54 protein-coding genes, 3 pseudogenes and 2 riboswitches (2 of these 59 cut by a window edge) are annotated in these 57,671 nt (G+C 41.9%); of the genes and pseudogenes, 9 read left to right on the top strand and 48 right to left on the bottom strand.

What is annotated here, in order from left to right; all coding sequences use genetic code 11:
- The 3 genes and pseudogenes from AC3E6G_RS01655 to AC3E6G_RS01645 form a co-directional block, all read right to left on the bottom strand.
- Positions 1–491, bottom strand: partial view of a DNA translocase FtsK gene (locus tag AC3E6G_RS01655; protein WP_414298022.1) — the 5' portion only. It extends 1,864 nt beyond the left edge of the window; only the first 491 of its 2,355 coding nucleotides appear in the window; it begins with the start codon at positions 489–491; the stop codon falls past the left edge of the window.
- Positions 492–593: 102 nt separating this feature from the next.
- Positions 594–1,148, bottom strand: a pseudogene (locus tag AC3E6G_RS01650) (hypothetical protein).
- Positions 1,149–1,214: 66 nt separating this feature from the next.
- Positions 1,215–1,979, bottom strand: a complete 765-nt coding sequence (locus AC3E6G_RS01645) for a hypothetical protein (protein WP_061564229.1) — start codon at positions 1,977–1,979, stop codon at positions 1,215–1,217.
- A gap of 193 nt (positions 1,980–2,172) precedes the next feature.
- On the opposite strand from AC3E6G_RS01645, the gene AC3E6G_RS01640 reads away from it, so the two are divergent.
- On the top strand, positions 2,173–2,997 hold the full coding sequence (locus AC3E6G_RS01640) for a peptidylprolyl isomerase (RefSeq protein ID WP_048689668.1): 825 nt from the start codon (positions 2,173–2,175) through the stop codon (positions 2,995–2,997).
- 33 nt (positions 2,998–3,030) lie between these two features.
- Here AC3E6G_RS01640 and AC3E6G_RS01635 read toward each other — a convergent pair whose 3' ends face one another.
- From AC3E6G_RS01635 to tmk, 8 genes are all read right to left on the bottom strand, one after another.
- The gene (locus tag AC3E6G_RS01635; RefSeq protein WP_414298023.1) at positions 3,031–4,572 is read right to left on the bottom strand and encodes an ABC-F family ATP-binding cassette domain-containing protein; all 1,542 of its coding nucleotides are present in this window, start codon (positions 4,570–4,572) and stop codon (positions 3,031–3,033) included.
- Positions 4,573–4,656: 84 nt separating this feature from the next.
- Complete coding sequence (locus AC3E6G_RS01630) at positions 4,657–5,010, bottom strand: arsenate reductase family protein (RefSeq protein WP_048789566.1); 354 nt, start codon at positions 5,008–5,010, stop codon at positions 4,657–4,659.
- A gap of 9 nt (positions 5,011–5,019) precedes the next feature.
- Positions 5,020–5,508 (bottom strand): methylated-DNA--[protein]-cysteine S-methyltransferase, encoded by a 489-nt coding sequence (locus tag AC3E6G_RS01625; RefSeq protein WP_048789565.1) that lies wholly within the window; start codon positions 5,506–5,508, stop codon positions 5,020–5,022.
- A complete protein-coding gene (locus tag AC3E6G_RS01620; RefSeq protein ID WP_048689681.1) occupies positions 5,501–6,073 on the bottom strand; it encodes a GNAT family N-acetyltransferase in 573 nt (190 codons plus the stop codon). The genes AC3E6G_RS01625 and AC3E6G_RS01620 overlap by 8 nt, the downstream gene beginning before the upstream one ends.
- Positions 6,063–6,947, bottom strand: a complete 885-nt coding sequence (rsmI, locus tag AC3E6G_RS01615) for a 16S rRNA (cytidine(1402)-2'-O)-methyltransferase (RefSeq protein WP_048789564.1) — start codon at positions 6,945–6,947, stop codon at positions 6,063–6,065. The genes AC3E6G_RS01620 and rsmI overlap by 11 nt, the downstream gene beginning before the upstream one ends.
- A 2-nt stretch (positions 6,948–6,949) precedes the next feature.
- The gene (yabA, locus tag AC3E6G_RS01610) at positions 6,950–7,270 is read right to left on the bottom strand and encodes a DNA replication initiation control protein YabA (RefSeq protein WP_023024026.1); all 321 of its coding nucleotides are present in this window, start codon (positions 7,268–7,270) and stop codon (positions 6,950–6,952) included.
- 4 nt (positions 7,271–7,274) lie between these two features.
- The gene (locus tag AC3E6G_RS01605; protein WP_048789563.1) at positions 7,275–8,174 is read right to left on the bottom strand and encodes a DNA polymerase III subunit delta'; all 900 of its coding nucleotides are present in this window, start codon (positions 8,172–8,174) and stop codon (positions 7,275–7,277) included.
- Positions 8,171–8,809, bottom strand: a complete 639-nt coding sequence (tmk, locus tag AC3E6G_RS01600) for a dTMP kinase (RefSeq protein ID WP_048715350.1) — start codon at positions 8,807–8,809, stop codon at positions 8,171–8,173. The genes AC3E6G_RS01605 and tmk overlap by 4 nt, the downstream gene beginning before the upstream one ends.
- A 172-nt stretch (positions 8,810–8,981) precedes the next feature.
- On the opposite strand from tmk, the gene AC3E6G_RS01595 reads away from it, so the two are divergent.
- Entirely contained in the window at positions 8,982–9,869 is an 888-nt protein-coding gene (locus AC3E6G_RS01595) for a YitT family protein (RefSeq protein WP_490700298.1), read from the top strand.
- A gap of 38 nt (positions 9,870–9,907) precedes the next feature.
- Here AC3E6G_RS01595 and AC3E6G_RS01590 read toward each other — a convergent pair whose 3' ends face one another.
- The 13 genes from AC3E6G_RS01590 to AC3E6G_RS01530 form a co-directional block, all read right to left on the bottom strand.
- On the bottom strand, positions 9,908–10,564 hold the full coding sequence (locus tag AC3E6G_RS01590; protein ID WP_048789562.1) for a CBS and ACT domain-containing protein: 657 nt from the start codon (positions 10,562–10,564) through the stop codon (positions 9,908–9,910).
- A gap of 166 nt (positions 10,565–10,730) precedes the next feature.
- On the bottom strand, positions 10,731–11,441 hold the full coding sequence (locus AC3E6G_RS01585) for an ABC transporter ATP-binding protein (protein WP_006595831.1): 711 nt from the start codon (positions 11,439–11,441) through the stop codon (positions 10,731–10,733).
- Positions 11,441–12,205, bottom strand: coding sequence for an ABC transporter ATP-binding protein (locus AC3E6G_RS01580; protein WP_490700297.1), 765 nt, complete (start codon positions 12,203–12,205; stop codon positions 11,441–11,443). Before AC3E6G_RS01580 ends, AC3E6G_RS01585 begins: the two co-directional genes overlap by 1 nt.
- Entirely contained in the window at positions 12,205–13,152 is a 948-nt protein-coding gene (locus AC3E6G_RS01575; RefSeq protein ID WP_070588767.1) for a branched-chain amino acid ABC transporter permease, read from the bottom strand. Before AC3E6G_RS01575 ends, AC3E6G_RS01580 begins: the two co-directional genes overlap by 1 nt.
- A gap of 3 nt (positions 13,153–13,155) precedes the next feature.
- Positions 13,156–14,025 carry a branched-chain amino acid ABC transporter permease gene (locus AC3E6G_RS01570; RefSeq protein WP_009731472.1) on the bottom strand — a complete coding sequence of 290 codons (870 nt, stop codon included), beginning with the start codon at positions 14,023–14,025 and terminating at the stop codon, positions 13,156–13,158.
- 81 nt (positions 14,026–14,106) lie between these two features.
- Positions 14,107–15,264, bottom strand: coding sequence for an ABC transporter substrate-binding protein (locus tag AC3E6G_RS01565; protein ID WP_006595827.1), 1,158 nt, complete (start codon positions 15,262–15,264; stop codon positions 14,107–14,109).
- A 92-nt stretch (positions 15,265–15,356) separates the two neighbouring features.
- Positions 15,357–15,641 (bottom strand): DUF2129 domain-containing protein, encoded by a 285-nt coding sequence (locus AC3E6G_RS01560; protein WP_048689712.1) that lies wholly within the window; start codon positions 15,639–15,641, stop codon positions 15,357–15,359.
- Between the two features lie 132 nt (positions 15,642–15,773).
- On the bottom strand, positions 15,774–16,364 hold the full coding sequence (locus tag AC3E6G_RS01555) for an ATP-dependent Clp protease proteolytic subunit (RefSeq protein ID WP_023024046.1): 591 nt from the start codon (positions 16,362–16,364) through the stop codon (positions 15,774–15,776).
- Positions 16,365–16,526: 162 nt separating this feature from the next.
- Positions 16,527–17,156 (bottom strand): uracil phosphoribosyltransferase, encoded by a 630-nt coding sequence (gene upp / locus AC3E6G_RS01550; RefSeq protein ID WP_048689715.1) that lies wholly within the window; start codon positions 17,154–17,156, stop codon positions 16,527–16,529.
- A gap of 100 nt (positions 17,157–17,256) precedes the next feature.
- Positions 17,257–19,917 carry a magnesium-translocating P-type ATPase gene (gene mgtA / locus AC3E6G_RS01545; RefSeq protein ID WP_490700296.1) on the bottom strand — a complete coding sequence of 887 codons (2,661 nt, stop codon included), beginning with the start codon at positions 19,915–19,917 and terminating at the stop codon, positions 17,257–17,259.
- A 223-nt stretch (positions 19,918–20,140) separates the two neighbouring features.
- Positions 20,141–20,295, bottom strand: a riboswitch (M-box (ykoK) riboswitch).
- A 41-nt stretch (positions 20,296–20,336) separates the two neighbouring features.
- Positions 20,337–21,506 (bottom strand): MalY/PatB family protein, encoded by a 1,170-nt coding sequence (locus AC3E6G_RS01540; RefSeq protein ID WP_490700295.1) that lies wholly within the window; start codon positions 21,504–21,506, stop codon positions 20,337–20,339.
- A gap of 9 nt (positions 21,507–21,515) precedes the next feature.
- Positions 21,516–22,610 carry a cystathionine gamma-synthase gene (locus AC3E6G_RS01535; protein ID WP_490700294.1) on the bottom strand — a complete coding sequence of 365 codons (1,095 nt, stop codon included), beginning with the start codon at positions 22,608–22,610 and terminating at the stop codon, positions 21,516–21,518.
- Positions 22,611–22,749: 139 nt separating this feature from the next.
- Positions 22,750–24,378 carry a putative polysaccharide biosynthesis protein gene (locus AC3E6G_RS01530; protein ID WP_490700293.1) on the bottom strand — a complete coding sequence of 543 codons (1,629 nt, stop codon included), beginning with the start codon at positions 24,376–24,378 and terminating at the stop codon, positions 22,750–22,752.
- An 86-nt stretch (positions 24,379–24,464) separates the two neighbouring features.
- On the opposite strand from AC3E6G_RS01530, the gene AC3E6G_RS01525 reads away from it, so the two are divergent.
- A complete protein-coding gene (locus tag AC3E6G_RS01525; protein WP_490700292.1) occupies positions 24,465–25,910 on the top strand; it encodes a UDP-N-acetylmuramoyl-L-alanyl-D-glutamate--L-lysine ligase in 1,446 nt (481 codons plus the stop codon).
- Positions 25,911–25,948: 38 nt separating this feature from the next.
- Here the strand turns inward: AC3E6G_RS01525 and AC3E6G_RS01520 are convergent, their stop codons facing one another.
- The 6 genes from AC3E6G_RS01520 to AC3E6G_RS01495 form a co-directional block, all read right to left on the bottom strand.
- A complete protein-coding gene (locus AC3E6G_RS01520; protein ID WP_490700291.1) occupies positions 25,949–26,599 on the bottom strand; it encodes a DUF1803 domain-containing protein in 651 nt (216 codons plus the stop codon).
- A 276-nt stretch (positions 26,600–26,875) separates the two neighbouring features.
- Positions 26,876–27,967: a sensor histidine kinase gene (locus AC3E6G_RS01515; RefSeq protein WP_490700290.1), complete on the bottom strand. Its 1,092-nt coding sequence runs from the start codon at positions 27,965–27,967 to the stop codon at positions 26,876–26,878.
- Positions 27,937–28,623, bottom strand: a complete 687-nt coding sequence (locus AC3E6G_RS01510; protein ID WP_049528276.1) for a response regulator transcription factor — start codon at positions 28,621–28,623, stop codon at positions 27,937–27,939. Before AC3E6G_RS01510 ends, AC3E6G_RS01515 begins: the two co-directional genes overlap by 31 nt.
- 61 nt (positions 28,624–28,684) lie before the next feature.
- Positions 28,685–29,404: an ABC transporter permease gene (locus AC3E6G_RS01505; protein ID WP_490700289.1), complete on the bottom strand. Its 720-nt coding sequence runs from the start codon at positions 29,402–29,404 to the stop codon at positions 28,685–28,687.
- Position 29,405: 1 nt separating this feature from the next.
- Positions 29,406–30,191 (bottom strand): ABC transporter permease, encoded by a 786-nt coding sequence (locus AC3E6G_RS01500; RefSeq protein WP_350012056.1) that lies wholly within the window; start codon positions 30,189–30,191, stop codon positions 29,406–29,408.
- Position 30,192: 1 nt separating this feature from the next.
- A complete protein-coding gene (locus tag AC3E6G_RS01495; protein WP_490700288.1) occupies positions 30,193–30,903 on the bottom strand; it encodes an ABC transporter ATP-binding protein in 711 nt (236 codons plus the stop codon).
- Positions 30,904–31,118: 215 nt separating this feature from the next.
- Here AC3E6G_RS01495 and AC3E6G_RS01490 point away from each other — a divergent pair.
- A pseudogene (locus tag AC3E6G_RS01490) lies at positions 31,119–31,358 on the top strand (IS3 family transposase); the annotation flags it as partial.
- A gap of 441 nt (positions 31,359–31,799) precedes the next feature.
- Here the strand turns inward: AC3E6G_RS01490 and AC3E6G_RS01485 are convergent.
- From AC3E6G_RS01485 to pflA, 3 genes are all read right to left on the bottom strand, one after another.
- Positions 31,800–32,291: a YiiX/YebB-like N1pC/P60 family cysteine hydrolase gene (locus AC3E6G_RS01485; protein WP_490700287.1), complete on the bottom strand. Its 492-nt coding sequence runs from the start codon at positions 32,289–32,291 to the stop codon at positions 31,800–31,802.
- A 63-nt stretch (positions 32,292–32,354) separates the two neighbouring features.
- Positions 32,355–33,290 carry a manganese-dependent inorganic pyrophosphatase gene (locus tag AC3E6G_RS01480; RefSeq protein ID WP_490700286.1) on the bottom strand — a complete coding sequence of 312 codons (936 nt, stop codon included), beginning with the start codon at positions 33,288–33,290 and terminating at the stop codon, positions 32,355–32,357.
- 128 nt (positions 33,291–33,418) lie between these two features.
- Positions 33,419–34,213, bottom strand: a complete 795-nt coding sequence (gene pflA, locus AC3E6G_RS01475; RefSeq protein ID WP_048689741.1) for a pyruvate formate-lyase-activating protein — start codon at positions 34,211–34,213, stop codon at positions 33,419–33,421.
- A gap of 214 nt (positions 34,214–34,427) precedes the next feature.
- Between pflA and AC3E6G_RS01470 the strand changes: the two are divergent.
- Positions 34,428–34,610, top strand: a pseudogene (locus AC3E6G_RS01470) (UTRA domain-containing protein); the annotation flags it as partial.
- A gap of 263 nt (positions 34,611–34,873) precedes the next feature.
- Entirely contained in the window at positions 34,874–39,763 is a 4,890-nt protein-coding gene (locus AC3E6G_RS01465) for a glycosyl hydrolase family 95 catalytic domain-containing protein (protein ID WP_490700285.1), read from the top strand.
- 54 nt (positions 39,764–39,817) lie between these two features.
- Here the strand turns inward: AC3E6G_RS01465 and AC3E6G_RS01460 are convergent, their stop codons facing one another.
- The 7 genes from AC3E6G_RS01460 to AC3E6G_RS01430 form a co-directional block, all read right to left on the bottom strand.
- Positions 39,818–40,621: an ABC transporter ATP-binding protein gene (locus tag AC3E6G_RS01460; protein ID WP_048789547.1), complete on the bottom strand. Its 804-nt coding sequence runs from the start codon at positions 40,619–40,621 to the stop codon at positions 39,818–39,820.
- Positions 40,622–40,634: 13 nt separating this feature from the next.
- Positions 40,635–41,528, bottom strand: a complete 894-nt coding sequence (locus AC3E6G_RS01455; RefSeq protein ID WP_048689748.1) for an ABC transporter permease — start codon at positions 41,526–41,528, stop codon at positions 40,635–40,637.
- A gap of 10 nt (positions 41,529–41,538) precedes the next feature.
- Entirely contained in the window at positions 41,539–42,513 is a 975-nt protein-coding gene (locus AC3E6G_RS01450; protein ID WP_048789546.1) for an ABC transporter substrate-binding protein, read from the bottom strand.
- A gap of 427 nt (positions 42,514–42,940) precedes the next feature.
- A complete protein-coding gene (locus AC3E6G_RS01445; protein WP_490700284.1) occupies positions 42,941–44,194 on the bottom strand; it encodes a hypothetical protein in 1,254 nt (417 codons plus the stop codon).
- A 112-nt stretch (positions 44,195–44,306) separates the two neighbouring features.
- Positions 44,307–45,656, bottom strand: a complete 1,350-nt coding sequence (locus AC3E6G_RS01440) for a hemolysin family protein (protein WP_023027140.1) — start codon at positions 45,654–45,656, stop codon at positions 44,307–44,309.
- Positions 45,657–45,760: 104 nt separating this feature from the next.
- The gene (locus AC3E6G_RS01435) at positions 45,761–47,242 is read right to left on the bottom strand and encodes an AcpB/EbpR/MafR family transcriptional regulator (RefSeq protein ID WP_048789544.1); all 1,482 of its coding nucleotides are present in this window, start codon (positions 47,240–47,242) and stop codon (positions 45,761–45,763) included.
- A 155-nt stretch (positions 47,243–47,397) separates the two neighbouring features.
- Positions 47,398–48,525 (bottom strand): AI-2E family transporter, encoded by a 1,128-nt coding sequence (locus tag AC3E6G_RS01430; protein ID WP_048715385.1) that lies wholly within the window; start codon positions 48,523–48,525, stop codon positions 47,398–47,400.
- A gap of 56 nt (positions 48,526–48,581) precedes the next feature.
- Between AC3E6G_RS01430 and AC3E6G_RS01425 the strand changes: the two genes are divergently transcribed.
- Positions 48,582–49,385 carry an ABC transporter ATP-binding protein gene (locus AC3E6G_RS01425; RefSeq protein ID WP_048789542.1) on the top strand — a complete coding sequence of 268 codons (804 nt, stop codon included), beginning with the start codon at positions 48,582–48,584 and terminating at the stop codon, positions 49,383–49,385.
- 83 nt (positions 49,386–49,468) lie between these two features.
- Here AC3E6G_RS01425 and AC3E6G_RS01420 read toward each other — a convergent pair whose 3' ends face one another.
- The 8 genes from AC3E6G_RS01420 to AC3E6G_RS01385 all read right to left on the bottom strand — a co-directional run bounded on the left by AC3E6G_RS01420 (position 49,469) and on the right by AC3E6G_RS01385 (position 55,894).
- Positions 49,469–51,523, bottom strand: a complete 2,055-nt coding sequence (locus AC3E6G_RS01420; protein WP_048688260.1) for a cation:proton antiporter — start codon at positions 51,521–51,523, stop codon at positions 49,469–49,471.
- Positions 51,524–51,526: 3 nt separating this feature from the next.
- Positions 51,527–51,790: a hypothetical protein gene (locus AC3E6G_RS01415; RefSeq protein WP_006595800.1), complete on the bottom strand. Its 264-nt coding sequence runs from the start codon at positions 51,788–51,790 to the stop codon at positions 51,527–51,529.
- The gene (gene mnmM, locus AC3E6G_RS01410) at positions 51,783–52,340 is read right to left on the bottom strand and encodes a tRNA 5-(aminomethyl)-2-thiouridylate-methyltransferase MnmM (RefSeq protein WP_061564239.1); all 558 of its coding nucleotides are present in this window, start codon (positions 52,338–52,340) and stop codon (positions 51,783–51,785) included. Before mnmM ends, AC3E6G_RS01415 begins: the two co-directional genes overlap by 8 nt.
- A gap of 10 nt (positions 52,341–52,350) precedes the next feature.
- On the bottom strand, positions 52,351–53,283 hold the full coding sequence (gene mnmL / locus AC3E6G_RS01405; RefSeq protein WP_125335171.1) for a tRNA modification radical SAM protein MnmL/YtqA: 933 nt from the start codon (positions 53,281–53,283) through the stop codon (positions 52,351–52,353).
- Positions 53,284–53,306: 23 nt separating this feature from the next.
- Positions 53,307–53,618, bottom strand: a complete 312-nt coding sequence (locus AC3E6G_RS01400) for an MGMT family protein (protein ID WP_048688271.1) — start codon at positions 53,616–53,618, stop codon at positions 53,307–53,309.
- A 3-nt stretch (positions 53,619–53,621) separates the two neighbouring features.
- Complete coding sequence (locus AC3E6G_RS01395) at positions 53,622–54,272, bottom strand: phosphatase PAP2 family protein (RefSeq protein ID WP_048688274.1); 651 nt, start codon at positions 54,270–54,272, stop codon at positions 53,622–53,624.
- Positions 54,262–54,819, bottom strand: a complete 558-nt coding sequence (locus AC3E6G_RS01390; protein WP_490700676.1) for an ECF transporter S component — start codon at positions 54,817–54,819, stop codon at positions 54,262–54,264. The genes AC3E6G_RS01395 and AC3E6G_RS01390 overlap by 11 nt, the downstream gene beginning before the upstream one ends.
- A 216-nt stretch (positions 54,820–55,035) precedes the next feature.
- Positions 55,036–55,270, bottom strand: a riboswitch (FMN riboswitch).
- An 81-nt stretch (positions 55,271–55,351) separates the two neighbouring features.
- Positions 55,352–55,894, bottom strand: a complete 543-nt coding sequence (locus tag AC3E6G_RS01385) for a tRNA (cytidine(34)-2'-O)-methyltransferase (RefSeq protein ID WP_490700283.1) — start codon at positions 55,892–55,894, stop codon at positions 55,352–55,354.
- Between the two features lie 300 nt (positions 55,895–56,194).
- Between AC3E6G_RS01385 and trkA the strand changes: the two genes are divergently transcribed.
- A complete protein-coding gene (gene trkA, locus AC3E6G_RS01380) occupies positions 56,195–57,550 on the top strand; it encodes a Trk system potassium transporter TrkA (RefSeq protein WP_023024088.1) in 1,356 nt (451 codons plus the stop codon).
- Between the two features lie 3 nt (positions 57,551–57,553).
- Positions 57,554–57,671, top strand: the 5' portion of a protein-coding gene (locus AC3E6G_RS01375; protein WP_490700282.1) for a TrkH family potassium uptake protein. 1,343 nt of this gene lie beyond the right edge of the window; 118 of the gene's 1,461 nt are visible here — the first part of the coding sequence; it begins with the start codon at positions 57,554–57,556; its stop codon lies beyond the right edge, outside the window.

Genomic DNA, 57,671 nt, shown 5'->3' with positions numbered 1-57,671 from the left:
ATGAAATAAGTCCCGATGTTCGAGAGCAAGAAGGCAATCGGTGTATATAAGATCGCTCCTAGTAGTCCTCCTCCTGCAAAAGAAGAGACGCGAAGGTGCACGAGGTCCCCTAAGATACGTGAGAAGGTTGGCCCGAAAGAAGAGCCTTCAAGTTTCAAGAGGGAGACAAAGTAAGCTTGATAGATCAGTAACAAGCCTGCAAAAAGACTTAAAAAGCCAGACAAGGTTCCCTCATGCTTCTCAATCCATTTGAAAAAGAAGAGGTAGACAATAACAGCCGTCATCGCTACGTAAGCCAGACTACCTACCAAGAGACGGATAAGGTTGTAGGTCACTAAGCCTAAGGCACCTAATCTTAAAAAGGCGAAAATGAAGACGAGAGTTAAGACAATCGTCATGATCATTCGGCGAATTGCTTTTTTTCTTTCTATTTCTGCTTTAGACAGTCGTCTTGTCGACCGTGTTTTTTTTGATTGATTATTGTTTGCCATAACCTTTATTATACCACATTTCTAGACTAGTTCTCTAGTAAAATCCTTTTCTCTCATCTGCGACATAAACAACAAAAAACAGCACCTCACAGGTACTGTTACTTATAGATTTTTCTTTGGGTGGCGGTCGACGATAACTTGATGCTCTTTCAACGCTTGTTTTCCTTTTTCCGTCAACTGATAGCCCCGAACTGTGAACTCTTGTGCCAACTCTTCTTCGGTAAAGTGATCCGCCAAAGCTTGGTTCAAATCGGCTGCTTTCATTTTGGACAAGCCCGCGACTCCCTTCTTTTTGAGAATGGCTTTTTTCATGGTCGCATTGATATGGTCCAGCGAATCAAAAGCGGATTCGATAACTGCATACCCCTTATCTACCAAAGCCTTCAAATGTTCCGGCGCATGAATCCCATAAGTATATTCGAAGTACTTAGGAAACCAAGTCTCCGTCGTAAATGTTCCAAAATGGATCCGCTACAAGAGAATGATATCCCCCGCAAGCAAGCCATCTTGGAGCAACTCCATATTTCGTTTAGAAACAGGCTTTGGATCCAACAACCAAGCTTCCAAGTCTCTCTCAAGCGAAATATAAGGTTTCACCTCGTAATCTGCATAAAATTTTTCTAGTATATCTGAAATAGTTGTCATCTGTTTCTCCATTTTAATCCTATCTCTCTTTACCTATTTATACCTTCATTTGGAAAAATTCTGTTTTGATTGGAGGATTTATAGATAATTCCCCTCATCCTTCAAGTATTGTTGCGCCTTTCGAACGATATAGAGCGACTCATCTTCTGAAACCAACTTGCGAAAGAGCTCTTCCGCTCTAGACTTATCGCCTTTAAGAGTAGCATTCAAGGCTTGGTAGTAGATCATTTCCAACTGCTGGTACTTGAAATCATTACATAAATCTTCGAAATAGTCATTGCTTTGGTGGGCAATGGTTAAATCATAAAGAGCGAGACAGACCTTTTTAGTTTTCTCAGCTAGTGTAGGGTCTGTAATGGTCAAACCATTTAGCCTAGCCTCCAGCTCTTCTCTAGACAAATCAGTATCTGTCAGCACGATCGAACGAATAAGATAACTCTCAAAAAAGTTCTTATATTTCTGCGGTAGTTCCTTCTGGCTGAGTGCTTCCCTAGCTTCTTTTATGACAGTATCGAAATCTCCCATCATAAAAGAATAGGCAACCGATGTCAGCTTCATATCTATCTGTAAAATGGGCTTTTTCACATTCTTGTTCAACTGAAGGTATTGCTGCCAAAAAGCTAAATCTAAGTCTACATGCAGCAAGGTGTTGCACTTTTTGGTGTAGCTCTTCTTGAGCCATTGGATGAATAAAAACAAGCCTGCAAGGACCAATAAGAGGCCAGCAGTCTGAAGAAGAGTATCTCTGACCACGAACCCCACGCAAATAATCAAAAGCATTGCCAAGACGCCTGCAGATCTAATATAGAGTCTATAGTTTTTACGTAGAGTTTTATAATCCATCTTGTAGCCTCCTTTCCATGATTTGTTTTATTTTAGGAATTCGTTCATTTTCCAACAAAACGACTTACCTCCCATCATACCTCATTTTTCATAGGCCCGCAAGCTGAATATCGCCTCATTCCAAGGCTAGATTTGAATCAAATGGAAAATTAAGGTACAATAGAGGATAGACTAATGTGTTGAAAGGATTAATATGAAAAAATTAATTGCCCTACTTGTATTTTCCGGTTTAGCTTTGGCAGGATGTGGCTCTAATCAATCAGATACAAAGACATCCTCTAGCTCGGCTTCAGAAACTAAGCAAACAACTACTTCTAGCGTAGATGCTAGTGAACAAAAGAAATTAGATCAGCTTCGTAAGGATATCCAAGATGCGATGACCAATGAAAATGCGGTCTTTCCTCAGCTCTCCAACGAAGTTGCTGAAGATGAAGCTGTCGTGAAAATCACGACCAACAAAGGGGACATTACCGTTAAGCTCTTTCCGAAATACGCACCTTTAGCCGTTGAGAATTTCTTAACTCACGCTAAGGAAGGCTATTATAATGGTCTCCTCTTCCACCGCGTGATTAATAACTTTATGGTCCAAACAGGAGATCCTAAAGGAGATGGTACAGGTGGTGAGTCCATTTGGAAAGGAAAAGATACCTCTAAAGATTCAGGAGCAGGCTTTGAAAATGAATACTCCCCTTACCTCTACAATCTTCGTGGTGCTTTAGCTATGGCCAATTCTGGACCAAATACAAATGGTAGCCAATTCTATATTAACCAAAATAAAGAAGACTGGTCCAGCAAGCTTCCAACTGAGCGCTTCCCTGCTAAAATCATCGAAGCCTATAAGAATGGTGGGAACCCTACCCTTGATGGTGGGAACTACACTGTCTTTGGACAAGTCATCGACGGCATGGATGTAGTCGACAAAATCGCCGAAGTTGAAACGGACGACAAAGACAAACCAAAAGAAGATGTCAAAATTGAAAAAATGGAAATCGTAAAAGACTACGATTTCAAGAAATAAGCAAAAGAGAACCAAGCGGTTCTCTTTTTGTGTTTACGTCAATTCATTAAAGTCCCAGATTTGGTCCATCCAACCTTCATAGAAATCTGGCTCGTGGCAAACCATGAGGATCGATCCCTTGTACTCTTTAAGGGCCCGTTTCAATTCATCTTTAGCATCCACATCCAAGTGGTTGGTCGGCTCATCTAGTACCAAGACATTGTTTTCACGGTTCATCAAGAGACAGAAGCGTACCTTGGCTTGCTCCCCACCGGATAGTACCTGAATTTGGCTCTCGATATGCTTGGTCGTCAAGCCACAGCGAGCAAGGGCAGCACGAACCTCTGCTTGATTGAGAGCTGGAAATGCATTCCAGACTGCTTCTAGCGGTGTCTGACGATTGCCTCCTTCAACCTCTTGCTCGAAATAGCCAAGCTCAAGATAATCCCCGCGCTCGACTTCACCAGCAATTGGAGGGATAATTCCTAAAAGACTCTTCAAAAGAGTGGTTTTCCCGATCCCATTAGCTCCGATAATGGCTACCTTTTGATTGCGCTCGAAGGTCAAGTTTAAAGGCTTGGTCAAGGGACGTTCATAGCCAATTTGGAGATCCTTGGCCTGGAAGATAAAGCGTCCAGGTGTGCGGGCATTTTTAAATTCAAAGGAAGGTTTTTGTTTCTCGCTTTGCAACTCAATGAGTTCCATCTTATCCAGCTTCTTCTGACGAGACATGGCCATATTCCGCGTTGCCACACGCGCCTTATTACGGGCCACGAAATCTTTGAGGTCAGCAATCTCTTTTTGTTGGCGCTCATAAGCCGCTTCCAATTGCGATTTCTTCATTTCATAGACTTCGAGGAATTGGTAATAGTCCCCAGAATAGCGGGTCAACTGTTGATTTTCCACATGGTAGACGATGTTGATCACATCGTTCAAGAAAGGAATATCGTGGGAAATAAGGACAAAGGCATTTTCATAGTTCTGCAAATAGCGTTTGAGCCAATCGATGTGCTCTGCATCCAAGTAGTTGGTTGGCTCGTCCAAGAGAAGGATATCTGGTTTTTCAAGGAGCAATTTAGCCAAAAGGACCTTGGTCCGCTGCCCACCTGACAGGGCCGTCACATCCGTCTCCATACCAAAGTCCATGACCCCAAGAGCACGCGCCACTTCATCTATCTTGGCATCCAAGGTATAGAAATCCCGGCTCTCTAACCGATCCTGGAGCTCTCCGACTTCTTCCATGAGAGCATCCATATCCGCTCCATCTTCAGCCATTTCCATATAGAGGTCATTGATGCGAGCCTCTGCTTTAAAGAGCTCGTCGAAAGCTGTCCGCAAGACATCGCGCACCGTTTGCCCTTCTTTTAGGACAGCATGCTGGTCAAGATAGCCAGCGGTCACATACTTAGACCACTCGACCTTCCCTTCGTCGGGTTGCATCTTGCCCGTCACGATGCTCATGAAGGTGGATTTTCCTTCACCATTGGCCCCTACCAATCCGATATGCTCTCCCTTTAACAAGCGGAAGGACACATCCTCAAAAATAGCCCGGTCTCCAAAGCCGTGGCTTAAATTTTTCACCTCTAAAATACTCATGATTGACTCTCTTTCATTGATTTCACTCGTATGATTATATCATCTTCAAGACAGAATTAAAAGGGAGTCCAACTCCCTTTTTTCTTACAAACCTAAGTCCGCATATGGTTTCCGGTAGCCCACTTGAACAACTTTTCCGTCCTTCACTAAGAGAGGGCGTTTGATCAGCATGCCATCGCTAGCTAAAAGGTCTGCCGCTTCTTCTATCGAAAGCTGATCCACCTTGTCTTTCAAGCCTAACTCCCGATACTTCATCCCACTGGTATTAAAGAAGGATTTGATTGGTAGGGAAGACTCCTTGATCCAAGTTTGTAGTTGCTCACTGGTCGGGGTGTCTACCACGATATCTTGACTATCAAACTCACAGCCTAAGCTCGTTAACTCCGATTTCGCCTTGCGGCAGGTCGAACATTTTGGGTATTCAATAAATGATAACATCTTTTCTCCTTATTCTTTCCAAGATATGGCCTCATGTTGCAACAGCCAACGCTTGCGATCTAGTCCAGCAGCATAGCCTGTCAACTTTTTCTCCGTACCCAGCACCCGGTGACATGGGATAAGGAGGAGCAAGGGATTCCGACCTACTGCTTGACCGATGGCTTGGGCAGATTTGCAAGACAAGGCCCGGGCAATCTCTCCATAAGTCCGACTTTCCCCATAGGGAATCTGAGCTAGACAGGCCCAAACTCTTTGTTGAAAGTCTGTCCCTTGAGGAGATAGGGGAAAGGGCATGGAAGGATTTTCCCCTATAAAGTATCGATCCAGCCATTCAAAGACAGCTTCATGAAGTGGCTGACAAGCTTCTTCGATATGCTCAAGCCCCTGCTCACAATTGGCTTGGTCACAAAACCAGATCCCAACTAGGCTTTCCTCATCCACCACAACAGATAGAGGCCCCAAGGGACTCTGATAGAGTTGGCGATAAAACCTAGTCATTTTGAGACTGTTCTGCACGGTAGTCCCAACGATCATCTTCGCTAATCACTTGGAAGAGGCTGGTTTCTGCCTTTCGTTTGATCTTCTGATAAGCGAGACGCACCCCATCAATTGGTACCTTCCCACAGTAATGGAAACCTAACTTCTCTAAAAGGTGTTGCATGACCTTGTTGTCAGGATGGGTATCACAGCGAAAATCCGGGCCTTTCTCTCCTTCGATCAAGCCTTGAAGGAAGGTTTGGGCTACGCCTCGTCCAGCAGCTTCTTTGGCAACAGCGATCCGGTGAAAACTGATATAGAGATAGTTATCATGTTCCCATTTTCCATCATAAATGTCATTATAAGCTGCTTCATTTCCCTTGTAGAGAGCGGCATAAGCTACGACTTCTTGATTCTCTACAGCTACATAACCACGGCTTTCTAGGATATCCTCAAAAATGATTTCTTGATCCGGATAACCATCCTGCCATTGGTCCACGCCAGCTGCAGCTAAGCTATCCTTGCCATCTTGGATGATTTCCATAATCCGATTGATTTCATTGGGATAGGCCATTCTAATTTCCATCAGACTCTCCTTTTTCTTCCTCTTGGTGGTAACGGGCATAAAGTTCACTCTTTTGTAGCCCGAATTGTTTGGCAACCTGTTTAATCGCTTGGTTCTTTTTCATACCAGACTGGACCAGTAGATCAATCTCTTGGATCAGATCCACTTCTTCTAGATCTGGCTCCTGCTCACTGGCTCCCTCTACAATCAGAAGGCACTCCCCCTTGAGGGTATTTTCCTCTAGGTAAGCCACTAACTCTGTGATGGTCCCTCTCGTGTACTCTTCATAGATCTTGGTCAGTTCTCGGACCAGGACAACTGGACGATTCCCATAAACTGCCAGCATATTTTGAAGCGTCGCACGAACTCGGTGCGGAGACTCATAAAAGATCTGGGTCTCAGGATAGGCCAATTTCTCTTGGAAAAAGGCCTTTTGCTGCCCTTCCTTGCGTGGAAGAAAACCATAAAAAATATGGGGCTGGGGTGCCAGACCACTGGCAATTAGGGCAGTAATGCCGGCACTCGGACCAGGAACTGCCACAACAGGGATTTCTCGCTCAATCGCTGCCTTGACCAGGTCGTGACCTGGATCCGAAATACTAGGCAGTCCTGCATCCGAAACCTGGGCCAGGTCCTTTCCAGACTCTAAATGAGCAATCAAATCAGGGATTTTCTCCATAGCATTGTGCTCGTGAAAGCTGGTTTGTGGTGTCGCAATCTCAAAATGCTTGAGCAAGAGTCCTGTATTGCGTGTATCTTCCGCCGCTATCAGATCCACCTCTTTTAGAGTTTGGATCATGCGGTAGCTCATGTCATCCCGATTGCCAATTGGGGTTGGCACTAAAAAGAGAGTCCCTGTCGCTCTATCCCCTTTAAAACTTCGTTGAATCTGCATGTTTACTCCCTAAATAACAATTCATCACAGAAAATACACTCTTCATCATTTTCACGACGTTGACCATAGGAGTCTGTACAAACATGAAATCCATCATTGTAAATTCTTTGTAAATTTTCACGACCATTGCGATGGAATTTAGGGGAGCTGGTTTTCTCCACTTCTCCTAAGCGCTCTCTCAATTTATCATTTTCAAGACGCAGAGCTGTATTTTCCTCGACAATGAGTTTGAGATTTTTCTTAATAGCTTCAACCTCTGCTAATGTAACCAGCAATTCCTGGGAGAAGCCATCCAAAGCATCAAATAATTCTTTTTTATTCATCTCTTTACCTTCTATTTTTCAACTGTAGGACCATATACTCGAGAGCATTTTGAAAACTCACATTCCGTTCCCACATCAGTTTGGCCAAGACCAATTTTTCTAGATAGTCTCTTCCTAAGGACTGACTGATGGAGCGTGCAAAGAGCAATTCCAACAAGCGAAAGGCTTGGGCCTGCTTTTCTTTATCATCCGTCTCTTGAACCAAGCGAGAGACCAGTAAGTAGATATGCGGATCTGCTTTTAGACAAGCTGCAACGAAACGCTCACACTCCCTCGCCAGATCGAAAAAGGAGGTATTCTGAGCGAGAATTTGAGCCTCTTGGAAACCTTGACTAAAGTTGGCTAACAGATCTGCTTGTTGAAGCAAGAGACCTTCCTGAAGGAGATACTCTTTTAGGAAATCTTGGTTTTTTGGAAAATGGACCTGCTGCGCCCGACTTTTTATGGTCGGGAGAACCAGTTGCTCATCTGCTGTCAGCAGAAAAATATGAACTTCACTCTGAGGTTCTTCAATCACCTTGAGGAGGGAATTGGCCGCATTGACATGCATCCGGTCTGCATCGCAGATGATAAAGACTTGCTTGGATCCTTCGTAGCCTGACTGAGAAAAATGCTGGATCAAATCCCGGATCCGATCCGTTTTGATGATTTGATTGACCGGTCGGACAACCGTTACATCTGAGAATTCATCCTCTTCAATCAAGCGACAAGCCCGACAAGTCCCACAGGGCCAAACACCCTTCTTGTCCGTACAAAAGAGACTTTGGGACAAGAGCTGGGCCATCTCAAAACTGCCAAAATCTCCTGTAAAGAGATAGGCGTGGCTCAAGCGGTCCTGTTCTAAAATAGCTTGGAAGCGATCGACTAACTGAGGTTGAAGTTTTTGCACTTGTTCTAACTTCATTCACTAATCTCCAAGACTTCTTTCAATAATAGCCAAGTATCCTCGACCACCTGGTCAAAAGGTTGACTGGCATCAATTTTCACCACACGTTGTGGTTCTTTTTCGAGGATGGCCAGATAGCCTTGACGGACTTTCTGATGGAGACTGAGTCCTTCTAGATCCAAGCGATTGACTTCACGGCTAGCACTCTTAGCAATTCGCGCCAACCCTTCTTCTACATCAATGTCAAAGTAGAAGGTCCGATTGGGTTTCAGACCATCAGTCGCAAATTGGTTCAACCATTCAATATCTGCTACTGCTAATCCACGCCCAAAGCCTTGGTATGCTACCGAACTGTCGATAAAACGATCCATGATAACTAGCTTCCCTGCTTTCAAAGCTGGAAGGACACGTTCTGCCAAGTGTTGGCGACGACTGGCGATATAAAGAAGCAATTCTGTCTTGGGATCCATTTCCGTATGGGATGGATCTAGAATGACCTCGCGTATTTTTTCTGCTATTTCGACACCCCCTGGCTCCCGCGTGGTAATATAGGCAATCCCTGCCTTTTCCAAGCGTGGTAGCAAGGCTTCTAAAACGGAGGATTTCCCTGCACCTTCTGGGCCTTCAATTGAAATTAATGTTCCCTGTTTCATTCTCTTATCTTAACTTTCTATACTCATTTCTCTAGCATGCATCACTTCTTTTTATTTTACCAAAAATAGGGGTAAAAATCCTGTCCGAATTCGTGAAAATTGATGAAAATTATTTCCTATTTTTCATTTTTTTTGGTAAAATGTATGGTGAAAAATGAATAGGAGAACGAGCATGTTTAAGGCAAAAAATATTCTGGCCATTATTTTGGGGGCTGGCATTTTTTCTTTTGGAATCTTCTTTTTAGTCATTCCATTTCACTTTTATGAGGGAGGAGCTACAGGGATTACCCTGATTACCTACTACCTCTTTAAAATTCCCGTTTCGGTCATGAACTTGGCCATCAATATTCCCCTCTTTTTCCTAGCCTGGAAATTACTGGGGCTCCGATCCCTCTATCTCAGTTTGATTGGAACTTTTTCGGTCTCTATTTGGATGGCCATCTTCGAGCTGATCCCTGGAAGTCATCATCTTCAAACTGCAGTCTTTACGGCTCTTGACGGAGATATCCTTCTGGCCTGTATCGGATCAGGGGTTATCCTTGGAACTGGACTGGGGGTTATCTTCAACGCTGGAGGAACAACAGGTGGAACCGATATTGTCGCACGTATCTTTAACAAGTACACGACGCTTTCCATGGGACGCCTCATGTTGATTGTGGATGCCATCGTCTTGACAACTGTTTTGATCGTCTTTAAGGACTTCCGAATTGCAGCCTACACCCTCCTCTTTATCCTGATTGACACCGTCGTCATTGATATCGTCGGTGAAGGAGGTTTTGCAGGAAAAGGATTCCTCGTGGTTACATCTAAACCGGATGAAATTGCCAAACAAATCACGACTGATTTGGGCCGAGGAGTCACCTTCGTAAACGGCATGGGCTATTATAGCCAACAAGAAATGAAGATTGTCTACTGCGTGGTCTCACGGAATGAAATGAAACAAATGAAAGATATCATCAATAAGATCGATCCATTTGCCTTCATTACCATTACAGAAGCCCACGAAATCCTAGGAGAAGGATTTACCTTGGATACCAACAAGCAACCCATTGCTCGCTAAAACAAAGAGCCTGAGAATATCTCAGGCTCTTTCTTTATTTAAAAGGCTTTTGCAGATGTGCGACTAATTTCATCCACACGAATACCATTTTCTTCAAATTTCTTCTTGATAACTTCCGTATCGGTAATGCCATCAATCTGAACTTCGATAACGACATGATCATCTTTGGTTGGGATATTGACTGTATTGGCGATATTGTATCCTTCTTCTACAATCAAATGAATGATTTGTTCTAGAACACCAACCTTATCTTCTGTCACAAAGCGAACACGAACTCCTTCTTCTCCATAACCGGATACTTCGAGGAAGGCACGGAAAATATCACGGTCTGTGATGACACCGGATACTTGGTCATTGTCTACAACCGGAAGAATTCCCACCTTGTTCTTATACATGAGATAGGTCGCATCTTCGAGGCTGGCAAATTTAGAGACAGTAATGACATCACGAAGCATGACATCTTTGACCTTGGTCTTGTTCAACAGATAGTTCATCTCAAAAATAGACAAGCTTGTTGCTTTAGATGGACTTGCTTCTGCAATCGTGCCCTCTGTCACCAAGCCGACCAATTTGTCATTTTCAATGACTGGCAAGCGGTGCAAGCCTTGTTCCCGCATCAAATCTGCCGCATGAGCAATTGTTGTATCTGGACTAATATACACTACTTTACGGGTCATAAAATCTTTAACAGCCATAATCATTCTCCTATGCTTTTCTTAGTTTTATTATACTTGATTTTTAGAATGATTTCAAACGCTTTCAGCAGTTTTCTCTTGTTTTCAAAATTTAGAAAAATCAAACAAGAGAGATGAAAAAAGAAAGGCCTTTAGGACCTTTCCTTTCAAACAAACTTTAAAAATCTTATCCACCAAGGTAGGCCTTGCGGACATCTTCTGATGCTAAGAGTTCTTTTCCTGTTCCGGACAGAACCACTTTTCCTGTTTCCAAAACATAACCGCGGTCTGCGATGGCAAGGGCCTTGTTGGCATTTTGCTCAATCAAGAGAACGGTTGTTCCTTGTTTTTGGATATCTTGTATGATATCAAAGATTTCTTGAATAAAGATTGGAGCCAATCCCATAGAAGGTTCATCCAAAAGCAAGAGTTTTGGTGTTGACATAAGTGCACGACCCATTGCGAGCATTTGTTGTTCCCCACCAGATAGAGTAGCGGCATCTTGGTTCTTCCGTTCTTCCAAACGTGGGAAACGTGAGAAGACTTTCTTCAAGTTAGCTTGATTTTCTTCTCGATCTTTCTTCAAGAAAGCTCCCATTTCCAAGTTTTCCATAACGGTCAAGCCTGGAAAGACGTGGCGGCCTTCTGGAACTTGAGAGAGTCCAGCAGCTACAATTTTTTGAGCCGGAACCTTTTGAATCTCCTGACCCAAAAACTCGATTTTCCCAGCACTTGGACGCACCAAACCTGAAATGGTACGAAGAATAGATGTTTTCCCAGCACCATTGGCACCGATAAGAGAAACAACTTCTCCTTCATTGACTTCGAAACTGACATCACGGACAGCCTGGATCATGCCATAGTGTACAGAAAGATTTTCAACTTTTAACATAGACATTAGGCTTCACCTCCTAGATATGCTTCGATTACGCGTTTGTTATTCTTAATTCCCTCTGGCGTACCATGGGCAATCAAACGACCATATTCCAATACATAAATCCGTTCTGTTACTTCCATGACCAAGCTCATATCGTGTTCGATCAGCATAATCGTAATATTAAATTCTTTTTGAATGCGACGGATCAATTGGGTCAATTCTGCTGTTTCTTGAGGGTTCATTCCTGCAGCAGGTTCATCCAAGAAGAGAATTTTTGGCTCTGTAGCAAGGGCACGAACGATCTCCAAGTGACGTTGTTGTCCGTAAGCTAAGTTCTTAGCCAAGGTATCTGCTTCTTTTTCCAAACCAAAAATGGCTAACAATTCAAGAGCTTTTGCTTTCAATGCTTCTTCATTTTTGTAATAGCTTGGCAAACGGAACAGACTAGCAAAGACATGTGGTTTATGGTGATTGGCAAAGGCAATCAAGACATTGTCCAAAACGCTCAAATCTTTAAAGAGACGGATATTTTGGAAGGTCCGTCCAAGACCACCTGCAGCGATTTTATAAGGTGCTTTACCATTTAATAGGTGACCATCTAAAGTAATGGTTCCTTCACTTGGTTCATATACCCCTGTTAGGAGGTTGAAGAGGGTTGTTTTTCCGGCACCGTTTGGCCCAATCAACCCAACCAATTCCCCTTCATTGAGTTCCATGGTCACATCCCCAACGGCTGTCAAACCACCAAAGTTTTTTGTTAAATTTTTTACTTCAAGAAGTGCCATTAGTTAGCCTCCTTTTTTGAGAGTAGTTTTTTCAAGCTGAATTCCCATGTTCCAAGAAGACCACCTGGACGGAAGATCATCACGAGAATCAAAGCCAATGAGTAAATGATCATACGTACACTTGAGAAGTCTTGAAGCACCATGTTCAAGATCCCCAAGACGATGGCTGCCACAACTGTTCCTGACATTGATCCCAAACCACCAAACACGACAATGATCAAGACATTAATAGTATTGGTGAAAGAATAATCTTTAGGAACAACGGAGCCGATAAAGCCAGCTTGGAGAGATCCAGCAATCGCCGCTGTGATCGCACCAAATACAAAGGCGATGACTTTGACTTTGGTCGTATTGATCCCAACAGATTCTGCTGCGATTTCATCTTCACGAACAGAGAGGGTAGAACGTCCAATTGGACTGCGTAAGAAGTTGATGGTAAAGATGGTTGTAATCACGACAAAAAGGTAAACCAATTGCCAGGTTGTAAAGGCTGGCAAACCAAGGATCCCAGCAGCACCATTGGTGAGAGTCCCACCATTAACGATCAAGATCCGGATGATTTCAGAAACCCCAAGTGTCGCAATCGCGAGGTAGTCCCCTTTCAAACGAAGGGTTGGAACCCCAACGATCAAAGCCACAGCACCTGCGATCAAAGCACCTAAAACCATCGCACCAAAGAACGCTCCATAGGTTGGTGATTTGGAGCCGAGAATGGCTGCAGAGTAGGCACCAATGGCCATAAATCCGGCATGACCGAGTGAGAATTGACCTGAAAAACCAACGATGAGGTTCAAACCAACTGCAAGGATGATATTAATCCCGATTTGTTCCAAAATTTGGATATAGAAGAGGTTGAGAACACCTGCTGCAACCAAGACTTGGATCAAGGCAAAACCTGCAATCAAAAGACCAAGCCAGACTAAATTCACTTTTAAATTTTGTTTCATGGCTTACACCTTCTCTTTCACATTTTTACCGAGGATACCTGCAGGACGGATAAGCAAGATCACAATCAAGATGGCATACACAATAGCATCACGGAAGTCTGAAAGACCAATCGCTGTAGCGAAAGTTTCCAATAAACCGATGACAAAGCCACCTAGGGCCGCGCCTGGAATGATTCCGATTCCACCAAGAACGGCTGCGACAAAGGCTTTGATCCCTGGTGTCATCCCCATCAAAGGTTCGATTGAGTTGTAATACAAACCGATCAAAACCCCACCAGCACCAGCTAAGGCTGATCCCAAAGCAAAGGTAAAGCTGATGGTCCGGTTTACGTTAATCCCCATCAATTGAGCGGCATCGCTGTCGACAGAAACGGCCCGCATGGCTTTCCCCATCTTTGTCTTTTGGATAATAAATTGAAGAGCGACCATCAAGAAAATAGACACTCCTAAAATCATCAACTGAATGTTAGAGATCGAAATGGGACCAAAATTGTAACGAACAGTTTCAATGACTTGTGGGAAGGAACGGGTATTGGCCCCTACAAAGAAGACCATCCCGTATTCGAGCAAGAAGGAAACCCCAATGGCTGTAATCAAGGCTGCAATCCGAGTTGAATGGCGAAGCGGACGATAAGCTAGGTATTCAATCACAACCCCTAAAATAGCTGTCCCAACCATAGCCAGAAGCAAGGCTACAAAGAAGTTAACCTTCAATGAGTTCAATAAGAAATATCCCATAAAGGCACCTACCATGTAGATATCCCCATGGGCAAAGTTGATCAATTTGATAATTCCATACACCATAGTATAACCAAGGGCCAAGAGTGCATAGACACTTCCCAAGATTAGACCGTTCACTAATTGCTGGAGCATTTGAACCATCCTTTCTAATAATAAAGAGCGAGGCCAGGAATTTTCATTCTCCCAGCCTCTTGTACAAACAACAAATGATAATTAAGGTTTAACCGACTCAACTGACTCAACTTTACCATCTTTTAAGCCAATCATAAGTGCAGATTTAACCGGATTATGGTCTTTGTCAATAGACATTGTACCAGTAACACCTTCCAAGTCTTTCAACTTCGCAAGGTTGTCTTTCAATTCGACAGAGTTCTTAGCACCTTTAGATGCTTCTGCAACCATGTAAACTGAATCATACGCCAAAGCTGCAAACATTGAAGGTTCTTCGTTGTATTTTGCTTTATAAGCTTCTACGAATTTCTTGGCTTTATCAGTCATTTCACCTTCAGTAGAGAATCCAGCTACGTAGTAGATGTCTGTAGCTGCAGCAGGTGTTGCTTGTTCAACGAATTTAGCATCGCTAAATCCATCACCACCAATGATTGGTTGTTTGATTCCCATACCACGTGCTTGGTTTACGATTTTACCAGTTTCAGTGTAGTACCCTGGAAGGACAATCGCATCGAAGTCTTTGTCTTTGATTTTTGTAAGAGCAGCTTGGAAGTCTGTATCCTTAGATTGGAAAGTTTCTGTTGCTACGATTTCACCTTTATAAGATTTCTTAAAGGCTTCAGCAATCCCTTTAGCATAGTCAGATGAATTATCGTAGTAAAGAACAACTTTCTTCGCTTTCAAGTTATCCGTTGTATATTTAGCAATGATTTGTCCTTGGAAGCTATCGATGAAGGTTGCACGGAAAAGGTAATCTTGACCTTTTGTCAAATTATCTTGTGTTGCTGATGGTGTTACCAATGGAACACCTGCTTTACCAGCATTCGCAACAGCTGCGGCAGTAGCACCTGAAGTAGCAGGCCCTACAAGAGCGTTCACTTTTGATTGAGTGACAAGGTTTGTAGTGATTGTAGCTGCTTCAGCTGTTTCAGATTTGTTATCTTTGTCTGTGACAACAATCTTCTTCCCATCAGCTCCACCATTAGCATTGATTTCATCAACGGCTAATTGAGCACCTTTTTGTTCAGCACTACCATATGCTGCTACTTCACCAGTTTTTTCAAAGTTAAAACCGATTTTTAGTTCTTTGCCGATTTCGTTACCAGTTGTGTTTGAACCTGAAGTTGAAACTTCACCACAGGCCGCAAGAAGAGCGACACTTGCAATTGTTAAAAATGAAAGAGCAAATTTTTTCTTCATTTGTAATAATCTCCTTAAATAATCTTAAAATAAATACATATTAAGAATATACCGAATTATCTGACAATTGTCAATATAAAAAACGCAATCCTTTAAATGATTGCGTTTTCTACTTGTGTTTCATCCTGTTGACGATGCAAACTTCCTACAAAATCACGATCCAATTCTTGAATATGGCAAATTTGAACCTTCTTTACAAAGCGTTCTTTTTTTAATTGCTGCATAATTTCAAGAACTTGAGGACTATCGACATAGACCTGGACATAGCGCATTTTTTTGGAATGATAGATCACATCCCCAATTTCCTGTAATTTCTTTGCATCTCGATTATAATACAATTTTACAATTAAGCCTGTTCTAGCTTGCTTCTCAAACATACACAATCCCTTTCTGCTTCTGTTACCAGTATAGCAAATTTCAGGTAAAAATACTATCTTTTTCTAGAAAGTAAAGAATGTCCTAAAAAAAACCTCTCCTGTCAAAGGAGAGGGCTGGATGGTTAAGATTTCTTATCCGAGATTGTTGTTAGCCATGATTTCATCGATGAAACCATAAGCTAAGGTTTCTTCTGCAGTCATCCAATTATCCCGTTCTGCATCAGCGTGGATTTTCTTGATGGTTTGACCTGAATTTTCTGCCAAGATTTTTTCCAATCTGTGACGTGTTTTCAAGAGGTGTTCTGCTGCAATGGCCATATCCGTTTGTTGAGTACCGCCACCAGTACCACCCATTGGTTGGTGGATCATGTACTCAGCATTTGGCAACATGAAGCGTTTGCCTTTGGCACCACTTGATGCAATGACAGTTCCCATTGAAGCTGCCATCCCCATGACAATGGTTTGGACGTCTGATTTGATAAAGTTCATAGTATCGACGATAGCCAACCCTGCAGAGACAGAGCCTCCTGGCGTATTGATATACATATAGATGTCTTTGGTATTATCTTGGGCATCTAAGAAGAGCAATTGGGCAATAATCGAATTGGCCATTTGGTCTTCTACTGGTCCTGTTACCATAATAATACGGTCTTTTAAGAGGCGTGAGTATATGTCGTATGAGCGTTCACCACGACTGGTTTGTTCAATAACTACTGGAATCATTCATTCATCTCCTTTTATCCATTATAACCGGCACCATCTCATGAGTTTCATCCGGTTGATTCGAGAGGCTAGCTCTCCTTCCATTCTTTATAAAAGCTATTATATCCCATTGGTCAACAAAGGTCAAATTTTTACTTTCCCAAAGAAGGATTGGACAGGCGCTTATTTGGTACCAAACAAGCGGTCTCCAGCATCTCCCAAACCTGGAACGATATAGCCATTTTCGTTAAGGCGTTCATCCAAGGCTGCTGCAAAGATTTCTACATCAGGATGGGCTGTTTGAAGAGCTTCTACACCTTCTGGTGCCGCAACTAGGCAGACAAACTTAATATGGCTTGCACCACGTTTCTTTAATGAGTCCACCGCTAAGATTGCAGAGCCCCCAGTAGCCAACATTGGGTCTACCACAAAGATTTGACGTTGGTCGATATCCTCTGGTAACTTCACCAAGTACTCAACTGGTTTCAAGGTTTCTTCATCACGGTACATTCCGATATGCCCAACTTTGGCAGCTGGTACCAAACTCAAGAGTCCGTCTACCATCCCGATTCCTGCACGAAGGATTGGGACAATTGCTAGTTTTTTACCAGCAATTTGTTTTTGAACCGTTTTTGTGATCGGTGTTTCGATTTCTACATCTTCAAGAGGAAGTTCGCGCAACACCTCATATCCCATCAACATAGCAATTTCATCAACTAATTCACGAAAAGCCTTTGTAGAGGTATCAGTCCGACGCAAAATAGACAATTTATGCTGAATAAGTGGATGTTTAATAACTTCAAGTTTTCCCATTGTAGTTCCTTCTTTCTCTATATTCATCTTATTATATCAAAAAGGAAGAAAAAGGCCTACAAATATGCAAACCTTTTCTTTTCTTATTTTAATGGCTATCTTATAACCACTCCTTGTACTTACCAATATAATAGTGTTTGACCAGGGTGACGCTTGCCATATAAAGGAAGAGAATCCCCGCAAGTAATAGGAAGTAGAGGCTATTCAGTGGCGCTACTTTTAACAAGGAAGCCAATGGGCTATATGGTAAGAAGGTAATCAAGAGCGCCCCCAATAGAGTCGTTGCCATGACAGCAAGGGCTGGCCGACTTTGAACAAAGGGTAATTTTGGAGAACGAAGCATATAGATGACCATAGTTTGGGACCACATGGACTCGATAAACCAGCCTGTTTGAAAGAGCATAATGAAGAGTCCTGCACTATCTGCACCATGAACATAGCCATATCCTGTAATCATTGGTACGATAACAAAGTAGAGAATGATAAAGGTCAGGATGTCAAAGATAGAGGAAATAGGACCGAGCCAGGCCATAAAGCGGGTAATGGATTTTGCTTCCCAGATTCTTGGTTTCTTCAAAAAGTCCTTATCCACTCGGTCGAAAGGCAAGGCAATACAGGAAAGGTCGTAAACCAAGTTTAAGACGATGAGATGGATAGGCGCCATCGGAAGGAAAGGAAGGAAAATACTAGCAAAGAGAAGAGAGAAGATATTTCCGAAATTAGAAGAAACAGTCATCTTGATGTACTTGGTCATGTTGGCATAAACTTTGCGGCCTTCTACCAAGCCTTTTTCGAGGACCATCAAGTCTTTATCCAGAAGGATAACATCTGCTGTTTCTTTGGCAATATCGACAGCTGTATCAACCGAAATCCCCACATCTGCCACTTTCATAGAAGGAGCATCGTTGATCCCATCTCCCATATATCCGACCTTGTGGCCATTTGCTTTGAGTTGCAAGATAATGCGTGCTTTTTGATCTGGAGATAATTTTGCAAAAACGGTGGTGGTTTCGACTGCTTGGGCCAAGTCTGAATCAGAGAGACTGTCGATATCGCTACCCAGCAAAATGCGGTCAACATCCAGTCCCACCTTTTCACAAACCGCTTGGGTCACTTTCTCATTATCACCCGTAAGGATTTTAGTAGCAACTCCGTATTCCGCAAGGGTATTGATGGCTGGTGCTGCAGATGGTTTTGGTGGATCTAAGAAGGCTAGGTAGCCCGTCAAGATCATGTCTGCTTCATCTGCCACTTCAAAGGCATAGCCTTCCTCAAGATTTGATTTGTAACTAACCCCTAGCACGCGCAAACCTTGTTCATTCAGTTGAGCTACTTCTGCCAAGACTTCTTCCCTCACTTGGTCTGTTAGGGGGATAATCTTATTCTTGTATTCCACATAGTTAGAGACTGCTAGCATTTCTTCCAGGGCCCCCTTGGTGACCATGCTCACGACTCCCTGCTCATCTTTGACAATGACACTCATCCGCCGGCGTTCAAAGTCAAAAGGCAATTCATCAATTTTTTGGAAGCTTTGGTCCAAGCCTCTGACAATCTCATGTTTCTTAGCTTCTCTTTCTGTCCGACTGATAATAGCGCGGTCCATCAAGTTTTTGAGGCCGGTTTGGAAGTAAGAATTGAGATAGGCCCGACGAAGGACGGACAAATCCAAGTCCCCACGAATGTCGAGTGGGTATTCGAGTACAATCTCATCTTGGGTCAAGGTTCCTGTTTTGTCGGTACAGAGGATATCAATAGCGCCTAGATCTTGAATAGCATTGAGCTTTTTGATGACCACCTTTTCTTTGGCCATGATAATGGAACCCTTGGCCAAGCTAGCGGTGATAATCATTGGGAGCATTTCTGGAGTCAAGCCCACCCCTACACTAAGGGCAAAGACCCCTGCTTCCAGCCAGTCCCCATCTGTCAAACCATTGATAAAGAAGACGATGGGTACCATGACCATCATGAGTCGGATCAACAACCAAGAGATGGTGTTCATTTCTCGTTCAAAAGAGGTTGGTTCATCATAAGTATTGATGGTTTGCTCAATCGCTCCCATCATGGTTTCATCCCCAACGACCAAGACCAAGGCTGTTGCTCGACCTGAGATGACGTTGGTCCCCATGAAAGCTAGACTTTCACTCTCCAAAAGACTGTCCAGATTTTGGCCAGTCGCTTTTTTCAAGCAAACTTTTTCGACAGCATCGCTCTCTCCAGTCAAACCAGACTGTTGAACAAAGAAGTCTCGAGAATCTAACAAGACCACATCTGCTGGGATCATGTCGCCTGCACTCAATTTGATCAGGTCTCCCACAACGATCTCATCAATGGGAATTTCTTCTTCTTTGCCTTCTCGAATCACCGTTGCAGTATTGACAATCATGCGAGAAAGGTTGCTAGCAGCCTTGTCACTTCGCAATTCTTGGATAAAGCGAATCCCTCCAGAGAGAAGAACGAGTACAACAATGATGAGAGAGGTCGTTGGATCTTCCTCTCCTGGTTTGGCTAACCAAACATTGGTCACCAGAGAAACAAGGGCAATGAGCAGTAAGATGACCGTGAAGGGATTGATGATGGATTCAACAATCCGTTTCCAGATAGAATTATCTTGCCCCTTTGTGAGGACATTTTCTCCATAGCTATCACGGTTTTCCTCTACTTGCTCTTCCGTCAAGCCAGACCAGCTTGATTGATAGGTTGCTAAGGTTTTTGTCTCTGCATCTTGTAATGCAGCAATGAGTCTTTCTTTTGTTGTTTGCATTGGAATCTCCTTTTAAATCAGGAGCCAAACGCTTATAGAGTCCCGATGACACAAATCAGCGATTGGCTGGCTATGTGCGGTTCGGGATGATCGTCGATTTGTATCATAGTGCTCTCCTTTTCTACTTGATAGGTGAAAGGCTTCTTAAGCACAAGAAAAGAGCCCTCCCCTTTTACAGGTAGGACTCATTAAACTCGTCGTTTATTTTTTAATGAAAATTCTCAAAAAATAGACCGTCCAAGCTTTAGCTCCGCAAGGCAATGAAATGAGCTTAGTCTTGACCTTTGCGATCAGGACTGTTGACCAACGAGTAGTGTCTCCACTGCTTTGCGGTAGTCATCCGTATCCTTGTGGTAGCCTCACCTACCGTTATTCCCCTTGAGTATACTCCTCCCCTATAGAAAAGTCAACCCTTAAAATCAACCTTTTTTAGGAAAATTTGTTACAATCCGATCGACAATCTCTTGGACTAGGGTTTTCGGAGCTGCCACATTCAAACGGGCATGTTGCTTCCCTTCTACTCCAAAGTCTGTCCCTTTATTGAGAATGACCTTAGCCTGGTCATGAAGTCGAGCATGGAGTTCTTCCTCTGACAAACCGTAGGCAGAAAAATCAAGCCAGAGTAGATAGGTCCCTTGCGGTTTCATCACACCAATGTCTGTCTGCTCACGCAAAACTTCTACAGTGTAGTTGATATTTTCTTCCAAGACTTCCTTTAAGTCCTCTAACCAAGCCTTTCCATTCTGATAGGCTACTTCGGTGGCGATAAAGCCAAGGGCAGAAATTTCATGTTGATTGTTTCGCAACTGCTGAGCTTGGAAGGATTTTCTTAGTGCATCATTTTCGATGATGACATAGGAATTTTTTGTCCCTGCGATGTTGAAGGTTTTGGTCGCACTCGATAAGACAAGGGTGAAGTCCTTAAAGCTTGGATCTACCGTATTAAAACATACGTGCCGATTTCCAAATAGCACCAAGTCTTGGTGAATTTCATCTGAAACAAGCAAGACCCCATGTTTTTGACAGAGACGACCAATCTTTTCTAGGACTTCTCGTTCCCAGACGCGACCGCCTGGGTTATGAGGATTGCACAGGATGTAGAGCTTGACTTGGTGCTCTTCAAAGTCTTTCTCCAATTGCTCAAAATCAATTTGGAAGAGTCCATCCACTTCTACTAAGGAATTGGTCACTAATTTGCGTTGATTGAGGCGGACGCTACGGGCAAAGGGTGGATAGACTGGCGTATTGATGAGAACAGCCTCGCCTTCCTTGGTGAAAGCCTGAATAGCCGTTGAAATAGACGGAACCACACCCTCCATAAAGACAATGGCTTCCTTCTCAAACACATATCCATGCTCTGACTTTTCCCAATTCTGAACAGCCTGGTAAAGCTCCTCGCTAGGATAGGTGTAGCCGTAGACCAATTGATCCGCGTAATCTCGAATGGCTTGGCAAACCGCAGGCAAGGATTCAAAATCCATATCTGCAATCCAAGCAGGAAGAAGTTCTGGATCTTGCTCTGACTCCTTCCACTTGCTAGTATGATGCCCCAAACGATTAGGAACAGTCAAAAATTGTTCTTTTCCCATGATGGACTCCTATCTAGCCAATGCTTGTTCTAAATCCTCAATCAAATCCCGTGCATCTTCAATTCCGATGGAAAGGCGAAGCAAGTCATCCGTTAACCCATAGGAATGACGAACCTCGGCAGGAATATCTGCGTGGGTCTGTGTAGTTGGGTAGGTAATCAAACTCTCCACTCCACCCAAGCTTTCTGCAAAGGTAAAGACCTGCAAGTGGTTCAAAATGGTTGGAATCTTTTCTTGGTGGCTTACTTTAAAGGAAACCATGCCTCCCTTGCCGGTATACAAGACTTCCTTAACAGCTGGATGCCCCTTCAAGAATTCCACTACCTTCTTCGCATTTTCTGTAGAACGCTCCATACGAAGGGCTAAGGTTTTTAAACCACGGATCAATTGGTAGCTGTCAAAAGGAGAGAGAACAGCTCCAGTTGTGTTTAAGTTATAAAAGAGCTGCTCATAGAGGCCTTCATCATCAGTCACCACAACACCAGCTAAAACGTCATTATGACCCGCTAGATATTTGGTCGCTGAGTGAAGGACGATATCTGCTCCTTCTTCAATTGGACGTTGGTAGATAGGGCTATAGAAGGTGTTGTCTACAATCACTTTTGCCCCTTTTTCATGAGCGAGTTTAGCTAATTTCTGGATGTCAAACTCCAGCATGAGTGGGTTAGTAGGCGTTTCAATATAGAGAATATCCACCTCTCCCTTCAATCCCTCTACCAACTCTTCTTCTGAATTTGCATAGGTAAAGAAAAAGCGTCCTTCTTGTTCCATTTGGTTGAACCAACGGAAAGAGCCTCCATAAAGATCTCTTACTGCCAAAACCTTACTGCCAACAGGAAAAATACTAAAGGCTAAGACAATGGCAGACATACCTGAGCTCGTCACCAAGGCATGCTCTGCACTCTCAATAGCTGCCAAGGTCTTTTCAGCGTTTACCCGCGTCGGATTCTTGGTACGGATATAGTCAAAACCAGTAGATTGACCAAACTCTGGATGCTGGTAAGTGGTTGAAAAATGAAGCGGAGTAATCAAAGCCCCTGTTGCTGGATCCGACTTGATTCCCGCTTGAGCTAGGATGGTGTTAATATTCTTTTTGCGACTCATACAAACCTCCAATGGACGTAAATTCAATTGTCTCTATTGTATCACTTCTTTAGATGATTCGGTTTTTCATTTTTCAAGAGCTAGATATAGCTTCAAACTATAATGAAAAAAGAGGTGGGATAGACCCAACCTCTACTGGTTATGAAATATGAAATTTATTTCGAAGACTGGCTGCCTTGCTACCAATGAAGCGATCTAAGAAACGAAGACGAAGACCGAGGCCACCGTATACGACGATTCCCACACCACCAATCAGAGCTACATAGATCATACTGGTCACTCGACCATTTGGTTTGATGACCAAGCCAAGGATCAAGCCTGCAACTAGGACTACTAAGAGCATGATCAAGGTGAGAATAGCTGTCAATAAGCTCCGTTTAAAGACTGTCTTGCGATTGAAATGAGTCACCTGATGAATTTCCTTGTACATAAGGACAATCGGAATCATGAGACCAATCGTAGTAGAAAGAAGAGGACCATAGGCTTTAAAGAGATAAATGAACGGTACTTGGAGAATCAGTTTTACCAATACTCCATAAGCAAAGTAAAGAATTGCCTTCCGATTTTGGAAAAGAGCCTGGATCATTGGAGAAAGGACCGTATACAAGCCTAGGATGACCGTTTGCAACATCGCTAGGATAAAGAGTCCCAAAGCTAGGGAATCAGGTTTCCCGTAAAAGACCGTATAGAGAGGCTCTGCAATGGCTACTGCTCCAATCGTCGCTGGAAGCAAGAAGGCTACTAGCATGGTCAAATTATCTTGAACCAGCTTACCTGCAGCCCGGAAATCACCCTTGACATAGTTCTCTGTAAGGAGAGGGATTCCCACCCCACCGATCGATGTCGCAACTGCAATTAAAATCATGGTAATCTTGTTCGGATTCGCTGAGAAGTAACTGAACTGAACCAAAAGCTCTGAACGAGTGAAGTTGGTGAACCAAGACATGACATTGCTATAGGTCATCTGGTCGATAATTTGAAAGAGTTGAATGGCTGATCCTGTCACAATGAACGGAATCGCTTCACGAATAGTATCCCACAAGAGAGCCTTGGTATCAATCTGGCTATCAGACTCCGGGCGATGGATAATGTGCTGTAGAAGCTCTGTCTTCCAGAGGTAATAGACGAGGACTAGAAGACTCGCTCCCATCCCAATAAAGGCTGCAAAAGTGGACTGGGTCACGGCTTCAACGTAATCACCTGAGCCGACTTTCATAATGAAGTAGGCTGTCAAGAGCATCCAGATAACCCGAATCACTTGCTCAGCAATTTGACTGATAGCATAAGGTTTCAGATTGTTATGCCCTTGGAAGAAGCCACGAATGACACTCATGGAAGGGAAAATGAGGACCGCCCAAGACAGGCTCTGCATGACAGGGATTAGGTCTTTCCCACCTCCTGATAGGTTTGCAAAGACTGGAGAAAGCACATACATAATAATGGCAAAAACCAAGCCCAATAAAGACATGAACTTAAGGAAGCCACGAATCATGGCAAAACTGTGTTCTTCTTGACCCTTGGTATTATACTTGGCCACCTGCTTAGCGACTGCTACTGGGACGCCTGCTGTTGAAATCAGCAAAAACCAAGCATAGATATTGTAGCCCATAGTGAAGAGACCGTTTGCCTCTGCGCCATGTTTGCCCATCCAGATATACCAAGGGATGATATAGGCCGCTCCTAAGAGACGACTAATGAAATTGCTGGCTGTTAACCAGACTGTACCTCGAAGCATCTGGGCCTGTTGATTACTTGTTTCGTTACTCATATGTTTCCTCTACTTTATAGTCTTCTTTCATTATAAACTTTTCCTTTACACTTGTAAAATAAGGTCTTTCAGTTTAAAATAGGATTATGATAAAGATAGAAACTGTACTAAACATTTTAAAAGAGGATCACAACTTTCGTGAGATCCTACAAGACGGAGAATACCACTATTCAGCAAGTGGTGTTTCTTTTAATCAAATAAGCTACGATAGTCGAAAGGTCAACGCTGAGACCCTCTTTTTTGTCAAGGGGGCAAATTTCAAGAAAGAATTTTTGGAACAAGCAATCGAGAAAGGTCTCCAGTGGTATGTCGCTGAGCAAGACTTTGAGGTCAGCATCCCTGCCATTATCGTTACGGATATCAAACAGGCTATGAGCTTGATTGCCATGGAATTCTATGGCCACCCTGAGCGCCAGCTAAAACTCTTAGCTTTTACAGGGACCAAGGGCAAAACGACTTCTGCTTACTATGCCTACAAGATTCTTGAGCAAGGACACCGTCCAGCCATGCTATCCACTATGAATACAACCTTGGATGGCAAGACCTTCTTCAAATCAACCTTGACCACTCCAGAAAGCATTGATCTTTTTGAAATGATGGCCCAAGCGGTTGCCAATGATCGGACCCACCTGATTATGGAAGTTTCCAGCCAAGCTTATTTGGTGAAACGGGTTTACGGTCTGACCTTTGATGTCGGTGTCTTCCTCAACATCAGCCCTGACCATATTGGACCAATTGAGCATCCAACCTTCGAAGACTATTTCTACCACAAACGTCTCTTGATGGAAAATAGCCGTGCTGTTGTCGTCAATAGCGATATGGATCATTTTGAGATTCTTGCGGAGCAGGTTGCTGAGCAAGACCACGACTTCTACGGTAGTCAATCAAGCAACCAAGTCCACAATTCAAAAGCCTTTAGCTTTTCGGTCACTGGCAAGCTGGCAGGAGATTATGATACCCAGCTCATCGGTCACTTCAACCAAGAAAATGCTGTGGCAGCAGGTCTTGCCTGCCTTCGCCTAGGAGCGAGCCTCGGGGATATCCAAAAAGGGATTGCTAAGACGCGCGTTCCTGGCCGAATGGAAGTCTTGACTCAGAAAAATGGGGCCAAGGTCTTCATCGACTATGCCCATAATGGAGATAGCTTGAAAAAACTGCTCTCAGTTGTCGAAACCCATCAAACGGGGACCATTTCACTAGTCCTTGGATCAACCGGTAATAAGGGAGAGAGCCGCCGCAAAGACTTTGGCTTACTTTTAGAAGAACATCCTGAGATCCAAGTCTTCCTCACAGCTGATGATCCCAACTATGAAGATCCTTTGGCTATCGCTGAAGAGATTAGTAGTTTCATCACGCGACCTGTCGAAAAAATCGCAGATCGCGAGCAAGCCATTCAAGTGGCTATGGCAACGACCAGCAAGCCTGAAGATGCTGTTATTATCGCTGGAAAAGGAGCTGACTGCTACCAAATCGTCAATGGCGTAAAAGAAGAATATCCGGGTGATGCCGCCATTGCTGAACGTTATCTATAATCAAACGAAACAAGGCTAGGAAATTTTCCTAGCCTTGTTTATTGTTTGATAAACATCAGCCTTTCCTTGTCCAAGTCCACTGCTAATTCATATTTGCCTTCATCATTTTTGCGGATATAGCCTAAGACTTCTAAACTATCGACAAAGATATCTCTGCGCTTTTGCTGGACTTCTTCTTTTTTGAGGAACTTGAGCAAAAAGCTGGTCATATACTTGAGAGCATACTCGGGATTGACATCGCCCAAAATAGCATAGAGCTTTTCTTGTTCCTCTGTCAATGGATATTGGTGTTGCACCTTGTAGAAGTAATTGGAAAGAGTCTGTGCATGTCGTTCGAAGTCAGTCTCATCTATGAGAATTGCTGCATTGGTCGTGTTGCGGAGTTCTGTTTGGAAGACCTTGGCTTTTAATTCTTGATAAACTGCACTGTCCTCTCGAACAAAGACCTCTTGATCCAGTTCAACTCGATCAGCTGACTCTAAGAAAGGCAAATTGAGAGTGTAGCGTTTATTTTCTCGAAGGATGAAGCCCGCTTTGATATACTCCTCCATCAGCTTATCCACTGGTTGATCTGGAAATTGGGCCTTGATTTGCCGCAGGATCACATCATCCTGCTGGTCCAGATAGTTGATCAAGTCCTTGAAAAATGGCTGACGTGTCAAACGTGTGGGATTAATGATTGTTATCATAAATAGATCTCGTTTACTGTTTTATCGGTTAGCTCTTATTGTAACATAAAAGTTATCTTAAGCGAAATCAATGCAAAAGGATAAACTCTTCATTTTATTGTTAGTCATAAATGGGCCTAAATAGGGCTATAAAAAAACAAGGGGCAAAAAGATTGCTTCGATTTTTGCGGGAGTAAAAACTGGGCAAAATACTTCTCCACTTCTCGTATCAATTACATAAAAACGACCAAAGGATTCAACTAACCAATCGCTGACAACAAAAATTCCTATAATAAATCACATTGATTTAATACAATTAAGAGCCATTAAAACTTCTGCTCCCTCGTCTTTATTTCTAAGCTCAACTCGGCCTTTGTGCAGTTTTGCAACTCTGCATACAAAACTAAGTCCAATACCATAATGTTGCTCTTTAACCGATCTAGCTTTATCCATACGATAAAAGAGCTTCCCAAAATTAGTTAAAACTTCCTCTGGAAATTCAGAGCCATTATTCCATATCCCTATTTTCAATTCCTTCCCCTCTTGCTCTACCCTAATTTTAATTTTAGGATTCTGTTTATCTGCATACTCCAAAGCATTTGTTAAAATATTTTGTATTGCACGAATCAGAAGAGATGGATTTATATAATAGCTTTCAGTTCCTTTCAAATTTTGTTCAAAAGAAAACTTCATCTGATTTTTTATCAAAAAAGAGACTTCTTTCTCTAATTCATTGATAAAATCTGAAGAAGAATACTCCGTCCAACCTATCTCATCATCATAGTAAGTTTTAGAATAATGAATCAACTGATTAAAATAATCAAGCAAGCGTTGACTAGCATGAACTATATCTGCTAAACATTCTTTAGACTGCTCATCTTTAGTGGACGTGTGCAAAAATTCTGCATTCCCTTTGATGATAGTTAAAGGTGTCTTCAAATCATGAGACAATGCTGAAACCTGAAACATCAAGTCTTCTTTCTGTTGCTTCTCATCATCTAATAGCTGTCGAATACGATCCTGCATCACAATAATTCGATTTCCAGTCTCACGAAATTCCTTAACTGTTAATCTTTCTGTACATTCGCTTTCTAGCCACATACTCTTTTCATAAATCAAAGTCATTTCATAACTCAGTTTTTTCAACAATTTTCCAATGTGATAACTTATTAGAACAATCAATAAAACACAAATATATATCCATGATGACACATTGAAAAAAATTGATAGAACACCACTATTTTTTAGAGGTTTCCCGTCTTCATTTATTTGTATAGATACTGAAGCTAAGGGAATAAGATAGGCCATTAGTAAGCCAAGACTAAACTGCCAAATAATTCTCCAGCAGGTTTCTCGAATTAATTGTCTAAAACTTTTGACTCTACCCATTGATATCCTCCACCGTACAAGGTTTTAATTGGATTCAGCTGATAAGGTTTCAGCTTTTGACGAATTTGATAAATATACTCTGAAACCGAACGTAAAAGAGCTTCTGAACTTTGTGGATATAGATAATTATAAATTTCCTCAATTGAGTATATTTTATTTGGGTGACTTGCTAGAAGGCTGACAATATCAAATTCCCTTCTTGTCAAGGCAATCTTATCATTCTTTATAAATAGTTCCTTACTATCAGTATATAGTACAAGTTTCCCGCTTTTTATCTGATGAACAGTTCCTTTAGTCCGTTCTTCACGACGTAGGTGCATTTTAACACGTGCTAAAAGCTCCTGCATACTAAAAGGTTTCATAATATAATCATCGGCGCCTGCATTGATTCCAGCTACCAAATCTTCAGCCATATCCTTAGCAGTTATAAAACAGATAGGAACAGTTATCTGATCGCGAATCATCTGACAGATTTCTAAACCACTAACAGGCATCATAATATCTAACAAAATCAAGTCAAATTCTGTAAAATCACAAAGATCAATCTCTTCTATGTTATTTCGTATAACTACTTCATATTTTTCATATTCTAGTACCTTTTTTATTAGGCGAAGAATAGCAAGATCATCATCTACCACTAATATTTTGTAAGCCATAACTCACCCCCTTGAATATATTATAACACTAACTGAGAAAAAGACAGGATATTCCCTGTCTTTAGCGTACATTTCTTTCTCTAAGTATCAGTGTAGCAACTACAAAAACAAGTAATAACCAAACTATTTGTATCCCTAAGCCTTGCCACACTGGATAATAAAGCGACAAGGGATGGGTATAAAAACAATTCATACTAGCTAGTAATGGTAAATTTCTAAAAAAAGAACTGAATTGTAGTAGCATTTGTCCCAACCCCAATAAAAGGGATAAACTTATTCCCAAAATTAAGATAAAAGACTGGGAAATAAATACAAAAATACCACTTAAAAGAGCGAAGGTTAGAATAGAAATACAAGCTGGAAATAGAATTGTTAGAACATGTTTAATATTGCTCAAAAGATTGATATTGTAATATCCTTGGGCAAGTAGTATACATACTGATATTACAGCTAGCAATAATACAATTTCCACACATAACACAATAGCTAGTTTACATATTATAAATTTTAAACGATTTGGACATGTAAGAAAACTTGTACGAAGGCTAGAACCTGTAAATTCTTGACCTATAAATAGTACAGCTAGACTAATAAAACCTGCCTGTCCTAAATAGAGACTTTGCAGTAGCTGTTCCAAAACAAAGTGTAGAGTCAACTGATCTGGTTTACTATTTAAAAAAATAACCATCGGCGGAACACAAAGTAATAGAGCACCTATAATCAACCAATGCCAAGGATTCATCATAAACTTGAGATACTCACTTTTAAATTGCTCTTTCAACTCATTCCCCTCCTCCAACATCTGACTGAAGCACGCGGTAAACTGCCAAAGCCAAGAATGACAAATTCCAACAAAGTAAAAGCAAAATATTTTGTAAACTATTCTGTTCTAACATTTGAGGAGATGTAGCAATCAGTCCATAGCTCAATGAAACTGGAAGAAATTTTGCAATTGATATATGGTCGGCTAAGAATGTTCCTAAATTGTAGACTTGAGGAAGCAAAAACAATAGGGGAACAAGGGCTTTTTTAAATGTTAAAGCAAGAATATAGGCTAGAAGTCCCAACAATGTCCAAGCTATGCTGTCCAAAAACATATAGAACCAAACTGTCCCATTTAGTGAAAATAGCAATAAACCATCTTGTCCTAAAACATAATGTGTCATGTTAATCGTCAGAAATATTGATAGGAAGGAAATGACAAAAGAAAATACCAGCCAAATTAATGTCTTTGAAACTAGGAGAGTAATTCGACTCGTATTAGAGAGGAGGCTTGTGCGAATAGCAGAGTCTTTATACTCTTCAGCTCCGTAGATTGAGCCTAAGATAATCATAAAAAAAATGCCAATTAGAGTAACATCAAATCCTAAAAATTCAATAGGTGGAATAGCTTCTACTAACTCTGGATTTGTCTCTGGTGTAGCATGGATACCAACTGAAACAATTTGAGATGCACCAATATTTGCTAAAAATGTTTGAAATACTAGTATCAAAAATAGTACAACATGAGTAGCTCTCTTATAAAGTAATTTCAAGATTTCAGAATGAAGAGAGTAAATAAGTGCCATGTCAATTTCCTCCCTCTGTTAAACTAAAGAAAACTTCCTCCAGTGAAGAAAGATTTCTCATCACTTCTTGTAAAGTCCCTTTTATAAGAACTTTGCCTTTATTTATGATGACCACATCATCTGTCACTGCTTCCACTTCCGATAATATATGAGATGATAGCAAGACGGTCTTTCCTTCTTGAGCTTGTTTTTTTATAAACTCTCTAAACCACCGAATTCCTCTTGGATCCAAACCATTTGTCGGTTCATCCAATATCAGATATTGAGGATTTCCTAATAGAGCTGTTGCAATCCCCAAACGTTGTCCTTCTCCTAATGATAATTTTCCAATTTTAGATTTTTTCTTATGACTAATATCCACCATATCCAAGACTTGCTCAATTCGCTGACTCGATATCCCATTACTAGCAGCAACAATTTTCAAATGATGATAAACAGTCCGATCATCAGGAGCTCCTACACTATCAAAGGAAGCTCCTACAATCTTTAGAGGAAATTTTAATTCCTTATAAGTTTGACCTCCAATTTTGGTAAGACCAGATGTTGCTTTGTCTAATCCTAATAAGATACGTAAGGTTGAACTTTTACCAGCTCCATTTGGACCTAGGAAAGCAGTTACTCTGCCTGCTTTTGCTTCAAAAGAAATATCTTTTAAAATTTGAGTTTGACCATATGACTTACATAGATTTTTAATGGTAATACTTTGTTCCATAGATTTCTCCTATTCAATTTGTTGTATCATTTGAAACAAGTATATATTAATCAATAATTTTCGGATTTTTTTCAGGATTTTACTTTTTGTAGAACTGTTTTCATCAAAATAATCTCATCAGATATATAAACCAACAGATGAATTATAGACTATCCTTTATTCCCTTAATCATTTAAATTCTTTTCAAAACTGGAATGCGCTTCAATAATCTTATTGATTTAACAGCTAGAATTTGTCGTAAACGGAAGCAATCTTCTTATCAAAGAGGTTTGTATAAAAGCAGAAAATCTCATTCAACGCCAGTTCGAAGCATCCAAGCCAATGGAAAATGCTATACGGATGTGACAGAGTTTTCCATTCCAAATAGTAGCCAGAAACTGTAATAGTCACCAATTTTAGATGGTTCCAACAATGAAATTATTGCCTATAATTTTTCTACGTCACCGAACCTGGAATAACTGAGAAATATGCTAGAACAAACCAATTAAGGTAAAAATAAAAAAGGACTCTGTCCTGTGCAATACAGAATTAAATCCCTTTTAATAAATTATTTGTCTAACTTTTTAGGGTCAGTACTAAGCGTTTTTTCGATTTTTCAAATGCAATATATTACACTTTATTTCAATTCATACTCTATCTTTTTCCTAAAGCCTAGTTTTTAAAGTGAAAAATTATAAATTGATACAGTCCAGTGTGAGAAAAAATCTTGAATCCTTAGACTCAAAACTACATCATGGAACTTCCTGGATTGCTGAAATGATCCACTGGATAATTTCACTTAACGTCCGCACTCACCAAAGGAAAGTATTGAAAAATTATTCTTATTTAGTTTGATGAGACTCTTATGAACTGTATCAAAGATTCAGAATATTGTTTCATGAATCCGAATAATCCATCTACTTTTCTTTAAACTGTAGATAGGGAGACTGAGCTAACTGACTCGGGTTGGTCCCAGGCTGATCTAGGGGAACGGCTAGGCCAAGCTCCTTGTAGTAATCCAGCCAGAACGGACTAATCTCCTCTTCCTCATCTCCAAACTTCATGGGAATGGTTTCAAAGATAGGAAGTAGTTCAGCGATGAACTGGGAACAATAGAAACCAGCTCCATCTGGATAAAAGGACGCATTGTAGGGAGCCCCTAAAAGGTTTTCTGCCCGCTTTTTAACCTCTGGACAGTCAATCTCCGCATAGCGATAAAGGTCATAGACTTTCTCAGCTTCAAAGAAATCTTCAGGGGATTGGGCAAGAACACCGCCTTCCATCGTAGCATGATAGCTTTGCCCGTCCAAAAAGATGGCCACATGGCTGTAATGACCAGTAGATGTCTGAATGGCCTGCCCCATTTCCGTATCTTCTCTCACAAAAATCAAATCGCCATTTTCTAACATGATCTCCTCCTAACAAAAAAGGAGTCGAAACTCCTTTTTAACAATGGGCTTCCCCATTTATCATTATGCATTAAAGCTTTCAGTCAATTGAGGAACCACTTGTTTCTTACGTGAAACGGCACCTGGAAGGAAAGCATGATTGTTTTCAAGTTTGAAGTTGAAAGCTGCTTCTACCTTATCCATATTAGCACCAAGAGCCAAAATTTCTGAGTTTGAGTTGACGATGTCTGTAATCATCAAGACAAAGTCAGAGTAGCCGTTAGCTGCATTTGCGGCTTGGATGGCTGCTTCGATTTCAGCTTGGCGTTCCAAAACTTCAGCAATATCAACTGTGTTCACTTGAGCCACACGAACGTTGTTTCCGTTCAATTCAAAAGTCTTAGCATCAATGTCAATCAACTCTTCTGCTGATTTGCTTGCCAAGTTGGTACCAGCCTTGAGCATGGCAAGACCGTATTCTTCCAAGTTCACACCAGCCAATTCAGCCAATTCAGGTGCAATCACCTTATCAGATGGGTGAGTTGTTGGAGATTTCAAAAGAAGAGTATCTGAAATCAAACCTGAAAGCATCAAACCAGCGATTTCTTTTGACACTGCTACACCGTGTTCTTTGAACATGCGGTACACGATAGAAGATGCTGATCCAACTGGTTCCAAACGCATGTAAAGTGGACTGGCAGTTTCGAAGTTAGCCACACGGTGGTGATCCACCACACCATATACTTCTACTTCAGCGATATCTGAAACAGATTGTTGGAATTCATTGTGGTCCGTCAAGATGACTTGCTCTGCACCTTCTGCTTTAGCTGATGTGATCACACGTGGTGCTTCCACACCAAAATAGTCCAACACGAAAGCTGTTTCTTCATTTGGAGTTCCAAGAGCCACTGCTTCTGTATCCAAACCATAAGCTTCTTTTGCAAGATAAGCAAAAGCTACAGATGAGCCGATGGCATCTGAGTCAGGATTTTGGTGACCAAAAACGAGAATTTTTGACATGTTTCTACCTCTTCATTTTCATTTGTATATTCACTCTATTTTAGCACGTTTTTCCGTTTAAAGAAAGGGAATAGTTGTTCATTTCATCAGAAAAAGACAGCTGGAAGGACCAACTGTCTCGATTTATTTTATCCTTTAACCCGTTTCAGGTAATCTTGGTAACTTTCCGTTTCCATCAAGTCCTTCGCATTTTGGACCCGTTCTTTTGTCGGTGGTTTCACACCCTCCAACTTGTATGGAATGCCCAATTCCCGCCATTTGAATTCCCCCATAGTATGGTAAGGCAGAATTTCAAATTTATCAACATTTTTAAGGGTTTTAACAAATTTCCCAAGTTCGATCAGGTCATCATCTCGGTCTGTAAGCCCAGGCACCAAGACGTGGCGAATCCAGACGGGCTTGCCAATATCAGACAAGTACTTGGCACAGGCTAAAATATTTTTGTTTGTCTGACTGGTTACAAATCTGTGCCGTTCATCGTTAATTTCCTTGATATCCAGAAGCACCAAGTCTGTCACTGCCATTAATTTATCAAATTTTTCCAGGTAACGAGGGGTATTGCGGAAAGGCAGAGCACAGGTATCGAGCGTGCAGTGAATGCCCAACTCTTGAGCCTTGGTGAATAGGGCAATCAAAAAGTCTATCTGTAAGAGGGCTTCTCCACCACTGACCGTGATCCCACCTTTTTGACCCCAGAATCCACGATAGCGGAGAGCTTCTTCCAATACATCATCCACTGTTCGTTCTCTAGACATGTTGGTTTCCATAGCCCAAGTATCCGGGTTATGGCAATACTGACACCGCATTTGACAGCCTTGAAGAAAGACAATAAAACGGATCCCTGGTCCATCCACGGCACCGAAGCTTTCCGTAGAGTGTACCATTCCTGTTACTTTTCCATAGTCAACTGTTTCATTTTCCATGTCTTGTCCTTCTCTCTTGAAAACGTTTTATGGTTTTATTATACCATGATTCCTTGTGAATAAAAGGATTTTAATGATTTTTTAGAAAATAAACTGTTTTTCAATTTCAACCCATTGTATTAGTACAGGCCCTTCCAGTCGCTCTTGGCTGCTCCTATTCTCTCTGACAAAAAAAGAAAACGAAGAGCCGTTTTCTTTTTTTAATATCTTAAGAATCTTGATCTCACCAATCGATAATCGCGACAAAATCTTACTGGATCTTGGGAAAGACCAACACGTGGTGACGGTCCGCTCCCAAGTTCACCTAGCAGACGGACGACAATTCCAGTTCACCGAAAGTCAACACAAATTAGACAAGTTTCATTTTGTCGACTATGCAAAAAGAAATCAAAAATAAAGTACTCCGCTGACAGTTGAGAATGGACTCAACTGTTTTTTTACGATATCCGAAAATGAAAAATGTTTTCAGCCCAAAATAATAGCTTATTTATCTCTTATTTCTCTACTATTTCAAGAAATAACACTCTCAAATATGCATCTTACCTAAAAGCTATTGACATTTTCCTGTTTCCCTATTAAATTGGAAATGATAAAAATAAATATGAAGGGGCTGTCTTTAACTGAAAATGTAAGCGGTCTCAAAAACTAGAGGAGAGTTCTATGGACCAAAGATTTTTGGAAAAATCCTGTCGTTATAGTATTCGAAAACTAACGGTTGGCACGGCTTCTGTGTTATTAGGAGCCATTTTTCTCGGCTCACACCAGGTAGGTGCTGATAGTATTGTTGGAAGTCAAAACGAAAGCAACCACCTTGAAGCTGCTCCAGCCATAGAGAGCCCGACTGACGGAACTGGAGAAGCCAAACCAGAAAATCCGTATAGCGCTCCTATTTCTGAAGAAAAAAGCTTGTCTCCAGATACAGAAGTTCAAAGCAAGCATACAGCCACTTCGACTACTTCGATTGAGCCAAATGAAGAAAGGGAAACTATGAAAATTGAGACTCCCGTGGCCAAACAAACAGATTATCATTTAAGCTACAATCAACCTGCTGCTGCTAGCTATGATGGGTGGGAAAAACAAGCTCTCCCAGTCGGAAATGGAGAAATGGGCGCTAAGGTTTTCGGACTCATCGGCGAGGAAAGAATTCAATACAACGAAAAAACTCTTTGGTCTGGTGGACCACAACCGGATAGCACCGACTACAACGGAGGAAACTATCAAGATCGCTACAAAGTCTTAGCAGAAATCCGTAAGGCTCTTGAAGCTGGAGACCGCCAAAAAGCGAAGCAGTTAGCCGAAGAAAATCTAGTGGGACCAAACAACGCTCAATACGGACGCTACTTATCTTTTGGTGATATCTTCATGGTCTTTAACAACCAAAAGAAAGGTTTGGAGAACGTTACCGACTATCACCGTGACTTAGATATTACCGAAGCTATCACAACTACTTCTTATAGCCAGGATGGAACCACCTTTAAACGCGAAACCTTCTCTAGCTATCCGGATGATGTTACTGTGACCCATTTGAGTAAAAAAGGGGATAAGACCCTCGATTTTACCCTTTGGAATAGCTTGACAGAGGATTTACTTGCGAATGGTGACTACTCTTGGGAATATTCGAAGTATAAACAAGGGGCAGTCACGACAGATTCAAATGGTATCTTGCTCAAGGGGACTGTCAAAGACAATGGCCTTCAATTTGCCTCTTATCTTGGAATCAAGACAGATGGACAAGTCACTGCCCAAGATGGCTATTTGACTGTCACTGGAGCCAGCTATGCGACCCTTTTACTCAGTGCCAAGACCAACTTTGCTCAAAATCCAAAAACAAATTATCGCAATGATATTGATGTAGAAGCAACTGTTAAATCGATTGTCGAGTCGGCTAAAGCCAAAGATTATGAAACTCTGAAACATGACCACATCGAGGACTACCAGCGTCTCTTCAATCGTGTCCAACTGAATCTTGGTGGTAATAAGTCTAGCCAAACGACAAAAGAAGCTCTCCAAACCTATGATCCTACAAAAGGGCAAGAACTAGAAGAACTCTTCTTCCAATACGGACGTTACCTACTAATCAGTTCTTCTCGTAACCGGACAGATGCCCTTCCTGCCAACTTGCAGGGAGTCTGGAATGCTGTAGACAATCCACCTTGGAACGCTGATTACCACCTCAATGTCAACCTACAAATGAACTATTGGCCTGCCTACATGAGTAATCTTGCAGAAACGGCTAAGCCAATGATCAATTATATCGATGACATGCGCTACTATGGTCGTATCGCTGCTAAAGAATATGCAGGTATCGAATCCAAAGAAGGCCAAGAAAATGGTTGGTTGGTTCATACTCAGGCAACACCATTTGGCTGGACAACTCCAGGTTGGAATTATTACTGGGGTTGGTCTCCTGCTGCCAATGCTTGGATGATGCAGAATGTCTATGACTACTATAAATTCACCAAGGATGAGACTTATCTCAAAGAAAAGATTTACCCAATGCTCAAGGAAACAGCCAAGTTCTGGAACTCCTTCTTGCACTACGACAAATCTAGTGACCGTTGGGTTTCTTCTCCATCTTATTCGCCAGAGCATGGAACTATCACGATCGGGAATACCTTTGACCAATCACTAATTTGGCAGCTCTTCCACGACTATATGGAAGCTGCCAATCACCTCAATATGGACCAAGATTTGGTGACAGAAGTGAAGGCTAAATTTGACAAGCTCAAACCACTTCATATCAACCAAGAGGGACGTATCAAGGAATGGTACGAGGAAGACAGTCCTCAATTCACCAACGAAGGCATTGAAAACCATCACCGCCACGTTTCCCATCTAGTTGGACTCTTCCCAGGTACTCTATTTGATAAGGATCAGCCTGAATATCTGGAGGCCGCACGCGCAACTTTGAACCATCGTGGAGATGGTGGAACAGGTTGGTCCAAGGCTAATAAAATTAACCTCTGGGCTCGTCTCTTAGACGGAAACCGCGCCCACCGTTTGTTGGCTGAACAGCTCAAGTCCTCAACTCTAGAAAACCTCTGGGATACCCATGCACCTTTCCAAATCGATGGGAACTTTGGTGCCACCAGCGGTATGGCAGAAATGCTCCTTCAATCTCACACAGGCTATATTGCCCCATTACCAGCCCTTCCCGATGCCTGGAAAGACGGGCAAGTCTCAGGGATTGTAGCCCGGGGCAACTTTGAAGTCAGCATGAAATGGAAAGAAAAAAATCTTGAGACATTAGCTTTCCTTTCCCATGCAGGTGGAGAATTAGTGGTCGATTATCCAGACATCGAATCGAGTATTGTCAAGATTAACGGGAAAGAAATCAAACCAACTCTTCTCAAAGACAATCGGATTCAGATTGCCACTCAAAAAGGGGATCAGATCACCTTTGAAAAGTTACCAGAGCGGGTTACTCGTCTATCTGCTGTGAGAAAAGATGCTGTAACAGCTAAACTCGATTTCAATCCGGTTACAGATGCGACCCACTATGTCATCCGTCGAGAAAGTAATGACGAAAGCAGTGATGCTCCTTCTATCAAGGAATTCCTAACCAATGTCACTCATTTCATCGACCGCTCCATCGATTCTCTCCATAGCTATAGCTATTCTGTTAGAGCCATGATTGGGGAGCACTCAAGGCAAGTATCCGAATCTGCGTCAATCCAACCAGTTGTCGAATGGATGGACGACAGAGATCCTCGTGTTCAATACGGTCCTGCCTTCCATAACTGGGAGGATGCTGACCTATTTGCAGGAACTGAAAAATATGCTGACCTAACTGTTGATAGTTATTCTGACAACGATGCCACTGCTAGGATTACTTTTAATGGACGAGGAATTGAAATCTATGGTCTCAAATCATCTGAATTAGGCCTAGCGGAAGTTCAAATCGATGGTAAGAAAGTAGGAGACCTAGATTTCCACACATCGGGAGAGACGGAAAAAAGTGCTCTAATCGGTCGTTTCACAGGACTTCCTGATGGAGAGCACCTCCTGACTCTAACAGTGAAGAAGGAGCATTTAAACCGAGGGAATGAACGCTCAAAAATTTCCTTGGATTACTTTAAAATCTATCCGGGTCAAGGGGCGACTGTTGAAAAGATGGATGACAGAGATTCTCGTATCCACTATGGCTCCTTGTTCAAGGACTGGAATGAATCAGGCTTATATCAAACGACAGAAAAATACGCGACTCTCCAAAACGTGGATTCATCTCAGTATTCAGAGGCCAAGGCAACCATTCCATTCACTGGTACAGGTATTCGTATTTACGGCTTAAAATCTTCTGACTATGGAAAAGCCTTAGTCACCATAGATGGAAAAGAAATGCCAAGTTTGGACTTCTACTCAAGTGCTGACTATGAAAAGAATGTGTTGATTGGCGAGTATACAAACTTAAGCAATGGAAATCATATCCTCACCTTGACAGTGGATCCTAACTCTCCTGATGACAGAAAGATGATTTCCCTGGATTCATTTGACATCCTGAAGCCGTCAACAGTATCCCTGGATACTCCAAGCCTGGCCCCAATAAAAGCAGGCGATCAGACGATTACCCTCACACTTCCGTCTGGGGAGTGGGATGCTATTGCCCTTCATTTCCCTGGGGAAAAAGATCCTGTTTTCCTCAAGAAAACCGATGATTCCCACGTCACCCTATCAGATGGAAATCGAGTGTTAGCGATTAAGAACCAGCAAGTTGAATTGCCGATCCCAGAAACTGCTCATCAAAAACAAACTCAGATCATCTCAGCCTATGCCATCCGAGGAAAGACCATCACTAGTCCGGTCGTCTCTCTCTTACCTGCTATTGTGACAAGTTTGGGAGACCAAGAACCACCTGTAGTGACCCTTCCTAAGTACACAGAGCCAATCGGCACTGCTGGACAGGAGGCAGCTATCCACTCTCTACCTGAATATGTCCTTCGAGTACTGAAAGACCAAGCAAGCCAGGTAGAGGTCATTAGTGGAGAAAATGAGATTGGTAGTGACAGTCATTTAGAGATTCAAAAGGTCCTTGACCAAGGACTCTTTGGCAAAACCTACGATGCTTTCAACCTTCAACTCAAGGATAAAGAAGGGAATCCAGTTCCAGTCAAAGGAAGTGTATTGGTTCGACTTCCACTATCAAAAGAAGTGAAGCAAGTCTATGTCTTGACTCCTAATCGAGAACTCCAAGCAGTAGAATTTACACTACGAGAGGGCATGATTGAATTCCTGGCACAAGAGTTAGGAACCTATGCTATTGTCTATAAGTCGGAACCAGAAGTCGGATCCGTTAATACAGATTCCTATGAGAGCGTTGAGCCTATCGTCTCAGGAAGAAAGGTTCAAAATAGGAAGATGCTTGTTTCAGAGAGCACGAGTCCAAGGAAGGCCGGTGATAGTTTAATGAGTGTTCCCAACTCTAAACAAGACCAGGCTTCGCAAAGACAACTTCCAAAAACGAATACTGGACACAGTTCATACCTACTCTTCTTAGCAGGACTCAGCCTTGTCCTCACAGCTAGCTTCCTAGGGAAAAAGGAACAGGTTTAGCTTGATGTAGCTGACAAGATCAATAAAAAGGATGGAATCTCCATCCTTTTTCGTTTATCCTAAAACCAATTCGTCACTCACCAAGGTTTCACCACTATTCTGATGGAAAAGGCGCATCAAGTCTTCAACCGTCAGGTTCTTCTTTTCTTCCCCTTTAACGTCGACCACAATCTTGCCTTGGTAGAGCATGATCAAACGATTGCCATATGCGATGGCATGATTCATATCATGCGTAATCATCAAGGTTGTCAAATCATGGCTTTCCACGATTTTTTGCGTCAATTCCATGACCATTTCACTGGTTTTGGGATCGAGCGCTGCGGTATGTTCATCCAGTAGCAGGAGTTTGGGTTTGACCAAGGCAGCCATGACCAAGGTCAAAGCTTGCCGTTGTCCCCCTGATAAGTATTGCGTGTCCACTTTGAGGCGATTTTCCAAGCCAATATTGAGTTCCTTCAAGGCCGCTTTAAATTCCTCGCGGTCTTTTTCTTTGACGCCCCAACTGAGTCCCCGTCTTGCTCCTCGTTTTTTAGCAATGGCCATATTCTCTTCAATGGTCAAGCGGGAAGCCGTTCCCATCTTAGGATCCTGGAAAACACGCGCAATATCTTTCGCACGCTTCCGAACGCTGGTCTGCTTAATCGATTTCCCTTCCAAAAGGATATCCCCTTGATCCACTTGCAGGCCACCTGCCAGAATATTCATCAAGGTCGATTTACCGGCTCCATTTCCTCCGATGACAGAAATGAAATCTCCTTCTTCTACTGTCAGATCCAAGCCTTTGAGAACATGGTTTTCATTGACCGTACCTGCTTCGAATGTCTTATGGATATCTTCAATTTTTAACAATGTTGCCATTTATCTTCTCCTTCTAGTTGCTGGTTAATTTTAATCCACGAATCTTGAGACGTTTCTGGGCTTCTGGTGCGAACAAGACCAAGGCCAAGAGAATGGCGTTAAACAAACGGACCAAATTTTGGTCTAGGTTTGGAATTTCGTAGATATTGAGGATAATGAGGCGGTAGACAATTGCCCCCACTCCAATCGAAAGCAAGCGTCCTCCAATGGTCAAATCATGGATCAAGACTTCTGCTAAAATAACAGCACTGAGACCTACGACGATGGTCCCTGTACCAGAAGTCACGTCTGAGAAGCCATCTGTCTGAGCGAATAGAGCCCCACACAATGCCACCAAGCCATTGGAAATCATGTAACCGAAAATCTTCATGGTGTCCACATTCACCCCATTGGCCTCACTCATCGGGATATTGTCACCAGTCGAACGAAGAACCAAACCAATCTGGGTTTTCATCAAGAGTGTCAAAATCAGACAGACCAATAACAAACAAGCAATACTAACAGCAAAGACTGCCTCCTCATTGGACAAACCCAAGCCCATCACCGACTTGAAAATGGTACTAGAATCTCCAATGGATAAATTAGGGACGCCCCCCATAATCTTAATATTGATTGAATAGAGTCCCGTCAGAGTCACAATCCCTGTTAAGAGCGCTGGGATCTTCATCTTGGTATGAAGAAGACCAGAGACCAAACCTGCTAGCATCCCTGCTAAAATCGAGAAGAGGGTCGCTAGCCAAGGGTTTTGCCCTGCTTGGATTTGGGACGCAACGACTGCAGCACCAAGTGGGAAAGCCCCTTCTGCTGTCATATCCGCTATATCTAAAATGCGGAATGTTAAGAAAATACCAATGGCCATAATCGACCACAATAAACCTTCAGATAAACTTGATAATACTAAATCCATCATCCATCTCCTATTTCTTTTCGTTTATACCAGAGAGATCAATTCCTAATTTCTTAGCCATCTCTTTGTTAACATACAATTCTAGATTTTTAGGGGCCTCCACTGCCAGTTCGCCTGCCTTTTCCCCTTTCAGGATACGAATCGCCATCCGAGCAGATTGACGCCCTAACTCGGTGTAGTCTGTCCCATAGGTATAGAGTCCTCCTACTTGGGCCATTTCAATCGAACCTCCAATAACTGGAACCTGATGTTTCAAAGACACTTGTTTGATGGTTTCCATTGTGGAAGAAATGATGTTGTCTGTAGGGACAAAGACCATATCGACTTCTGACATCAAACTGTCAGTCGCTGCCTTTACATTATTACTGTCTAAAATGGTCTTCTCTACGACACGGTAGCCTTTAGCCTCAAGGACCTTCTTGGCTTCCTCTTTTTGAACGACTGAGTTGGGCTCACTTTGCGTATAGAGGATCCCGATTGTCTTAGCTCTTGGCAAAACCTTTTGAATCAGATCGACTTGCGTAGCAATGGCATCTGAAGATTGGTCACTCGTTCCTGTCACATTGCCACCAGGTTGATCCAAGTTCTTGACCAGCTTGGCAGCCAGAGGATCCGTCACTGCAGAAAATACTACAGGAGTCGTTTTGCTTGTATTGGCGATACTTTGTGCTGACGGAGTCGCAATGGCAAATACAAGATCACTTTCCTGTGACAATTGATTTGAAATATTTTTCAAATTTCGCTGCTCCCCTTGGGCATTTTGATAATCAATTTCAATCTCTTCTCCATCCACATAACCTTGTTTGGCTAACTCTTCGACAAAGCCTTTTCGAGTCGCATCTAGAGACTTATGGGTAATATACTGAGAAATCCCAATCTTGATCTTTTGATGCTTAGAGGTCTTCAAGTGGTGGAGGGTCAAGAGGGAGGTCATTAGTAGACTAACTACCAGGACCGGGGCAATTAACTTCTTTACAATTTTCATGAAACATGTCTCCTTCTCTAAAACATTCAAACAGAATACAAAAAACCGTTTAGATGATTCTAAACGGTTGGTATCATTCCTCACAAACTTAAAAGTATGCCAGCATTGCCGTCCATTTAGATATCATCTATATGGACCACAATCAAAAATCTTAGCCACATAGATACAAACAAATTGCTCGTTTCGTTTGCATCCATGAGTTCATGTCTACAAACATTATCTAAAGTAGCTAAAGTAAAAGTTTTGATTCAACAATGTGGAGTTCGTGTTTTTCATAAGATTCTGCTTTCGTTTTTTTATGTTGACTATCTTACCGAAAATTTTTCAAGCTGTCAACCCTAAATTCAGAATTTTTTTAATTATCTTATTTTTTCTACGTATATCAACAAAAAAAGTGCCCGATTAGGGCACTAAATAAGCGAATATCTTATTTTTTAAAGGAGTATTCAATTCCATAATCATTTCCATCCACGGAAACTTTCAGCGTTCCATTTTCAATTTTATACTTGAGATCGTATTGAAGGAAATGACTCGCATCTTCATCCTGAATGAATCGGTGATCTTTTTCATCCACCTCACCTTCAAAGGCTACCATTTTAAGAGTGCCTTTTTTCACATCGATTTCAAGTCCCATATCCTCTAAATAGGAATTCTCACTGTTTTCTTGGATATAGTCTAAGGCATCCTCAACAGAGTAAAAATCATTGTCCCCATCATCATAGAGTTCCTTTGCAGCTCCCTTGAAATCAATCTTACCAATCACACTGATGGTTACTTTTTTCCCCTTTACCTCTACGATCATATCCATATCTTTTACAAATTCACTAGAAATATCTGATGTAGTAGAGAAAGTGCCTGCAAAAGCAGACTTCATTGTCTTTTTCATTTCAGGAGTAGCTGACCATTTTCCTTGAATACTATTTGGATTTTTAGCAAATAAGAAAAATGCAAGTACAGATAAAACTGCAACAGCAACAAGACTACATAAACCAATAATCAGCCCTTTTTTAGACTTCTTACCTGGCATTGGAGCTTGTCCCATATATGGGGAATTAGCCTGGTAATTCAGCTGCCCATTGTTTGGATAGCCTCCCTGCATCTGAGCGTTGTTATAAGATGCGAAGGGCGCTCCTGCTTGAGCCGCCTCCTGAACAGGAGCTTGTGGCTGAGTTCCACCTTGTCCAAAAGCCTGTCCTTGATGCTGATAAGGACTTGTTCCACCTTGGAATTGATTTGGAGTTGGACTTGCACCTCCAAATGGGGCTTGGCCTGTACCTCCAAACTGTGTTTGTTCTGGGGCTGGTGTTGCACCTCCAAATGGCGTTTGCTCTGGAGTTGGCGCTACTCCTCCAAACTGTGTTTGCTCTGATGCTGGTATCGAATCTCCAAATGGTGTTTGTTCTGGCGCTAGCGTTGCTCCTCCAAATGGCGTTTGCTCTGGGGCTGGCGCTGCTCCTCCAAATTTGGCTTGTTCTGGAAACGGTAAGGGACCTCCAAATTGTCCTTGATTGGAAACAGGAGCTGTTCCCTCAAATGGAGATTGAATTGGGTTTACGGGCGTATTCGGTGTCGCTTGTGTTTCAGGACTTCCAAACGCACCAAAAACCTGTTGGATCTCCTCTTGATTGGCTGGTCGACCATGGGCTCTCTCAAACTCTGCTAACCATTCTTCTTGTTTCATTGCTATCTCCTTATAACCACTAATTATTTTATTATAAATTAATTTGGTTAGAGATGCAAACTCAACTAAAATGAGCATAAAAAAATCAGGGAAACTCCCTGATTTGATGTTCTTATTCTTGACCTTTTGTCGCTTGCTCATCTTCATCGACTAGGTCACTGACCTCAACCTTCACCTTGGTGACACGACCATTTTTTACCTTATCGTTTGTAAGGATCAGATGCTTCTTCATACTGTCTACTTCAAAACTCAAGCGTTCCTTGTGACCTGGAATCCGTCCGACACCAGTCAGGTAGTAGCCTGCAATGGTATCCACATCATCACTTTCCAACTTCACATCAAAATACTCATTGAAGTCATTTAGGGTCACAATCCCCTGCACAATATAGAGGTTGGGTTCAATTTCAAATACGTCATTTTCAGCCTTATCGGTCTCATCATCAATTTCACCGACGATTTCCTCAAGAAGGTCCTCCAAGGTTACCAGACCAGCCATTCCTCCATACTCATCAAGCAAAATGGCCATCTGATTTTGTGTATTCCGGAGCTCCTTCAAAAGATCATCCACAAAGATCGTTTCCGGTACAAATAGTGGTTCCTGAAGAATCTTGCGAAGAGCGATGTTATCAAATCCATTCACAAAACCTTCATTAAGCAAACGTTTGGTATGGATCAGACCAATGACATTGTCCTTGTCATCATCATAGACAGGAATACGAGAAAAATTCTGCTTTAAGATACTTTCGATGATTTCTCTGGTATCATCTTGGATATCCACCATAAAGGCATCCGTACGAGGAACCATTAGCTCACGCGCCATCAGCTCATCTAGTGAAAAGACTCCTTGCAACATTTCAATCTCGTCAGCATCCAGACTTGTTTCACTCTTAGCTAGCATATAGGCAATCTCATCCCGTGACATCTCTTCGTCTGCATCATCGAATTGCATAGGGGTCAGACGACTGACCAGATTGGTTGATGCCGATAAGAGCCAGACAAAGGGGCTAACGATTTTTCCTAGTAAAATCACAATTGGAGCCGTTCGAATAGCCAAACTATCTTTCAGATTCATGGCAATACGCTTCGGATATAACTCACCAAATACAATTGAAATATAGGTCAGAAAAGCCAGTGAGAGGAAGCTAGCTATCGCACGTGCTGTCTCCGTATTTCCCATCCAAGAAGCGATTACTTTCCCAAGATCATCAGCTAGGCTTGCCCCAGATAAGATAGTAATCAAGGTGATACCAACCTGAATCGTAGATAAAAAGTGGTTGGGATTTTCCAATACCTTTAAGAGACGAATATATTTCTTATCACCTTCCTCAGCCTTTTGCTCTACGCGAGAACGGTTCAGCGATACCATTGACATCTCCGTTGCAGAGAAAAATGCATTTAATAAGGTCAATACAAATAGTAAAACAAATTGCAGTATTAAATCCTGACTGCCAGGGTCTTCCATGGATATTCTCCTCAATGTATAGTAATAATGCCCATTATATCATATTTTTTAAAATGATGCATAGTCGCAAAAATTTCCCTCCTAAAAGAGGAGGGAACGCTCAGTTATACTCCATAACGTGTAAAATCATAAAAGAGTACATTCAGTTTTTCTACAAGTTCCAAAAGGGTCAAACTACTTGTACAAATAAATTTTTTCCCTTTGATATTCGGAATCATAAAGTTGGCAACAATGACATCATATTCGGTATGCTCTAGTTCATGAAGATTAAAGTCATGCTTTATGACCTGTGAAAACTCAAAGTTATCCGTACAATAGAATTTTAAGAAATCAATCATGGACTTAGCATGATGGTCATCGTATCGGCTAATGATTAAGACTTTGACAGCTGTCCGTCTCCTTAATAGTTGAGGCAATAGATTTTCCCAATGTGAAAATACGGTATAAATCTGATGCTTGAGGTTTTCAGGATTTTCATGAAAGCCCATCTCTTTGAGATAGTGATACAAACCAGTTTCAACATCCTGATAAAATTTAGGGAAGAGGGTTCGATAATCCTCATTGGTATAACTCTTGGTATCATAGAGAAGAAATTCACCAAAGATTTCACGCCGCTCCAAATAGGCAGTGTTGTGAATATGCATGATCATCTCTTCATAATTCTCAAGTTCTAACCCATAAGATTCACTCAGGTGATCAAGAAATTGAGAGGCTAAAATATAGGATTTTTTTGTAACAGCATCTTCCTCAGTAGCGTCGATTAAATCCTGTGGGGTAAAATAGAAGCGTTTCTGTAGGAAGATAATAAAGAGCTGTTCAATGGTTTCTTCATTAAATTCTACACCCAGCTGCAAACCAAAATAACGAAGCATCTCATTGATTTTTGGGAGCTCTTGATAGAGATAGGCGTATTGTTCAAAATTATTGGCCCCTTCAATTCGATAACCTTGCTTAATCCGGTATAGGTAGACCGTCAGCATAATTTTATAGGAATGGAAGATCGAATAAGTCAGTGGGATTTCTGTCAATTTATAGAAGAAGGTGATGAAATCAATAATGACTTGCTCTCTGATATCTGGAAATGGCCACTCTAAATAATAATACCGCTCTGCAAAATACTGGGAATAGAAAAATCGAATATCGACCTCGTCCCCCACAACATTTAGAGGATTCAAGGTGATTCGAATATTGTACTTTTCCTGAATAATTTGGTTGATATTTCGAATCAAGCGATAAAATGATTGCTGGCTGAGATCATACCGTCTACAAATTAAGTCACTGGAAACATCCTTATGGAAGAACAAGTATTCCAAGAGGGAGAAAGCTGTAGATTCTTTAAAGAAGTGATGATAGACCACCTCAATCCCAATCGAATCGTCATAGCTAATCTTAATACCATTTGTCGAAGATTCAATCAAAAATTCATTAAAGACCGTCCGTAAATTTGAAAGATCCTCCTTTAATGACCGCTCTGTACAATCTAACATTTCAGCGAGTTCCTTCAAATGAAACCAGCGCTTTTCACGAATTAATGTTTCTAGCAAACGCATTTGGCGTCGCTGCTTTTTGGCAAGCAATTCTATCATCTTATAGAAACTCCTTGATTTTGTATCATTACTAATTCATTATAACATATTTTCTTAAAGGAAAGCTAAAACTTTAAGATTCAAGTACTCAGCCTATCCTTTCTAGGTCCATACTCAAAAAGGAATGGTCACCCATTCCCTTCTCGTTTATTCTGTTAGGATTTATTGATGATTCCATACTCTTCTTGCTTGCGCTGTTCCTTTGTCTTTTTATGATTTTCATACAAGGCCACGAGGAATTTCACGATCTCTTTACCGATCGAATAGACCGGAATCGCCACAACCATCCCAATCACACCATAGATGTTACTGGATAAGAGCAAGAGGACCATGATGGTAATGGGATGCACCTTCATCACCCCTCCCACAATCCGAGGGTAGAGGATATTTCCGTCAATCTGTTGGACGATGAGCATGAAGATAACCGCTTTGATCATCATATTGAAATCCGTGAAGGCATAGGTAACCACCATAGGAATCAAGCCAATCGTCGGTCCAATGTAAGGAATGAGGTTAGCCAAGGCTGAGAAAATGGCAAAGACCAAGGCATACTTCAAACCGATAAAACTGTAGCCAATAAAGGCTAAAGTCCCGATGATTAAAGCATCGATAGAAATACCACTAATATAGCGAGAAACTGTTTGGTTGAGACTCACTAAGAGAGAGGTAATATTCCGCCGGTCATTTTTTAGGATTGTCCGCTCTAACATCGGAAGTAACTTCTTCCCATCAATTAAGAAGTAAACCAGGAATATCGGTGTCATCACCAGAATGAAGAGTGTATTGACAATCGTTGACACCACACTACCTAAACTATTGGTCACACTGTTTAAGATATTTTGTAGAATATCCACATAAGATAGGTTTAGTTGCTGAATGGTTGATTGAATATTGATACTCTGAAAGGCTGGATTCTTTGATAACTTCGTTACAAAACTTTGCACTTCCCAATACAAGCCTTGGGTTGAATTAATCAAGCTTGTCAACTGGTTGATCAAAATAGGCAAGATATAAACAATCCCATAAATAATCAATCCAAAAAGGGTTACCAAGGTTAATAGAATGCCCAAAATTCGATTCAGATGAAATTTCTTTTCCAAAAATTCTACGATTGGATTGGTGATATAGTACAAGAAACCAGCAATCAAAAATGGAAGAATAATGGTATTCAGAACGGATACAAAGGGAGAGATCAGGCTTCCCATACTTCCCCAAATATAGAATATAATCGTTAATAATAGGACTTCACAGGTCCAGAAAAATAATTTACTTTTATGAAACATCCCTTTCCTCCTATCTGCTATTTTATCATATTTATGGTAAAATAGAGAATATTTTTATGAAGGTTAAAAAGATGAAAGAAAGCTTAATTGAACTGAAAGACGTCACTCTCAGAAAAGAAGGAAAAAATCTCCTTTCCCGTTTGAATTGGACCGTCAATAAGGGGGAAACCTGGGCCATCCTTGGACTGAATGGTGCTGGCAAATCGACCCTACTCCGTCTCTTAATGGCGGAATATTGGAAAACGGAAGGGGAAGTTTCTGTCCTTGGAACACAATTTGGCCAAGGAGGGATTCCTGAACTCCGCAAGCGAATCGGAGTGGTCAGCTCCTTTATTTCTGAGCGCATCCCTGAATCTCTATCCCCAGAAGAAATCGTCCTCACTGGAAAATACAAGAGTAGCATTCTTTATACAGCTTATGGAGAAAAAGAACTCGAGGAAGCACGATCCATGTTGCGTCGCATCGGTGCTGCTTCTTTGATTGGGCGAAAATACCGGACTCTCTCTCAAGGGGAAAAACAGACGATTCTAATCGCCCGTAGTCTCATGGAAGAGCCCGATCTTCTCATCTTTGACGAAGCCTCCAGTGGGCTTGACTTATTTGCTCGGGAAGCGATCTTTCAGCTGATCCAACAGATCAAGCAGATGGAAAAGGCGCCGACCATTCTCTTTGTCACCCACCATGCAGAGGAAATCACCAAGTCCTTTAGCCATGTCCTTCTCCTCAAGGAGGGACAAAGTTTTGCCCAAGGGCCTAAGGAGGAAATTCTCACTCAAGAAACGCTATCAGCTTTCTATGGAGGAAAGGTCCAGCTGATTCCAATCGGGGAAGAACGCTATTATATCCAGCCAGAGCATTAAAAAGAACCTACTAAGATACAAAACAAAGAGATTGGGACAAGCGTCGCCAATCTCTTTTCTTTTATTAAGGCGGAAACTCACTTTTACCGATTCCGAGCATAATTGATCATGTCATAAGGAAGAGTATTGGCACTTTCTCTTAAGGAATAGTTTTCCAATTCGTTGACATTTTGGCGCATGCGACGCGCATACTTGGCCGAAATCAAGTGCTGCTCCTCATATTCGAAAATCAATTTTCTTTCTAAGTAATAGCCTCTTAGCATCTCGTCAATATTATTAGGCTTGATGCGATTGATAACCCGCTCTACAAAAGCACCACTGGTAATCAACGATGTTTCTCGCAGACGAGATTCTTGAAGGAAGGAAATCAAGGTACTCCGATAAATCCCTTTTAGGTTTTCCAAACTCTCGATAATGATTTCCGTATTGGCCAGATACAAGGCAGCAATCTGGTCATAGTCGATGGCTTCAAGCTTGTAATTCTCTCCGTTTTTCCATGCCCGAATACCGGAACCAAAGGTCACAAGCTCGTGCAACAGCAGGCGGAGCAGGCGGAAGAGCACCAAGAAATAATAGGTCAGGCGCGATGATAGATTGCGGTTGACCTTCTGCTCCATGGCCCGAAGATAACGTTGATAGACATGGTAACTTCTATCTCGAATCTTTCCTTCTTCATAAGCCTGTTCCAAACCATCATTCTCAATACTGAGTATAAGGAGTTTTAGTTGTTCCCAGTCTCTTTGGGTCGCTTTATCCTCCTGACTGAGAATCATATTTTCTATCCGCCCATGATAATTATCAATCGCAGCATAGAGAGGTCCCTTCTGCTTGGTCACCGTCAAGTCTTTCTCCAATAGCATGACGACATCATTCAAGATAGCAATATGCATCAAATGATCATTGGATTCCTCTTTGTCCTCGGATAGTTTTGGTAGGACGAGAAGTCCGATTAAGAAACTACACAAGGTGACCCCTGCTACTAAAAACAAGAGAACTGGATATTCTGCTTCTAGATGCGTCGGTATCAAGAGAATGGTCGCAATTGACACTGTTCCTTTGACCCCTGAAAAGGTCAACAAGAGGGCATCTTTTAGATACTTATCAATGGATTTTTTCAATCGGAAACCCCGATACCAGTAAAATCCATACACCATCAAAAAGCGAATCAGGAACAAGAGCCCCGTCAATAAGAGAACAGTCACAATCAAGAGCAGATTGTTGTAAAAGGGAGTCCTCAAAATTGGCTCAGAAATCATCTCCAGCTCCATCCCCAAGAGGACAAAGACAGACCCATTGAGGACAAAATTGACTGTATTCCATACCGTATGCGTGACCGTATCCACCTTGGCTTCTAGTAGGGTAATTTTCTTAAAACGACTAGCCTTTAGGATCCCAGCCACGACAACCGCAATAATCCCTGATACATGGATCTCTTCTGCGATAAAGAAGGTCAGTAAGGGGAGACTCAATTCTAAAATGAGTTCACTGGCAATATCCGTTGCCCGAACACTGAGCAGTAATTTTTGAAGCCCACGGTTGACAGCAGCTGTCACAATCCCGACCGCAAACCCTCCTAAAATAGAGATGACCAAGTCCCAACTAGCTTGGCCTAAGGAAAAGACTCCAGTGGTCCATGCAGCTAGGGCCACACGAAAGGCCACCAAGCCTGAAGCATCGTTGAGCAAGCCCTCTCCTTTTAGAATATTGGAGATTCGTTTTGGAAAGGTAAAGCGTTCCGAAAGGGAGGCAAAAGCCACCAAATCAGTCGGCCCGAGCGCTGCCCCTACTGCCATACAGGCTGCTAGTGGAATTCCTAACCACAAGAGATGGGCCAACCACCCCAAGCTAAGGGTCGAAATAAAAATAACCGGGAAGATTAAAAAGGCGATAATGCGCCAGTGCTTCAGAATCGAGGTAATGTCTGCTTCTTCTGCTTCTCGAAAGAGCAATGGTCCAATAACCAAGGCCAAAAAGAGCTCGGTATCTAAGTGGTACTCCGAATTGGGTAAGAGAAAGCCAATCCCAATCCCCAATAATATCTGGATCAAAGGGAGGGGTAAAGTCGGAATCAACTTATTGGTCGCATTGGAGACAATCAGGATCAAGGAAAAGACAATGGCGTATACAAGAATCTCCATCCCTTATCCTCCTGATCGTTGGTTACAACAGTCCTCAAAGAGTTGCTTTTGTTCTTGGATCTTTTGATCAATCTTTGTCAGATCCTTGTGCTCAATTTTCTTCTGGCAACGTTCCATTTCAAGAGAAACCAGCTTCTTCTTGATTTTGATCATCTTTTTGCTCATCCGTGCTTCATCTAAAAAACCAACGGCACGTTCATGAGAGGTGGACTCCACAAAATCGTGGCGAAGAGCATCAATTTTATTTTTTAAAAATTCTTTATCCATGACGGTAACTTTCTAATTTTTCGATCATGACCAAAAATGGGGGATGGTTGATCTGGTTCAGGGTCCGGTAAGTAGTGACCGTAAATTCTTGTTGAGGAAGTTGGGAGACAAACTCCAAGACAGCATCTTTTTCTAGGTCCCCACCCTCATGACCATAATAGATCATAATGGCTATTCGCCCTCCCTTGATCAAGCGGTGACAGAGTTTATCAATGGCTTGAATCGTTGTTTTAGGCTGGGTAATAATCGACTTGTCTGCTGAAGGAAGATAGCCTAAGTTGAAGATAGCCGCCTTGACCTGGTTTACATAGTGATCTACTTCTTCATGCCCCTTTAACAGAAGGTGGGCATTGGAAAGACCTGCTTCTTCCAAACGCTTTTGCGTATGGACCAAGGCCTGCTCTTGAATATCAAATGCATAGACTTCTTTGGCTAGTTTTGCCAAGAAAAGTGTATCATGCCCATTACCCATGGTCGCATCAACCACAGTATCTTGATCTGTAATGACCTCCCTAAGAAAATCATGGGCCATCTCTAATGGTCGCAACATGCTACTCCTCCTATTTTCCTACTTTACAACCTTGAACACTTCCACGGCGACGCATCTCAGCTTCAATGGAATTCAGAACTTCCCACTTATTGAGACTCCACATCGGTCCTATCAGCATTTCGCGTGGAGCATCTCCTGTAATCCGGTGGATGACGATCTCCTTGGGAATGATCTCCAGTTGGTCACAGATGACCGACACGTATTCCTCCTGACTCATCAATTGCAATCGCCCTTCATGGTAGTCTCGTTGCATCCGGGTATTGGTCATGAGATGGAGCAGATGCAATTTAATGCCCTGGATATCGTTGTCTGTTACACAACGGCGGACATTCTCCACCATCATCTCATGCGTCTCCCCAGGAAGACCGTTGATTAAGTGTGAAACAATCTCTGCCTTAGGGACCTGTTGGCGAATCCGCTTCACCGTTTCCACATAGAGTTCATAGCTATGGGCTCGGTTGATCAATTCAGATGTCGTTTCATAGGTCGTCTGCAAACCCAGCTCAATAGTCACATGCATGCGCTCTGTCAATTCTGCTAGATAGGCCAACGTTTCATCCGGCAAGCAGTCTGGTCGTGTCCCGATGTTAATCCCTACGACACCCGGTTCATTGATGGCTTGCTCATAGCGCTCCCGAATGACATCGACGGATTCATGCGTATTAGTGAAATTTTGAAAATAGACCAAATACTTTTTGACATCGGGCCATTTGCGGTGCATAAAATCAATTTCTTTGTAAAACTGATCCCGAATAGGGGCATCTGGAGCTACGATGGCGTCCCCAGAGCCAGAAACTGTACAAAAAGTACAGCCCCCACGAGCAACAGTTCCATCACGATTGGGACAGTCAAAGCCCGCATCGATTGGGACTTTGAAGGTCTTTTCTCCAAATAAGGTTCGGTAATAATCATTTAAGGTCGTATAGGATTTCATACCCCTCATTATAGCAAAAAAGCAGAGTGAACTCAAAGTTGAGTCTCCTCTGCTTTCCATTTGTATTTCTTAAGATCCACACAACCGTTGGATTTGCATTCCACCCCTTCTGCCCAGAGAAGCGTGCCTTGCTCTTCCCAATCAGGAGCCAGGCGACCAGTAGAGGTCACGACCCGATGACAGGGATAGGTCACAGCTTTAGTAGAAGTGGCCAAGACCTTGCCGACCTGGCGAGCATGGCGAGGATAGCCAATGAGTTGGGCAATTTGACCATAGGTGGCCACACATCCCAGGGGAATCTGAGCAACGACTTTTAGGACCTTTTCTTCAAATAAATCGTTCATGCTTTACTTCTGCTTACTCTTAAAGCGCCATTCAAAACGCAAACGGTCGTAATAAGGAAAGACCATTTGCAAAAGACCAAATCCCAAAAGCATACTTCCTGTGACGTCTGTCGGGTAATGAACCCCAACATAGACACGAGATACAACGATGGTCGCCATACAAAGGAAGAGGGCAAGCTGAGCTAGGACTTTCCCAACTTGAGAGGTCATCCGTTGCCCTACCACAATGATCAAACTACCGAAGACCAGGGTGGCTGCCAAGGAGTGGCCACTTGGAAAAGAATAGCCCCCTTCTTGGACCAAATGTTGAAGTGCTGGTCGTGGGCGTAAATAGATGTGTTTCAGGATTACCACGAGTAATCCAGTTGTAACCAAACTCCCGGTGAGGAGGAGGGCCTCCGTATACCATTTCTTCCAGACAAAGAAGAGGACAATGACGCCAACCCAGGATGCAACAACGGGTGTGTTCATCAGCACTGTTACACGGGTAAAGAAGGCTGTCAAATAGGCTGGTAAATCCCCGCGAATAGCCGATTGAATCGGTTGATCGATTCCGACTAAATTTTCCGGATAAAATTTGACTACATAGCCCAGAATCATAAATAACAAAAGGGCAAAAGAGCCCTTTAAAAAATGAGATTGTTTATTTTTCATAGATTTTAAGTAGGGGCTGTACGACGGTATATACCATCCAGAAGGTTACAGCCCAAATCAGTCCTTCTATTAGATTAAAGGGAACAACCATACTGAGAAGATACTTTTCAACTCCGACCATCTTTGCGATGTCAAAACCAACAAATTTGGCATAGAGAGGGATGGCATAATAGTAATTGACCAGCAGCATGGAAATGGTTAAACCAATGGTCCCAACTAGACTAGCAATTACAAACCGAACCTGACTTTTCTTCTTATTCCAAATGACTGCAAATGCTAAGACAAAGACTAAAACACCAATGATATTAATCGGTAAGCCCACCAAGGTCTCAGCTCCTCGACCATTCAGAACTAACTTGAGAACAGATCGAATCAAAATCACCACAAATGAGCTCTTCAAATCTAACAAAACTAAGGCGAGTAAGATTGGAATCGTACTAAAGTCAACCTTTAAAAAATCAATCCCTATTGATAGTTGATAAAACATCAATAGAAAAGAAAGTGCAGATAAAACAGCCACTAGGGTCAGTTTACGAGTATTTGTCATCATAGGTTCCTCCAATTTTTACTAAAATTAGAAGAAGTTGGAAAGATTCCCTTCCCCATATTCTATTCGAATCGTTTTAAAGAAAACTTAAAAAGTTCCTTGGTACTTGACTAAAGAAGTCAGGATGCTATAAGAAAAAAGCTCGAAGACTAATTACTTATAAAATCAAGAACAGTTCCATCAAGTCAATCGTCAATAAAAACAGGTTTGTTCCTCTCTCGTCTTCTCCCATCCAGACTATACTGTCGGTTGTGGAATCGCACCACATCAGCTTACGCTCGCGGACTTCTTTAAGGAAGAGGAAATAGATATTTTTCTTTTAGACGAGGCGCCAAGCTGTAGACATAACTTATAGTTAGGCAAAGCTTGGCAACAAAGTATAAAAGGAAAAGAGCATTTCCACTTTAAAGTCACCGCCGGTCGGGAATTACACCCTGCCCTGAAGACCCCTTTATCATAACAAAAAACACCTGCTATTGCAAGTGCTTTGTAATATAGAAAGTTACAACTTGATCCCTTTTGCAAAGAGCCTCTACTTCAACTTGTCTCCCTCATACTGATGGACCAGTTCTAATCCAGTAAATTCTTGTTGTCTAAGGGCTTCGTAGACAATCATGCAAACGGTATTGGAGACATTCAAGCTTCTGACATGTTCATCATTCATCGGAATCCGAATCGCCTTTTCAGCATTGAGTCGCATAAAATCCTCTGGTAGACCCTTGTCCTCACGACCAAAGATGAAATAATGTTCTACATTATCATTGTAGGCTACTTCCGAATAGGTTCGATCAGCAAATTTTGAGACTAGGTGAACCTTTCCTCCAGCCGCAGCTTCCATAAATTCATCTAGGCTGTCATAGAAGCGAACATCCAACTTATCCCAATAATCTAGTCCAGCCCGTTTCATCTTTCGATCATCAATGGGAAAGGCCATAGGACGGATGATGTGGAGAGGGGCATTGGTGGCTGCACAAGTGCGAGCGATATTGCCTGTATTTTGAGGAATTTGAGGTTGATAGAGAACTACATGGTTTTTTGATTTTGTTTCTGTATAAGCTAATTTTTCAATATTCATCACAATCTCTTTTCCGACAAAAAAATAGCCACACTGCCCGGAGTCAAGCTCAGCAAACAGCGTGGTTACGACTTCATTAACTTAACTCACAACAGGTTTGAGGTAAATCAATGAGGTTACTGTATCAGTATACCACTTTCATCCCTCCTGTCAACTATTTCGACAAAAAAATTTCACTTTTTTACATTCTCTTTCATGTATTGAAGAGACTCTGGCTCTTTATGCCTTATTTCCACCATTAAGAGGTGATTTTTTTTTGAAAATAGAGTAAGATAGAATCATACTTTGGAGGAAATATTCATGAAAATTATTGTAGTTGGAGGCGGTAAAGTCGGAACAGCCCTCTGTCGTTCCCTCGTCGCAGAAAATCACGATGTGATTTTGATTGAACAAGATGAAGCCGTTGTTAATCATATTACCAAACGCTACGATATCATTGGTATTGTTGGAAATGGTGCCAATTTTAAAATTCTAGAACAAGCAGATGTGGCTGACTGCGACATTTTTGTCGCCCTGACAGAGCAAGACGAAGTCAATATGGTATCTGCCGTTTTGGCTAAGAAAATGGGAGCCAAAGAGACCGTTGTCCGCGTCCGGAATCCAGAATACTCAAATTCTTATTTCAAAGAAAAAAATATTCTTGGATTCTCTCTAGTCGTCAATCCTGAGCTTCTAGCAGCTCGCTACATTGCTAACAGTATTGACTTTCCAAACGCCTTGTCTGTTGAGCATTTTGCTAGTGGACGGGTCGCTTTTATGGAATTTATAATCAAAGAGGAAAGCCCTCTCTGTCAGATGACCCTTTCTCAATTCAGGAAGAAATATGGAAACATTATTATCTGTGCTATCGAACGACAAGGTCAGTTAACGATTCCAGATGGGGACTTCACTTTACAAGCCTTTGATAAGATTTTTATGACGGGAAATCGAGTGGAAATTGTGAATTTCCACAATAGCATTCGTCCTCAGGTTGTTAAAAGTCTCCTCCTCATTGGTGCTGGTAAGATTTCCTACTATCTTCTGAATATTCTTAGTAATAATAAACGAAAAATCGACTTAAAAGTGATTGAAATCGATCAAAAACGGGCAGAATGGTTTAGTCAAGAATTCCCTGACCTCTATGTCATCCAAGGCGACGGGACATCAAAAGATATCCTAATGGAGGAACGCGCAGGTAACTTTGATGCCGTGGCAACCTTAACGGGCGTCGACGAAGAAAACATTATCTCTTCCATGTTCCTGAATAGTATTGGTGTACAAAAGAATATTACCAAGGTCAACCGGACCAGCTTACTTGAAATCATTGATCGCCAAGATTTTTCAAGTATTGTGACACCGAAAGGAATCGCAGTTGATACGATCATGCATTTCATCCGCGGACGCTACAATGCCCGTTATTCAAATCTTGAAGCCTTGCACCACGTCGCCAATGGCCAAATTGAAACTCTTCAATTCCAGATTCGGGAAGAAAACAAGATGACAGGCAAGCCTTTGGCTCAACTGAAATTGAAAAAAGGTGTTCTGATCGCGGCCATTATCCGAAACGGGAAAGCCATTTTCCCAACTGGGGATGATCACCTCTTGATTGGGGACCGAATTATCGTTACCACCTTAATCAGCAATATCACGAAAATCTATGATTTGTTAGAGGGGTAAGCTATGAATAAAAGTATGATTCGCTATCTTTTAGCAAAACTCCTTTTGATTGAAGCCATGCTGCTCTGTGTTCCGATTGTGGTTGCACTCCTCAATCTAAAGAATGATTTTGTTGTGAAAG

This window comes from Streptococcus sp. SCPM-O-B-23252 (M501) (genome assembly GCF_058200355.1).
The sequence above is the reverse complement of the archived record's forward strand: the minus strand, read 5'-3'. Positions and strand labels throughout refer to the sequence as shown.

Coding starts and splice junctions, on each gene's coding strand:
- AC3E6G_RS01645 (WP_061564229.1), bottom strand. CDS start 1,979: ATGGATTATAAAACTCTACGTAAAAACTATAGACTCTATATTAGATCT.
- AC3E6G_RS01640 (WP_048689668.1), top strand. CDS start 2,173: ATGAAAAAATTAATTGCCCTACTTGTATTTTCCGGTTTAGCTTTGGCA.
- AC3E6G_RS01635 (WP_414298023.1), bottom strand. CDS start 4,572: ATGAGTATTTTAGAGGTGAAAAATTTAAGCCACGGCTTTGGAGACCGG.
- AC3E6G_RS01630 (WP_048789566.1), bottom strand. CDS start 5,010: ATGTTATCATTTATTGAATACCCAAAATGTTCGACCTGCCGCAAGGCG.
- AC3E6G_RS01625 (WP_048789565.1), bottom strand. CDS start 5,508: ATGACTAGGTTTTATCGCCAACTCTATCAGAGTCCCTTGGGGCCTCTA.
- AC3E6G_RS01620 (WP_048689681.1), bottom strand. CDS start 6,073: ATGGAAATTAGAATGGCCTATCCCAATGAAATCAATCGGATTATGGAA.
- rsmI (WP_048789564.1), bottom strand. CDS start 6,947: ATGCAGATTCAACGAAGTTTTAAAGGGGATAGAGCGACAGGGACTCTC.
- yabA (WP_023024026.1), bottom strand. CDS start 7,270: ATGAATAAAAAAGAATTATTTGATGCTTTGGATGGCTTCTCCCAGGAA.
- AC3E6G_RS01605 (WP_048789563.1), bottom strand. CDS start 8,174: ATGAAGTTAGAACAAGTGCAAAAACTTCAACCTCAGTTAGTCGATCGC.
- tmk (WP_048715350.1), bottom strand. CDS start 8,809: ATGAAACAGGGAACATTAATTTCAATTGAAGGCCCAGAAGGTGCAGGG.
- AC3E6G_RS01595 (WP_490700298.1), top strand. CDS start 8,982: ATGTTTAAGGCAAAAAATATTCTGGCCATTATTTTGGGGGCTGGCATT.
- AC3E6G_RS01590 (WP_048789562.1), bottom strand. CDS start 10,564: ATGGCTGTTAAAGATTTTATGACCCGTAAAGTAGTGTATATTAGTCCA.
- AC3E6G_RS01585 (WP_006595831.1), bottom strand. CDS start 11,441: ATGTCTATGTTAAAAGTTGAAAATCTTTCTGTACACTATGGCATGATC.
- AC3E6G_RS01580 (WP_490700297.1), bottom strand. CDS start 12,205: ATGGCACTTCTTGAAGTAAAAAATTTAACAAAAAACTTTGGTGGTTTG.
- AC3E6G_RS01575 (WP_070588767.1), bottom strand. CDS start 13,152: ATGAAACAAAATTTAAAAGTGAATTTAGTCTGGCTTGGTCTTTTGATT.
- AC3E6G_RS01570 (WP_009731472.1), bottom strand. CDS start 14,025: ATGCTCCAGCAATTAGTGAACGGTCTAATCTTGGGAAGTGTCTATGCA.
- AC3E6G_RS01565 (WP_006595827.1), bottom strand. CDS start 15,264: ATGAAGAAAAAATTTGCTCTTTCATTTTTAACAATTGCAAGTGTCGCT.
- AC3E6G_RS01560 (WP_048689712.1), bottom strand. CDS start 15,641: ATGTTTGAGAAGCAAGCTAGAACAGGCTTAATTGTAAAATTGTATTAT.
- AC3E6G_RS01555 (WP_023024046.1), bottom strand. CDS start 16,364: ATGATTCCAGTAGTTATTGAACAAACCAGTCGTGGTGAACGCTCATAC.
- upp (WP_048689715.1), bottom strand. CDS start 17,156: ATGGGAAAACTTGAAGTTATTAAACATCCACTTATTCAGCATAAATTG.
- mgtA (WP_490700296.1), bottom strand. CDS start 19,917: ATGCAAACAACAAAAGAAAGACTCATTGCTGCATTACAAGATGCAGAG.
- AC3E6G_RS01540 (WP_490700295.1), bottom strand. CDS start 21,506: ATGGGAAAAGAACAATTTTTGACTGTTCCTAATCGTTTGGGGCATCAT.
- AC3E6G_RS01535 (WP_490700294.1), bottom strand. CDS start 22,610: ATGAGTCGCAAAAAGAATATTAACACCATCCTAGCTCAAGCGGGAATC.
- AC3E6G_RS01530 (WP_490700293.1), bottom strand. CDS start 24,378: ATGAGTAACGAAACAAGTAATCAACAGGCCCAGATGCTTCGAGGTACA.
- AC3E6G_RS01525 (WP_490700292.1), top strand. CDS start 24,465: ATGATAAAGATAGAAACTGTACTAAACATTTTAAAAGAGGATCACAAC.
- AC3E6G_RS01520 (WP_490700291.1), bottom strand. CDS start 26,599: ATGATAACAATCATTAATCCCACACGTTTGACACGTCAGCCATTTTTC.
- AC3E6G_RS01515 (WP_490700290.1), bottom strand. CDS start 27,967: ATGGGTAGAGTCAAAAGTTTTAGACAATTAATTCGAGAAACCTGCTGG.
- AC3E6G_RS01510 (WP_049528276.1), bottom strand. CDS start 28,623: ATGGCTTACAAAATATTAGTGGTAGATGATGATCTTGCTATTCTTCGC.
- AC3E6G_RS01500 (WP_350012056.1), bottom strand. CDS start 30,191: ATGGCACTTATTTACTCTCTTCATTCTGAAATCTTGAAATTACTTTAT.
- AC3E6G_RS01495 (WP_490700288.1), bottom strand. CDS start 30,903: ATGGAACAAAGTATTACCATTAAAAATCTATGTAAGTCATATGGTCAA.
- AC3E6G_RS01485 (WP_490700287.1), bottom strand. CDS start 32,291: ATGTTAGAAAATGGCGATTTGATTTTTGTGAGAGAAGATACGGAAATG.
- AC3E6G_RS01480 (WP_490700286.1), bottom strand. CDS start 33,290: ATGTCAAAAATTCTCGTTTTTGGTCACCAAAATCCTGACTCAGATGCC.
- pflA (WP_048689741.1), bottom strand. CDS start 34,213: ATGGAAAATGAAACAGTTGACTATGGAAAAGTAACAGGAATGGTACAC.
- AC3E6G_RS01465 (WP_490700285.1), top strand. CDS start 34,874: ATGGACCAAAGATTTTTGGAAAAATCCTGTCGTTATAGTATTCGAAAA.
- AC3E6G_RS01460 (WP_048789547.1), bottom strand. CDS start 40,621: ATGGCAACATTGTTAAAAATTGAAGATATCCATAAGACATTCGAAGCA.
- AC3E6G_RS01455 (WP_048689748.1), bottom strand. CDS start 41,528: ATGGATTTAGTATTATCAAGTTTATCTGAAGGTTTATTGTGGTCGATT.
- AC3E6G_RS01450 (WP_048789546.1), bottom strand. CDS start 42,513: ATGAAAATTGTAAAGAAGTTAATTGCCCCGGTCCTGGTAGTTAGTCTA.
- AC3E6G_RS01445 (WP_490700284.1), bottom strand. CDS start 44,194: ATGAAACAAGAAGAATGGTTAGCAGAGTTTGAGAGAGCCCATGGTCGA.
- AC3E6G_RS01440 (WP_023027140.1), bottom strand. CDS start 45,656: ATGGAAGACCCTGGCAGTCAGGATTTAATACTGCAATTTGTTTTACTA.
- AC3E6G_RS01435 (WP_048789544.1), bottom strand. CDS start 47,242: ATGATAGAATTGCTTGCCAAAAAGCAGCGACGCCAAATGCGTTTGCTA.
- AC3E6G_RS01430 (WP_048715385.1), bottom strand. CDS start 48,525: ATGTTTCATAAAAGTAAATTATTTTTCTGGACCTGTGAAGTCCTATTA.
- AC3E6G_RS01425 (WP_048789542.1), top strand. CDS start 48,582: ATGAAGGTTAAAAAGATGAAAGAAAGCTTAATTGAACTGAAAGACGTC.
- AC3E6G_RS01420 (WP_048688260.1), bottom strand. CDS start 51,523: ATGGAGATTCTTGTATACGCCATTGTCTTTTCCTTGATCCTGATTGTC.
- AC3E6G_RS01415 (WP_006595800.1), bottom strand. CDS start 51,790: ATGGATAAAGAATTTTTAAAAAATAAAATTGATGCTCTTCGCCACGAT.
- mnmM (WP_061564239.1), bottom strand. CDS start 52,340: ATGTTGCGACCATTAGAGATGGCCCATGATTTTCTTAGGGAGGTCATT.
- mnmL (WP_125335171.1), bottom strand. CDS start 53,283: ATGAGGGGTATGAAATCCTATACGACCTTAAATGATTATTACCGAACC.
- AC3E6G_RS01400 (WP_048688271.1), bottom strand. CDS start 53,618: ATGAACGATTTATTTGAAGAAAAGGTCCTAAAAGTCGTTGCTCAGATT.
- AC3E6G_RS01395 (WP_048688274.1), bottom strand. CDS start 54,272: ATGAAAAATAAACAATCTCATTTTTTAAAGGGCTCTTTTGCCCTTTTG.
- AC3E6G_RS01390 (WP_490700676.1), bottom strand. CDS start 54,819: ATGACAAATACTCGTAAACTGACCCTAGTGGCTGTTTTATCTGCACTT.
- AC3E6G_RS01385 (WP_490700283.1), bottom strand. CDS start 55,894: ATGAATATTGAAAAATTAGCTTATACAGAAACAAAATCAAAAAACCAT.
- trkA (WP_023024088.1), top strand. CDS start 56,195: ATGAAAATTATTGTAGTTGGAGGCGGTAAAGTCGGAACAGCCCTCTGT.